The 57,671-nt window shown below is 70.2% G+C and carries 46 protein-coding genes and 1 tRNA gene (1 of these 47 cut by a window edge); 25 read left to right on the top strand and 22 right to left on the bottom strand.

All coding sequences use genetic code 11. The features are described from left to right. Nucleotides 1-90: 90 nt before the first annotated feature. On the top strand, nucleotides 91-792 hold the full coding sequence (locus ACZ4N5_RS10040; protein WP_467756610.1) for a FadR/GntR family transcriptional regulator: 702 nt from the start codon (nucleotides 91-93) through the stop codon (nucleotides 790-792). A 53-nt stretch (nucleotides 793-845) separates the two neighbouring features. Here the strand turns inward: ACZ4N5_RS10040 and ACZ4N5_RS10035 are convergent, their stop codons facing one another. The 6 genes from ACZ4N5_RS10035 to ACZ4N5_RS10010 all read right to left on the bottom strand — a co-directional run bounded on the left by ACZ4N5_RS10035 (nucleotide 846) and on the right by ACZ4N5_RS10010 (nucleotide 9,444). After that, entirely contained in the window at nucleotides 846-1,220 is a 375-nt protein-coding gene (locus ACZ4N5_RS10035; RefSeq protein ID WP_467756609.1) for a YchJ family protein, read from the bottom strand. Nucleotides 1,221-1,224: 4 nt separating this feature from the next. Next, the gene (locus ACZ4N5_RS10030; RefSeq protein ID WP_467756608.1) at nucleotides 1,225-2,634 is read right to left on the bottom strand and encodes a M1 family metallopeptidase; all 1,410 of its coding nucleotides are present in this window, start codon (nucleotides 2,632-2,634) and stop codon (nucleotides 1,225-1,227) included. Between the two features lie 73 nt (nucleotides 2,635-2,707). Further along, nucleotides 2,708-6,583 (bottom strand): Pls/PosA family non-ribosomal peptide synthetase, encoded by a 3,876-nt coding sequence (locus ACZ4N5_RS10025; RefSeq protein WP_467756607.1) that lies wholly within the window; start codon nucleotides 6,581-6,583, stop codon nucleotides 2,708-2,710. A 366-nt stretch (nucleotides 6,584-6,949) separates the two neighbouring features. After that, complete coding sequence (locus ACZ4N5_RS10020) at nucleotides 6,950-7,942, bottom strand: polysaccharide deacetylase family protein (RefSeq protein WP_467756606.1); 993 nt, start codon at nucleotides 7,940-7,942, stop codon at nucleotides 6,950-6,952. Between the two features lie 34 nt (nucleotides 7,943-7,976). Next, nucleotides 7,977-8,903 carry a glycoside hydrolase family 11 protein gene (locus ACZ4N5_RS10015; protein WP_467756733.1) on the bottom strand — a complete coding sequence of 309 codons (927 nt, stop codon included), beginning with the start codon at nucleotides 8,901-8,903 and terminating at the stop codon, nucleotides 7,977-7,979. 453 nt (nucleotides 8,904-9,356) lie between these two features. Then, nucleotides 9,357-9,444 (bottom strand) — tRNA-Leu (locus ACZ4N5_RS10010). A 185-nt stretch (nucleotides 9,445-9,629) separates the two neighbouring features. Here ACZ4N5_RS10010 and ACZ4N5_RS10005 point away from each other — a divergent pair. The 3 genes from ACZ4N5_RS10005 to ACZ4N5_RS09995 all read left to right on the top strand — a co-directional run bounded on the left by ACZ4N5_RS10005 (nucleotide 9,630) and on the right by ACZ4N5_RS09995 (nucleotide 12,579). Then, nucleotides 9,630-10,955 carry a M20/M25/M40 family metallo-hydrolase gene (locus ACZ4N5_RS10005; RefSeq protein ID WP_355839903.1) on the top strand — a complete coding sequence of 442 codons (1,326 nt, stop codon included), beginning with the start codon at nucleotides 9,630-9,632 and terminating at the stop codon, nucleotides 10,953-10,955. Between the two features lie 202 nt (nucleotides 10,956-11,157). Continuing rightward, a complete protein-coding gene (gene chpH, locus ACZ4N5_RS10000; RefSeq protein ID WP_467756605.1) occupies nucleotides 11,158-11,391 on the top strand; it encodes a chaplin ChpH in 234 nt (77 codons plus the stop codon). Between the two features lie 216 nt (nucleotides 11,392-11,607). Continuing rightward, entirely contained in the window at nucleotides 11,608-12,579 is a 972-nt protein-coding gene (locus tag ACZ4N5_RS09995) for a chaplin (RefSeq protein WP_467756604.1), read from the top strand. A gap of 183 nt (nucleotides 12,580-12,762) precedes the next feature. Here the strand turns inward: ACZ4N5_RS09995 and ACZ4N5_RS09990 are convergent, their stop codons facing one another. Further along, entirely contained in the window at nucleotides 12,763-12,951 is a 189-nt protein-coding gene (locus ACZ4N5_RS09990; protein WP_326788735.1) for a DUF5703 family protein, read from the bottom strand. 47 nt (nucleotides 12,952-12,998) lie between these two features. Between ACZ4N5_RS09990 and ACZ4N5_RS09985 the strand changes: the two genes are divergently transcribed. Further along, nucleotides 12,999-13,694: a hypothetical protein gene (locus tag ACZ4N5_RS09985; RefSeq protein ID WP_467756603.1), complete on the top strand. Its 696-nt coding sequence runs from the start codon at nucleotides 12,999-13,001 to the stop codon at nucleotides 13,692-13,694. 248 nt (nucleotides 13,695-13,942) lie between these two features. Here ACZ4N5_RS09985 and ACZ4N5_RS09980 read toward each other — a convergent pair whose 3' ends face one another. Both ACZ4N5_RS09980 and ACZ4N5_RS09975 read right to left on the bottom strand, forming a co-directional pair. After that, complete coding sequence (locus ACZ4N5_RS09980) at nucleotides 13,943-16,231, bottom strand: helix-hairpin-helix domain-containing protein (protein WP_467756602.1); 2,289 nt, start codon at nucleotides 16,229-16,231, stop codon at nucleotides 13,943-13,945. Then, nucleotides 16,228-17,211 (bottom strand): aldo/keto reductase, encoded by a 984-nt coding sequence (locus ACZ4N5_RS09975; protein ID WP_355839895.1) that lies wholly within the window; start codon nucleotides 17,209-17,211, stop codon nucleotides 16,228-16,230. The genes ACZ4N5_RS09980 and ACZ4N5_RS09975 overlap by 4 nt, the downstream gene beginning before the upstream one ends. A 287-nt stretch (nucleotides 17,212-17,498) precedes the next feature. Here ACZ4N5_RS09975 and ACZ4N5_RS09970 point away from each other — a divergent pair, with 287 nt between their 5' ends. Together ACZ4N5_RS09970 and ACZ4N5_RS09965 are read left to right on the top strand one after the other, a co-directional pair. Next, the gene (locus ACZ4N5_RS09970) at nucleotides 17,499-18,554 is read left to right on the top strand and encodes an LLM class F420-dependent oxidoreductase (RefSeq protein WP_467756601.1); all 1,056 of its coding nucleotides are present in this window, start codon (nucleotides 17,499-17,501) and stop codon (nucleotides 18,552-18,554) included. 226 nt (nucleotides 18,555-18,780) lie between these two features. After that, nucleotides 18,781-19,569, top strand: a complete 789-nt coding sequence (locus ACZ4N5_RS09965) for a ferritin-like domain-containing protein (protein ID WP_467756732.1) — start codon at nucleotides 18,781-18,783, stop codon at nucleotides 19,567-19,569. Nucleotides 19,570-19,582: 13 nt separating this feature from the next. Here ACZ4N5_RS09965 and corA read toward each other — a convergent pair whose 3' ends face one another. Then, nucleotides 19,583-20,581, bottom strand: coding sequence for a magnesium/cobalt transporter CorA (gene corA / locus ACZ4N5_RS09960; RefSeq protein WP_467756731.1), 999 nt, complete (start codon nucleotides 20,579-20,581; stop codon nucleotides 19,583-19,585). 98 nt (nucleotides 20,582-20,679) lie between these two features. Between corA and ACZ4N5_RS09955 the strand changes: the two genes are divergently transcribed. From ACZ4N5_RS09955 to mshC, 4 genes are all read left to right on the top strand, one after another. Continuing rightward, nucleotides 20,680-21,366 carry a histidine phosphatase family protein gene (locus tag ACZ4N5_RS09955; protein ID WP_467756600.1) on the top strand — a complete coding sequence of 229 codons (687 nt, stop codon included), beginning with the start codon at nucleotides 20,680-20,682 and terminating at the stop codon, nucleotides 21,364-21,366. A 117-nt stretch (nucleotides 21,367-21,483) separates the two neighbouring features. Next, nucleotides 21,484-22,074 (top strand): DUF3090 domain-containing protein, encoded by a 591-nt coding sequence (locus tag ACZ4N5_RS09950; RefSeq protein ID WP_326788750.1) that lies wholly within the window; start codon nucleotides 21,484-21,486, stop codon nucleotides 22,072-22,074. Further along, a complete protein-coding gene (locus tag ACZ4N5_RS09945; RefSeq protein ID WP_467756599.1) occupies nucleotides 22,038-22,865 on the top strand; it encodes an SCO1664 family protein in 828 nt (275 codons plus the stop codon). Before ACZ4N5_RS09950 ends, ACZ4N5_RS09945 begins: the two co-directional genes overlap by 37 nt. A 107-nt stretch (nucleotides 22,866-22,972) precedes the next feature. After that, nucleotides 22,973-24,202: a cysteine--1-D-myo-inosityl 2-amino-2-deoxy-alpha-D-glucopyranoside ligase gene (mshC, locus tag ACZ4N5_RS09940; protein ID WP_467756598.1), complete on the top strand. Its 1,230-nt coding sequence runs from the start codon at nucleotides 22,973-22,975 to the stop codon at nucleotides 24,200-24,202. Nucleotides 24,203-24,300: 98 nt separating this feature from the next. Here mshC and ACZ4N5_RS09935 read toward each other — a convergent pair whose 3' ends face one another. The 8 genes from ACZ4N5_RS09935 to ACZ4N5_RS09900 all read right to left on the bottom strand — a co-directional run bounded on the left by ACZ4N5_RS09935 (nucleotide 24,301) and on the right by ACZ4N5_RS09900 (nucleotide 34,939). Continuing rightward, on the bottom strand, nucleotides 24,301-24,906 hold the full coding sequence (locus ACZ4N5_RS09935) for a hypothetical protein (RefSeq protein ID WP_467756597.1): 606 nt from the start codon (nucleotides 24,904-24,906) through the stop codon (nucleotides 24,301-24,303). 103 nt (nucleotides 24,907-25,009) lie between these two features. Further along, nucleotides 25,010-26,758, bottom strand: coding sequence for a S8 family peptidase (locus tag ACZ4N5_RS09930; RefSeq protein WP_467756596.1), 1,749 nt, complete (start codon nucleotides 26,756-26,758; stop codon nucleotides 25,010-25,012). 530 nt (nucleotides 26,759-27,288) lie between these two features. Next, entirely contained in the window at nucleotides 27,289-28,530 is a 1,242-nt protein-coding gene (locus ACZ4N5_RS09925) for a PAC2 family protein (protein WP_467756595.1), read from the bottom strand. A 254-nt stretch (nucleotides 28,531-28,784) separates the two neighbouring features. Beyond that, nucleotides 28,785-29,456, bottom strand: coding sequence for a FadR/GntR family transcriptional regulator (locus ACZ4N5_RS09920; RefSeq protein ID WP_467756594.1), 672 nt, complete (start codon nucleotides 29,454-29,456; stop codon nucleotides 28,785-28,787). A gap of 167 nt (nucleotides 29,457-29,623) precedes the next feature. After that, nucleotides 29,624-31,240 carry a glycerol-3-phosphate dehydrogenase/oxidase gene (locus ACZ4N5_RS09915; RefSeq protein ID WP_467756593.1) on the bottom strand — a complete coding sequence of 539 codons (1,617 nt, stop codon included), beginning with the start codon at nucleotides 31,238-31,240 and terminating at the stop codon, nucleotides 29,624-29,626. 19 nt (nucleotides 31,241-31,259) lie between these two features. After that, nucleotides 31,260-32,798, bottom strand: coding sequence for a glycerol kinase GlpK (gene glpK / locus ACZ4N5_RS09910; protein ID WP_467756592.1), 1,539 nt, complete (start codon nucleotides 32,796-32,798; stop codon nucleotides 31,260-31,262). Nucleotides 32,799-32,914: 116 nt separating this feature from the next. Further along, the gene (locus ACZ4N5_RS09905) at nucleotides 32,915-33,709 is read right to left on the bottom strand and encodes an MIP/aquaporin family protein (protein WP_467756591.1); all 795 of its coding nucleotides are present in this window, start codon (nucleotides 33,707-33,709) and stop codon (nucleotides 32,915-32,917) included. A gap of 465 nt (nucleotides 33,710-34,174) precedes the next feature. Beyond that, complete coding sequence (locus ACZ4N5_RS09900; protein WP_467756590.1) at nucleotides 34,175-34,939, bottom strand: IclR family transcriptional regulator; 765 nt, start codon at nucleotides 34,937-34,939, stop codon at nucleotides 34,175-34,177. A gap of 269 nt (nucleotides 34,940-35,208) precedes the next feature. Here ACZ4N5_RS09900 and metH point away from each other — a divergent pair, with 269 nt between their 5' ends. The 4 genes from metH (at nucleotide 35,209) to ACZ4N5_RS09880 (ending at nucleotide 43,328) form a co-directional block, all read left to right on the top strand. Beyond that, nucleotides 35,209-38,736, top strand: a complete 3,528-nt coding sequence (gene metH / locus ACZ4N5_RS09895; protein ID WP_467756589.1) for a methionine synthase — start codon at nucleotides 35,209-35,211, stop codon at nucleotides 38,734-38,736. Nucleotides 38,737-38,878: 142 nt separating this feature from the next. Then, the gene (locus tag ACZ4N5_RS09890) at nucleotides 38,879-39,580 is read left to right on the top strand and encodes an HAD family hydrolase (protein ID WP_467756588.1); all 702 of its coding nucleotides are present in this window, start codon (nucleotides 38,879-38,881) and stop codon (nucleotides 39,578-39,580) included. A gap of 466 nt (nucleotides 39,581-40,046) precedes the next feature. Next, nucleotides 40,047-41,651 (top strand): ABC transporter substrate-binding protein, encoded by a 1,605-nt coding sequence (locus ACZ4N5_RS09885; RefSeq protein WP_467756587.1) that lies wholly within the window; start codon nucleotides 40,047-40,049, stop codon nucleotides 41,649-41,651. A 93-nt stretch (nucleotides 41,652-41,744) separates the two neighbouring features. Further along, nucleotides 41,745-43,328 carry an ABC transporter substrate-binding protein gene (locus tag ACZ4N5_RS09880; protein WP_467756586.1) on the top strand — a complete coding sequence of 528 codons (1,584 nt, stop codon included), beginning with the start codon at nucleotides 41,745-41,747 and terminating at the stop codon, nucleotides 43,326-43,328. 118 nt (nucleotides 43,329-43,446) lie between these two features. Here the strand turns inward: ACZ4N5_RS09880 and ACZ4N5_RS09875 are convergent, their stop codons facing one another. Together ACZ4N5_RS09875 and ACZ4N5_RS09870 are read right to left on the bottom strand one after the other, a co-directional pair. After that, a complete protein-coding gene (locus ACZ4N5_RS09875; protein ID WP_261702934.1) occupies nucleotides 43,447-44,118 on the bottom strand; it encodes a response regulator in 672 nt (223 codons plus the stop codon). 14 nt (nucleotides 44,119-44,132) lie between these two features. Further along, entirely contained in the window at nucleotides 44,133-45,077 is a 945-nt protein-coding gene (locus ACZ4N5_RS09870) for a RecB family exonuclease (protein ID WP_467756585.1), read from the bottom strand. Nucleotides 45,078-45,253: 176 nt separating this feature from the next. On the opposite strand from ACZ4N5_RS09870, the gene ACZ4N5_RS09865 reads away from it, so the two are divergent. The 3 genes from ACZ4N5_RS09865 (at nucleotide 45,254) to ACZ4N5_RS09855 (ending at nucleotide 49,288) form a co-directional block, all read left to right on the top strand. Next, nucleotides 45,254-46,999, top strand: coding sequence for a site-2 protease family protein (locus tag ACZ4N5_RS09865; RefSeq protein WP_467756584.1), 1,746 nt, complete (start codon nucleotides 45,254-45,256; stop codon nucleotides 46,997-46,999). A gap of 41 nt (nucleotides 47,000-47,040) precedes the next feature. Next, on the top strand, nucleotides 47,041-47,943 hold the full coding sequence (locus tag ACZ4N5_RS09860; RefSeq protein ID WP_467756583.1) for a tRNA (adenine-N1)-methyltransferase: 903 nt from the start codon (nucleotides 47,041-47,043) through the stop codon (nucleotides 47,941-47,943). A 769-nt stretch (nucleotides 47,944-48,712) separates the two neighbouring features. Further along, a complete protein-coding gene (locus ACZ4N5_RS09855) occupies nucleotides 48,713-49,288 on the top strand; it encodes a hypothetical protein (RefSeq protein WP_467756582.1) in 576 nt (191 codons plus the stop codon). Nucleotides 49,289-49,386: 98 nt separating this feature from the next. On the opposite strand, the gene ACZ4N5_RS09850 is transcribed toward ACZ4N5_RS09855, so the two are convergent. Then, nucleotides 49,387-49,692 (bottom strand): ferredoxin, encoded by a 306-nt coding sequence (locus tag ACZ4N5_RS09850; protein ID WP_356468365.1) that lies wholly within the window; start codon nucleotides 49,690-49,692, stop codon nucleotides 49,387-49,389. Between the two features lie 253 nt (nucleotides 49,693-49,945). On the opposite strand from ACZ4N5_RS09850, the gene arc reads away from it, so the two are divergent. The 6 genes from arc (at nucleotide 49,946) to prcA (ending at nucleotide 56,066) form a co-directional block, all read left to right on the top strand. Beyond that, a complete protein-coding gene (arc, locus tag ACZ4N5_RS09845) occupies nucleotides 49,946-51,712 on the top strand; it encodes a proteasome ATPase (RefSeq protein WP_467756581.1) in 1,767 nt (588 codons plus the stop codon). A 234-nt stretch (nucleotides 51,713-51,946) separates the two neighbouring features. Continuing rightward, complete coding sequence (dop, locus tag ACZ4N5_RS09840; RefSeq protein WP_467756580.1) at nucleotides 51,947-53,458, top strand: depupylase/deamidase Dop; 1,512 nt, start codon at nucleotides 51,947-51,949, stop codon at nucleotides 53,456-53,458. A gap of 156 nt (nucleotides 53,459-53,614) precedes the next feature. Beyond that, entirely contained in the window at nucleotides 53,615-53,833 is a 219-nt protein-coding gene (locus ACZ4N5_RS09835) for a ubiquitin-like protein Pup (protein ID WP_467756579.1), read from the top strand. 119 nt (nucleotides 53,834-53,952) lie between these two features. Further along, a complete protein-coding gene (locus ACZ4N5_RS09830) occupies nucleotides 53,953-54,465 on the top strand; it encodes an endonuclease VII domain-containing protein (protein ID WP_467756730.1) in 513 nt (170 codons plus the stop codon). Continuing rightward, nucleotides 54,417-55,262, top strand: coding sequence for a proteasome subunit beta (gene prcB, locus ACZ4N5_RS09825; RefSeq protein ID WP_467756578.1), 846 nt, complete (start codon nucleotides 54,417-54,419; stop codon nucleotides 55,260-55,262). Before ACZ4N5_RS09830 ends, prcB begins: the two co-directional genes overlap by 49 nt. Before the next feature lie 57 nt (nucleotides 55,263-55,319). Further along, nucleotides 55,320-56,066, top strand: coding sequence for a proteasome subunit alpha (prcA, locus tag ACZ4N5_RS09820; RefSeq protein WP_328556497.1), 747 nt, complete (start codon nucleotides 55,320-55,322; stop codon nucleotides 56,064-56,066). 145 nt (nucleotides 56,067-56,211) lie between these two features. On the opposite strand, the gene ACZ4N5_RS09815 is transcribed toward prcA, so the two are convergent. Next, complete coding sequence (locus ACZ4N5_RS09815; protein WP_467756577.1) at nucleotides 56,212-57,225, bottom strand: LacI family DNA-binding transcriptional regulator; 1,014 nt, start codon at nucleotides 57,223-57,225, stop codon at nucleotides 56,212-56,214. A gap of 107 nt (nucleotides 57,226-57,332) precedes the next feature. Between ACZ4N5_RS09815 and ACZ4N5_RS09810 the strand changes: the two genes are divergently transcribed. Continuing rightward, nucleotides 57,333-57,671 carry the 5' end (the start) of an MFS transporter gene (locus ACZ4N5_RS09810; RefSeq protein ID WP_467756576.1) on the top strand. The gene runs 921 nt beyond the window's last position, so 339 of the gene's 1,260 nt are visible here — the first part of the coding sequence; its start codon is at nucleotides 57,333-57,335; its stop codon lies beyond the right edge, outside the window.

The following is a 57,671-nucleotide window of genomic DNA, read 5'->3' as shown; positions in this document are numbered from 1 at the left end:
ACTGAAACGTATTAGGTACGACGAATTCAAGAGTGTGTGACATATAAGTCTGACTTTTTGTTTGTGACGTCGGCCTCGTACGCTGGCTCCATGACCACACGGGGCCGGGGACTGCACGGACACGTACTGGAATCCCTCGGGCCGGCGATCACGGCGGGCGACTACCCGCCCGGGAGCGTGCTGCGCACCGACGAACTCGCGCAGCGCTTCGAGGTGTCCCGTTCCGTGATGCGCGAGGCGGTCCGGGTACTCGAATCCATGTATCTGGTCGAGTCCCGCCGTCGCGTCGGCGTGACGGTCCGCCCCAAGTCCGAGTGGAACGTCTACGACCCTCAGGTCATCCGCTGGCGGCTGGCCGGCGCCGACCGTCCCCACCAGCTGCGTTCACTCACCGTCCTGCGCTCGGCGATCGAACCCGTCGCCGCGGGACTCGCCGCCCGCCACGCCACCGCCGAGCAGTGCGCGCAGCTCACCGAGTGCGCGCTCGGGATGGTCTCCACCTCACGCGGGCAGCAGTTGGAGGCGTACCTCGTCCACGACGTCGCCTTCCACCGGGTGATCCTCAAGGCGTCCGGCAACGAGATGTTCGCCCGCCTGGGTGACGTCGTCGCGGAGGTCCTGTCCGGCCGCACCCATCACGACGTCATGTTCGAGGACCCCGATCCCGCCGCCGTCACCCTGCACGTCCAGGTCGCCGCGGCCGTCCGCGAGGGCGACGCGCCCCGCGCCGAGCGGCTCACCCGCGAGATCACCGTCGGCGCACTCCAGGAACTGGACGTCCTGGCACCCTGACGGCGCCTGCACTCCGAGGCCGGAGCACCCTGATGGCGAGTGCACCTTGACGGTCAGTCGAGGAACTCCCCGTCCACGTACACCCAGGCCCTGTCCACCCGCTCGAACCGGCTCCGCTCGTGCAGCGAGCCGCCCCGGTAGGAGGCCCGGAAGGTCACGGTCCCCGTGCTGTGGAACGACGAGCCCTGGCCCGTGCCGAGGATCTCCAGGCCGGTCCACCGCATCCCGGGGTCGAACTCCACCCGGGCCGGCCGCGTCCGCGGATGCCAGGTCCGCAGCAGGTACCCCTCGTCCTCCTTCACGAAGGCGCAGTACCGCGACCGCATGAGCGCCTCGGCACTCGGGGCGGCCGCCTCACCGCTGTGGAAGCGCCCGCAGCAGCGCGCGTACGGCTCGGCGAGCCCACAAGGACAGGAACGGCTGGTCATCGCGTCATTCTCCCCGGACCCGCGCCGAGTCCGCGTTCGTGGGCGGATAGGTGGGCCGGGCCGGCAACTGCGGGGTCGGCAGCGGCGGGGCCTGCGCCGGCAACGGCGGCAGCGCCGTCTCCTGCAGCCACGCGTGGAAGAGGTCGTCCAGGGGCTCGGCCGCGTAGCGCGAGACGTGCGAGGTGAAGACGGCCGTGGTGACCACGCCGCCCCGGTGCAGGGTCGCCCAGCCGCGCAGCATACGGAAGAAGGCCTCGTCGCCCATCGCACAGCGGATCGCGTGCACCGTGAGCCCGCCGCGCTCGTAGAGCCGGTCGTCGAACATCAGCTTGCGGCCCGGGTCGGACAGCAGCAGGTCCCGCGGCAGCGCGGACAACTTCCGGTGCGCGGCGGCGGCCAGCTGACGCGCCGGGCGCCCGCCCGATCGCTCCGACCACAGCCACTCGGCGTACTTCGCGAGCCCCTCGTTCAGCCAGATGTGCCGCCAGTCCGCGATCGTCACGCTGTTGCCGAACCACTGGTGCGCCAGCTCGTGCGCGATCAGCCGCTCCGAACCCCGCGCCCCGTCGACATGGTTGGCGCCGAACAGCGAAAGCCCCTGCGCCTCGACCGGGACATCGAGCTCCTCCTCGGTCACCACCACCGCGTACTCGCCGAACGGATACGGCCCGAAGAGATCCTCGAACAGCTCCATCATCGCGGGCTGCCGCGCGAAGTCCCGGGAGAACTCCGGGAGCAGCTGCGCGGGCAGATGCCCGGACTGCGGTACGCCCCCGAGGCCCGGGTCGCCGAGCAGCACCGTCTGGTACTTGCCGATCGACAGACCCACCAGATAGCTGGAGGTCGGCGCCGACTGCTCGTACACCCAGGTGGTCGTCGACGCCTTCGTCGTCCGCGTCAGCAGACGCCCGCCCGCCACCACCGCGTACGCGGAGGGCGTGGTGATCGAGATCTGGTACGCGGCCTTGTCGGCAGGCCGGTCGTTGCACGGGTACCAGGACGGCGAGCCGGTCGGCTGGCTCGCCACCAGCGCCCCGTCCTCCAGTTCCTCCCAGCCGATCCCGCCCCATGGACTGTTCACCGGCTTGGGGTTGCCCGACCAGTGCACCTCGACGGTGAAGGCGGCGCCGGCCCGTATCGGCTTCGGCGGACGGACCCGCAGCCTGCCGCCCCGGTGCGTGTAGTGCGGTGCCTTGCCGTCGACCCGGACCCGGCCGATCCGGAAATCGGCCAGGTTCAGCTGGAACTCGGTCAGCGGAGAGCGGCCCGCTATGGCGTTGATCCGCGCGGTGCCGGAGAGCCGGTTCGGGCCGGGGCGGTAGTCCAGCGCCAGCTCGTACCGGTGCACCCGGTAACGGGAATCTCCGTTGGCCGGGAAATAGGGGTCCGGTCCCGCTGTCTGCTGAACGCTCACTGCTGCGACTGCTCCCTGCCCTGTGCTCGACGTGCCGCTGTACCGCCCTTCGTGTCCGATCAGGTCAAGTCTGCTACGAACGCCAGGCCTCGATCGGATTGCCCAGCCAGCGGGTGTCGTCGGGAACGGACTCCGCCGCCATCACGAGCGACGCGGGACCCAGGGTGGAACGGGCCCCGACAGTGCTGCCGGGCAGGACGATTCCGCCCGGACCCAGGGTGGCGCCCTCACGGAGGACCACAGTATCCGTCCGCAAGATCCGGTCGTGGAAGAGGTGGGTCTGCAGGACACAGCCCCGGTTGACCGTGGTCGCGTCCCCGAGCGTCACGAGATCCGTCTCGGGCAGCCAGTAGCTCTCGATCCACGCGCCCCTGCCGATCTTGGCGCCGAGCCCCCGCAGCCACGCGGTCATCAGCGGCGTACCGGGCACGGATCCCGCCAGCCACGGCACGGCGACGACCTCGACGAAGGTGTCGGCCAGCTCGTTGCGCCACACGAAACCGCTCCAAAGCGGGTGCTCACCGGCGCGGTGCCGGCCGACCAGCGTCCACTTCGCCACGATGGAGACCAGACACCCGAGCACGCCCACGGCGAGCAGCACGGCCCCCGAGAACGCCCACGCCCACGGTCCCAGCGCACACAGCGCGGCGACCGTCAGCACCGCCAGCGCCGCCGAGCAGAACACCGGAACCAGCCGGCACAGCTCCACCAGACCGCGGGCCCACAGCAGCCGGGCCGGCGGGTCGTAGGTACGGCTCTGGTCGCCGCCCTGCGCCGCACGCGGCAGCTTCATCGGCGGCAGCCCCAGATACGAGCTGCCCTTCTTCGCCTTCTTCGGCGTCGCCGACAGCACGCCGACCAGACCGCCGTCCGGCACACTGCGCCCCGGAGCGGTCATCCCGGAGTTGCCGAGGAACGCCCGGCGGCCGATCTCGGCCCGCCCGATCCGCATCCAGCCGCCACCGAGCTCGTACGGCGCGGTCAGCGTGTCGTCGGCCAGGAACGCGCCCTCGCCGACCGTCGTCAGACTCGGCAGCGCGAGAACCGTCGACACCTCGGCGCCCCGGCCGATCCGCATGCCGAGCATCCGCAGCCACACCGGCGTGATCAGCCCGGCGTACAGCGGGAACAGTGTCTCCCGGGAGCGGTCCATCAGCTGCGTGACCGTCCAGGCCTGCCAGCCGATCCGGCTGTGCGTCGGATGCGTGCCCTCGTGCAGCCCGAGGCTCAGCAGCCGGACGGCGACCAGGAGCAGCAGCGCGTACGCGAGACCGAACGCGAGCGTCGCCGGCACCAGGGCGAGCCCGGCACCGCGCAGCGCCGCGCCGAGCCCGGCGTCCGCGCTCACGAACACCCGGGCCACGAGCAGCGCGGCGACGCCGGCCAGCACCGGCAGCGCGCTGAGGGCGAACCCGGTCGCGCCGTACATGACCCGCCAGTACGTGCCGCGCTGCGGCCGGTCCTTGGGCCACGCGCGCTTCGCCTTGCCGAGCTTGCCCGCGGGCGCGCCGGCCCAGCGCTGCCCGGTCGGAATCTGCCCGGCCACGGCGGAACCCGGGGCCACCTCGGCGCGCTTGCCGACCCGGGCCCCGGGGAAGAGGATGCTGCGCGTTCCGACCACGGCGCCGGCGCCCACCTTCACCGCGCCGATCTCCAGCCGGTCACCGTCCAGCCAGTACCCCGACAGGTCCACCTCGGACTCGACGGCGGCACCCCGGCCCATCTTGAGCATGCCGGTCACCGGCGGCAGCGAGTGCAGATCCACGTCCGGGCCGATCCTGGCGCCCAGAGCACGGGCGTACCGCTCCAGCCAGGACCCGGTCAGCGAGGTCGCGCCGCTGAACCCGGCGAGCCGCTCCGCCGTCCAGAGCCGTAGATGGACACTCCCGCCGCGCGGGTACCGGCCGGGCTTCACCCCGCGCAGCAGCAGCCGCGCACCGCCCGCCGCGACGGCGAGCCGCCCCGGCGGGCTGTAGAGGACGAGCGCACCGGCGCCCACCAGCCACCACGAGGTGCCCGGCGCCCACGGATACGGGCCGAACCAGTGCAGTACGTTGCCGAGCGCGGCCAGCGCCACGGTCCAGCGCAGCCCGAGCAGGGTGAACAGCGGGATCAGTACGAGGAGCTGGATCAGCTTGGCGCGCAGCGGGACCGGCGCGACGATCCGCTCGGCGCCGTCGTCCTGGCCCGACTTCTCCAGATGCCGGGCCAGCTTGCGCAGCACGGGCTGCTGGTAGATGTCCAGGACGGCGGCGTTCGGGTAGCGGGCGCGCAGCCTCGTGGTGAGCTGGGCGGCCGCGAGACTGCTGCCGCCGATCGCGAAGAAGTCGTCGGCGGCGCCGCCGACAGGAATGCCCAGCACCTCGCTCCACTGCTCGGCGAGCCAGGCCTCGGTGCCGTACAGCTGCTCCTTGGCGCCGCCGGTCTCCAGACCCTCCAGCGGCCAGGGCAGCGCGTTCCGGTCGACCTTGCCGGACGTCCGGGTCGGCAGGTCCTCGACCGGCGCGATCAGCGGCACCAGCGCGGCGGGCAGTTCGGCGCGCAGCTTCTCGACGGCGGCCGCCTGGTCCCAGCCGTCCTGGATGACGACATAGCCGACGAGGAGCTGATTGCCGCCGCGCGCGGTCCGCACGGCCGCAGCGGCGCCCGCGACACCGGGCAGCGCCTGGAGCGCCGCGTCCACCTCGCCGAGCTCGATCCGGCGTCCGCCGAGCTTGATCTGCTCGTCGGCCCGCCCGAGGAAGATCAGCCCCTCGGGTTCGGCCTTGACCAGGTCACCGCTGCGGTACGCCCGCTCCCAGCCCAGCGAGGCGAGCGGCGCGTACTTCTCGGCGTCCTTCTCGGCGTCGAGGTAGCGGGCGAGCCCGACCCCGCCGATCACCAGCTGGCCGCTGCCGCCCATCGGCACCAGCTCGCCCGCCTCGTCGACGACGGCGAGCTCCCAGCCGTTCAGCGGCAGCCCGATGCGGATGGGCTCGTCGCCGGTCAGCAGCGAGGCACAGGCCACGACGGTCGCCTCGGTCGGCCCGTACGTGTTCCAGACCTCCCGGCCCTCGGTCACCAGCCGCTGCGTCAGCTCGGGCGGGCAGGCCTCGCCGCCGAAGATCAGCAGCCGGACCTCGTTGAGGGCTTCGGGCTCCCACAGGGCGGCCAGCGTGGGCACCGTGGAGACGACGGTGATCTCCTGCTCTACCAGCCAGGGCCCGAGGTCGGCGCCGCTGCGCACCTGGGAGCGCGGCACGGGCACCAGACAGGCTCCGTACCGCCAGGCCAGCCACATCTCCTCGCAGGAGGCGTCGAAGGCGACGGAGAGGCCCGCCATGACCCGGTCACCGGGGCCGATCGGCTCCTCGATGAGGAAGAGGTCGGCCTCCGCGTCGACGAAGGCGGCGGCGCTGCGGTGGCTCACGGCGACGCCCTTGGGCTTGCCGGTGGAACCGGACGTGAAGATGATCCACGCGTCGTGCTCGACGCCGGGCCGCCCGGCGGGAATCTCGGAGCGGCCGTTGACGGTCAGCTCGTGCCCGGCGCCGACGACCGCGCGCACCTCCGCCTCGCCGAAGACCAGCTCGGCCCGCTCGTCGGGGTCCTCTGCGTCCACCGGAACATAGGCGGCCCCGGCCGCGAGGACGCCGAGGATCGCCACGTACAGCTCGTTCGTGCCGGACGGGACCCGTACGCCGACCCGGTCGCCGAGCCCGACCCCGGCCTCCGCGAGGCGCCACCGCACGGCCTCGACCTCGGCGGCCAGGGCGCGGTAGGTGAGGGCACGCCGGCCGTCGTCGAGAGCGGGCTCGTCGGGGTACGCCCGTACGGAGGCATCGAGGATGTCGACGAGCGTGCGCGGCGAGGCGGCCGAAGCGGCGGAGAAGCGCGCCTGGTCACCGAACTCCGCACGCACCTCGTCGTCGGACAACGCGAGTGCGGGGCCTTGCTGGAGGGCTGCCATCGGGTCCTCACGTGTTGTTCCCGGAGACTCCGGGGAGCCGGTGGGCCCGCAGGTACGCCTGGGGATATTCCGGTCCAGCTCCGAACAAGCCTGCAATTTTAGTACGACGCTAGCCTCGGACCTGGTAATCAGCGATGCGAGGCCGTCTCCCGGGGGCGTCCGAGCCCTTGGTTCCAGTGCTGTGACGTGGGGATATGTCAGCGTGACGAGATCTGCCCCACATCTTTCCGTAACAGCGCGAACACGACGAGCGAGGGCCCCGGTCCGATGGTCGGGGCCCTCGCTGTGCCAGGGGCGGCAGGGCGGCGCGGCGGCCATGGACCGCCGCGCCGCAGGTGCGCTGTTCGTCGGTGTGTTCGTGGGGGGTCAGCTCGTGCTGCAGGAGACCGTGGGCCAGGTCCAGGTGCCGTTGGTCTGAATGGTGACGCCGAAGTTGTTGCCGCTGCCGTTGGGTTTGGCGGTGAGCACCTGGGCGCTGGGGTAGCCGGCGCTGATGTTCCAGGTCGCGATGATCTTCTCGGGGGCGGGGACGTTCATCGTCACGGTCCAGTTGCCGCCTCCGGTGACCGCCACGTTGAGGTTGTACCGGTCGCTCCACTGCTGGCCGGCGGAGAGCGTCGCGGTGCACCCGCCGCCACCGCCACCACCCGTGCCGCCCCCGTCCGGGGCCACGGCGCGGCCGGTCTGCGGAGAGATCATCCCGGCGCACAGGCCACGGGAGGCCAGCCCCTGCGCGATGCGCGGGATCGCGGCGATCGTGTTGGCCGGCCAGTCGTGCATGAGGATGATCTGGCCGTTGGTGAGCCGGCCGGCGGCCGCCACGATGGCGTCGGTGGTCGCGCCGTTCCAGTCCTGCGAGTCGACGTCCCAGATGATCTCGGTCAGGCCGTACTTGGCCTCCACCGTCTTCAGAGTCGCGTTGGTCTCTCCGTACGGCGGGCGGAACAGTTTCGGCGTGCCGCCGCCGGCGCCGGCGATGGCCGTCTGGGTCCGGGAGATCTCCGAGTCGATCTGCGCCTGGCTCTGCTGGGTCAGATGCGGGTGGGTGTAGCTGTGGTTGCCCACCCACATGCCGGCGTCGACCTGGGCCCGTACCTGGGCGGGGTTGGACGCGGCGTACTGGCCCTCGTTGAACATCGTGGCCCGCAGGCCGTTCTGCTTGAGCGCGTTGAGCAGGCTCGACGTGGTGCTGGACGGGCCGTCGTCGAAGGTGAGTCCGACATACCCGCTGCAGGTGGCCGCCTGTGCCGGTCCCACGTCGAGGGCGAGGGGGCTCGCGGCGGCCGTGGCGACGACGGCCAGCCCCGTGATCAGCGAGCGTAACGAGCGATGTGGTCCGAATCTCGTGCGAAGTCTCATGCGAAGTGGTCCTCCAGCCTCGGGGGTGCGGGGGTCAGCTCGTACTGCAGGAGACCGTCGGCCAGGTCCAGTTGCCGTTGGACTGGATGGTGACGCCGAAGTTGTTGCCGCTGCCGTTGGGTTTCGCGGTGAGGACCTGGGCGCTCGGATAGCTCGCGCTGATGTTCCAGGTGGAGAGGACCTTCGCCGGGGACGGCACGTTCATCGTCACGGTCCAGTTGCTGGAGCCGGTGACCGCGACGTTGAGGTTGTAGCGGTCGTTCCACTGCTGGCCGGCCGACAGGGCCGCGGCGCATCCGCCGGTACCGCCACCGCCGGATCCACCGCCTGATCCGCTGTCGCCCAGCGTGATGTTGGAGTTCCCGCTGCTCTGGTATCCCTCGGTGGCGAGGATCATGTAGTAGTTGAAGCTGCCCAGGTTCATCCCGGCGCGGGCCCAGGCGTCGAAGTGGTTGCCGGTGGTGATGGTTCCACCCGTCCTCTTCGACTGCCGGACACTCCAGTACTGGTCGAAGGTGCGCGTGCCCTCGACGGAGGGGGCGTTGGTCCGCGTCGTCTTGTAGATGTCGTACGTGCCGCCGTCACTGGTGACGGTGCCCATGAACGTGCCCGTGGGCCGGTAGGTGCCCCAGTTGTCGACGATGTAGTACTCGACGAGCGGGTTCGACGTCCATCCGTAGAGGGACAGGTAGCCGTTGCCGGACGGGTTGAAGGTGCCCGAGTAGGTCACGCTCCTGCGTCCGCCGTTGGCCCAGCCCTTGCCTGCGACGAAGTTCCCGGTGTTGCTCCAGGACGTGCTGTAGTTGCCGCCGGAGCCCAGGTTCATGGACACCGTGCCGCTGCTGTCGGTCCAGAACGAGTAGTAGTACCCGTTGTTGGTGCCGGTCTGGTTCGAGCTGACGACCGTGTCGGCCTGGGCGGTGCCGGGCAGGGTCATCGCGGCCACGGCGACCAGCAGCATGGTGCAGACGCCGCTGATGAGCAGCCTGAAGTGACGGAACGCCCCGGAACGACCGCTGCTGCGGCTCGACGGGTGTGCGGGTGCGTCGATCATGTGCGTGTTTCCTCCTCGTCCTCGTGAGGTGACGCGCTGCGAATCGCCCACAGTGTTGAACTGGCCCTGTCAAGTGTCAATACTTTCGACGCCCGAGCCGAAACATTCGCGAATGCTGGCAATGGCGGACGGCAGCATTCTGCCTGTTCAGATGAACTGAGTGGTCTGCGTTCAGGTGGCTGGTCTCAGGGTGCGTCTATGGAAAGATCCGTAAGGGGTGTCGACTTCTCGAAATGTTTCGAAAGTTTCCCCGATCGCGCGATCGTTCTGCACGGCCGCTCGGAAGGGGCCGGAGGTGCGACGCGGTGGGCGGAGAAGAACCCGGACATGCAAAAGACCCCACATGAAGTGGGGTCCTGCTGGTGTCCGAGGGGGGACTTGAACCCCCACGCCCGATAAAGGGCACTAGCACCTCAAGCTAGCGCGTCTGCCATTCCGCCACCCGGACAAGGTGTTTGTCGCGCGGGTTTCCCTCGCGGCGACAGAGGAAACATTACCAGGCTTTCGAGGTGCCTCGATCACCCCCCGTCGCCGCGTGAACGGCGTGTGACGGGCCGGGACCGGCCTTGGGGAGGAAGGAGATCGGAGGGAGGATGAGGGGGACCACCAGCGGCGACAGCGGGAGGAAGCAGCGTGAGCGAGAGCGGCACGACCAGGAACGTCACGGGCGAGGACGAGGTCGTGGACCTCTGTCGTGAGCTGATCCGGATCGACACCAGCAATTACGGGGACCACTCGGGCCCGGGTGAGCGCAAGGCCGCGGAGTACGTCGCCGAGAAGCTCGCCGAGGTCGGACTGGAGCCGCGCGTCTTCGAGTCGCACAAGGGGCGCGCCTCCACGGTGGCCCGCATCGAGGGCGAGGACCCCTCACGGCCCGCGCTGCTCATCCACGGCCACACCGATGTCGTACCGGCCAACGCGGTGGACTGGACCCATCACCCCTTCTCCGGCGAGATCGCCGACGGAATGGTGTGGGGCCGCGGCGCGGTCGACATGAAGGACATGGACGCCATGACGCTGGCGGTCGTACGGGAGCGGATGCGCACCGGCCGCAAGCCCCCGCGTGACATCGTCCTCGCCTTCCTCGCCGACGAGGAGGCGGGCGGAACGTTCGGCGCCCGGCATCTGGTCGACAAGCACCCGGACCTCTTCGAGGGCGTCACGGAGGCGATCGGCGAGGTCGGCGGGTTCTCCTTCACGGTCAACGAGAAGCTGCGGCTGTACCTCGTCGAGACCGCGCAGAAGGGCATGCACTGGATGAAGCTGACCGTGGACGGCACCGCCGGACACGGGTCGATGATCCACAAGGACAACGCGATCACCGAGCTGTCCGAGGCCGTCGGCCGGCTCGGCCGGCACAAGTTCCCGGTGCGTGTGACGAAGACCCTGCGGCACTTCCTCGACGAACTCGGCGACGCGCTGGGCACCGAGCTCGACCCGGAGAACATGGACGAGACGCTGGCCAGGCTCGGCGGCATCGCCAAGCTCATCGGCGCCTCCCTGCAGAACACCGCCAACCCGACCCAGCTGGGCGCCGGTTACAAGGTCAACGTGATTCCGGGGCAGGCCACCGCGCACGTCGACGGCCGCTATCTGCCGGGCTACGAGGAGGAGTTCCTCGCCGACCTCGACCGGATTCTCGGCCCCCGGGTGAAGCGCGAGGACGTGCACGCGGACAAGGCGCTGGAGACCGGCTTCGACGGCGCCCTCGTCGACGCCATGCAGACCGCGCTCTCGGCCGAGGACCCGATCGCGCGTGCCGTGCCGTACATGCTCTCGGCCGGCACCGACGCCAAGTCCTTCGCCGACCTCGGCATCCGCTGCTTCGGTTTCGCCCCGCTCAAGCTGCCGCCGGAGCTGGACTTCGCGGGCATGTTCCACGGTGTCGACGAGCGGGTGCCGGTGGACGCCCTCCAGTTCGGCGTCCGCGTACTGGACCGTTTCATCGACGCGTCGTGACGCGCCGATGACGTGCCGCCGACGGGTTGTCCTGACACTTCCCGCACGGGTTGTGGGGAGTTGACGCCGACATTCGCCCGTGCGTGCGGAGATCGCCCGGGACGGGTGAATGCGACCATAAGCCCATAGCCCTACTACTCCCTCCTCGTTACAGGTGTTGCGATCCGCTGCTTGGGATCGCATTTGCCTACAAGGAGGAATAATGATCAAGAAGATCGTCGCCGCCGCGGCTGCCACTGGTGGTCTGGTTCTCGCGGGTGCGGGCCTGGCCGTCGCCGACTCGGGTGCCCAGGGTGCCGCTGTGCAGTCCCCGGGCGTCGTCTCCGGCAATGTCATTCAGGTGCCTGTTCACGTCCCGGTGAACGTTTGCGGCAACACGATCTCCGTGATCGGGCTGCTGAACCCCACCTTCGGCAACACCTGCGTCAACCACTGACGTTGTGCCTCATCCCATGAGGGGGCACCCCATGGGGCACCTCATGAGGGTCACTTCGTGAAGGTCTGAGCTCGTCGGCCCCGGAGTGCGCGCCATGCGCTCCGGGGCCGACCGGCTTTCCGCGCACACGTCCCGTGGGCGTGCGCGTGTTCCGGATGGTCCACGTCCCAAGGACTGATGGTCCACGTCCCAAGGACTTAAGGCAGGGATTCAGCTATGCGACAGGTCACCCGCAAAGGCCTGATGACCGTGGCGGCGGCCAGTGGTGTGCTCGCGGTCACCGGCGTCTCCGCACACGCCGACTCGGGTGCGCTCGGCTCCGCGTCGGACTCTCCCGGCGTGCTGTCGGGCAACACCGTGCAGGCGCCGGTGCACGCGCCGGTCAACGTCTGCGGAAACACCGTGAGTGTGGTCGGGTTGCTCAACCCGGCGATGGGCAACACCTGTGTCAACCACGGCGGCTACGCCGGCCGGGGGACCCACTCGGGCGGCGGTTCACGGGCCGGTGGCCACGCCGGTCACTCGCCCGGGGTGGGCTCCGGCAACCACGTACAGGCGCCGGTCGACGCCCCCGTCAATGTCTGCGGCAACAGCGTGAACGTCGTGGGGATCGGCAACGCGGCGGCGGGCGACAGCTGCGCCAACGGTGGGTCCGGCGGTGGCCACCACACCCCCCGGCCCGGCGGCCACCAGACACCCCCACCCGGACACCCGGGTCACCCGGGACACCCGGGTCACCCGGGACACCCGGGTCACCCCGGACACCCGGGGCAGCCGGGCCACCCCGACCAACCTTGTCACCCGGGTCACTCCGAGCACCCCGGCCACCCCGGCCACCCGGGGCACCCGGGTCACCCCGGGCACCCGGGTCAGCCGGGCGGCTCCGGAACCCCTGGTCACCCCGGAACGCCCGGTCAGCCGGGCAACCCCGGAACCCCGGGCCAGCCGGGTCAGCCCGGTCACGCCGGTCAGCCGGGCACGTTCCCCGCAGGCGGCGGCCAGCACCGTGGCAGCGCCTCACAGGTCGGTCAGCCGGGCTCGCGGGCCGTCGTGCAAGCCACCCCGGACGGCGCGGCCCAGCTCGCCCACACGGGAAGTGAGCTGCCGCTCGGCGCGGTCGTACCGGCGGGAGCCGCCGCGCTCCTGGCCGGCGCCGTGCTCTACCGCCGGGCGCGTTCGGCGGCGTAACGCAGTGTTGGTGCGGTGATCACACCGGGGAGCGAGGGCGCAGGCGTGACCCGGTGCGGCGCGGCGCAGGGGTGATCACTGCGCGGCACCGTGGTGACCGAGGCACTACGCCTTGCTACGCGACGTGAGCGACGGTGCGGGCCCCGCGATGGCGAGGGCCCGCACCGGTTCAGCGGTCTTCCGTCACCACGTGGCGCGTACCTGGCGAATGATCCGTCGCCGCAACCGCACTCTGCGGCTGCCGTCGCGGAGCAGGCTCAGGCGGTCCAACTCCCAGTGTCCGTACTCTGCATGGTCCGTCAGCAGACGTGTCGTGTCCTTGCGGGAAACCCCGCGAGGTACGTACACGTCGACAAATTCGTATTCCGGCATCGCATCTATTGTGCGGGCAGAGGCCCTGTACGGATAGCGTCTGCACTATGTCTGATGCTGTGCAGCCCACCGCTGCCGAGGTACGCGCCGCCGCCGAGGCGGTCAAGACCGCTCTCGACCGCCACCTGGCCGCGGTCGAGCGCAGGACGGGCGATGACGACCCGGCCGTCTACGAGGCTTTCAACGAGCTCGCCGCGGCGGCCGAGGAGTACGACGAGCTCCTCTACGACCGCTATGACGAGGTCACGCCCTTCGAGATCCCCGGCAGTGACGACACGCTGCCTCCGTACACCGGACCCGAGGAGCCGAACGCGCTGAGCGTGGTGATCCGCCGGGACTACGCCGTGGTGGAGCCGCAACGACTGCTGGCGCAGGCCCAGCGGGTGGAGGCGGTGGAGGAGGACGGCGCCACCGTAACCGAAGGCTTCGACGCGGCGGCCGGCACCGTTCACGGTGCGCTCGGGGTCCTGTTCGGAGAGTTCGAGCCGGACGAGATCGCCACCCGGCACAAGGAATTCGGGCTGGAGGAGGGCGACTCCACGCTCTGGGTGACCGCCGCCGACGAACCCGCCGAGCCCGGTGAATGGCTGGAGGCACCCTTCGAGTCGATCGACCCGCAGCGTGTCGTCTGCCGCTTCGACGTCAGCGCGGTGTTCGACGACGAGTCGGACGACGACCTGGACGACGACCTCGGCTCCGACGGGGAGATCGACCCCCTGGACCCTCTGGACGCGGATCGCTGAGGCGGGCCCGGCAACGAGGACGAGCACGGGTGGCGGTCACCGGAAAACGGTGGCCGCCACCCGCGTGTCCGCACACGGCAGCCGTACACCCCGGTAGCCGTACGGCCCGGCGACCGCACGGCCCGGTGGGCGTGCGGCCCGGTGGGCGTGCGGGCCCGTGTGACAGTACGGCCCGGGGCGTGCGGGCCCGGGTGACCGTACGGCCCGGCAGCCGTACGGGCTCGGCAGCCGCGCGGGCCCGGTGCTGATCAGCCCGTGGCCGGTGCCTGTGCCTTCAGCAGAGCCTGCAGCCGCGTGGTGCGCGGCTTCTGCGGGACCTCCGCCACCGCGTGCGGCAGCGCCTGCTCCACCCCGTGCACGACCGAGAGGTGACGCTCGGCCCGCCCGAAGGCCGTGTACACCCACGGCCGGGTCAGGGCCGCCGCGGCGTCGCCCGGGAGCACCACGACCGCGGCGGGCCAGCGCAGCCCCACCGCCTGGTGCGCGGTGAGCGCCCAGCCGTGCCGCACGGACTGCTCCACCCGCTCCTTCGGTACGACGACGGGGACGCCCGAGCACTCCAGGTGCAGCCCCTCGGCGTCGGCCTTCACCACATGGCCCGGCAGCGTACGACCCGGTGCGGGGGAGTAGACGATCCGGTCGCCCGGGTCGAAGCCGCCGAAACGGCCCGGACCGGGGTTCAGCCGCTCCTTGAGCGCGGTGTTCAGCGCGCGGGTGCCGACCGCGCCGCCGTGCCCCGGGGTGATCACCTGCGTCTGCTCGGCCGGGATGCCGATCGCGCGCGGGACCGAGTCGGCGACCAGCTGAACCGTCCGGTGCACCGCCTCTCCGGCGTCGCGCACGGGAACGATCACGACCTCCTTGCCGGGCGCCTCGACCTGGTTGAGCTCGCCGATGCCGACCCCGGAGACCAGCTCGCCGATGGGTCCCGGGTCAGGGGTCCGCGAGGCCACCTGCGGGCAGGCGCGGGCGGCGAGCAGGTCCGCGAAGACCCGGCCGGGGCCCGCCGACCAGAGCACCGCCGGATCACCGCTCAGCACGAGGCGCGCCCCGTCCGGCAGGGACTCGGCGATCATCGCCGCCGTCTCGACGTCGAGCTGCGGCGCGTCGAGGACGACCAGGACGTCCAGGTCCAGGGCGCCGTCCATGTCCCGGCCCGGCCGCTCGGTGCCGGAGAGAAGCCCGGCGACGGTGGCGACACCGGTCTCCGCGCCGTCCGTGGGGCTGTCCGCGGGGGCCTCGGCCAGTCGGGCCGCGAAGCCGTCGCGGCCACCCGCGGTGTGTGTGGCGGCCCAGCCGCGCAGGCCGAGCCCACGTGCCGCGTGCAGCAGCGCGGCGGCCTCGGACCGGGAGGCGTCACCGCCGGTGTGCAGCACCAGGCCGTGAGCGGCGACCGCGCGGATCAGCTCCCCGGCGGAGCGGGGGGCCGAGGCCGCGGCCCGCTCCCAGTCGGCGGCCGAACCGTCCTCCTTCGGTACCGAGTTCATCACCCGGGCGAGTCCGTCGGCGAGGCTCTCCTCGGCCAGCGCGTACCGCTCCAGGCCGATCAGGATCCGCACCGGGCGCTCCTGCGGCTCCTCCGCGTCGTCCTCGGACGCCGGGGCCGGGGGAGCCGTGTCCAGCGCGTCCTGGAAGACCAGCGCCTCGCCCTCCGCGAGAGCGCTCTGCACGGCCGCGTCCGGGTCCGGCACCGAGCGCTGGGAGAGGGCGGCGGTGAGCGCCGCGGCGTCCAGCGCGGTGTGCCCGGCGACGGCCGCCTGCTCCAGCAGCCACACGGTCAGCGCCATGCCACGGCGCTCGTCGTCCGGGCCGCACTCCGCGCCGAGCAGTACCCGGGCGAACCCGTCGGCCTGCTCGGGCCGCACTCCGGGGACCCGCAGCAACTGCCAGGGATCCTCGCGCAGTTGGTCGTCGGCGCCCTCGCCCAGGACCGCGACGACCTGTGCCGCGAGCGCCTCGGGGGCGCCGCCCCCGGCCAGTACGGCACGGACGGCCCCGACGGCCTCCGGCGCGGCGGCCGGCGCCGGTGCGGTCGGCGCGGCCACGGGCTGCGGCCGCCGCACGGGCTCCGGCGCGGTCCTGCGCGGTGCGGGATCCGGCTCGCGGAAGGCGGTGGCCACGGGCTTCTCGCCGCTCTCCACGGCCCGCACCGCCGCGAGCAGGTCAGCGGCCGTGCCGCTGAGCTTGCCCCCGGCCTCGATCGGCGCCTGCTTCTCGGCCTTCCGCCGCTCGATCCGCTCCCGCTCCACGCGCTGGGCCGCCAACTCGGCAGCCGCCTCGGACAACTGGGCGGCGCCTTCGGCGGTTTCGGTTCCCGCGGCGGCCTCCGTACCGTCGGCGGCCTCCGTACCGTCGGCGGTCTCCGCGCCCGTGCCGTCGCCCGCGTCCGTGCTCTCGCCCCCGGAGACGTCCCCGTCCCCGGAGGGGGCGTCCGCGTGGTCCAGGTCCTCGCCCGTGGTCTGCGGGGCGTCGGCGGCCGTGTCCGCGCCCGGCGTCCCCGGCTCCGCGTCCTCCGTGGTCTCGGGCTCCGTGCTCACAGCGTGCTCCAGTCGTGATCGGGATAGTGGTGCACCGGGGCCGACACGTCGTCGAGCGCCCGGCAGATCTCGTCAGGAAGACTAAGGGTCTCCACTGACAACGCGGCCGTGAGCTGCTGCGCGTTGCGCGCGCCGACGATGGGGGCGACGACCCCCGGCCGGTCGCGGACCCAGGCCAGCGCCACCTGGAGCGCGGTCACGGCGAGGCCGTCCGCGGCGGTCGTCACCGCCTCCACGATGCTGCTCGCCGTGTCGTCGAGATACGGCGCGACGAAGGGCGCGAGGTGTTCCGAGCCGCCCCGGGAGTCGGTCGGCGTCCCGTTGCGGTACTTGCCGGTGAGCACCCCGCGCCCGAGCGGCGAGGAGGGCAGCAGGCCGATCCCCAGGTCGAGGGCGGCCGGCAGAACCTCCCGCTCGACGCCGCGCTGGAGCAGGGAGTACTCCATCTGCGTACTGGCCAGCCGGGTACGTATACCGGGCGCCGCGAGCTGCCAGGTGGCGGCCTTGGCGAGCTGCCAGCCGCAGAAGTTGGACACCCCCGCGTAGCGCGCACGGCCGCTGCTGACGGCCAGGTCGAGGGCCTGGAGCGTTTCTTCGAGAGGCGTGCAGGGGTCGTAGGCGTGCACGTGCCACAGGTCCACGTAGTCCGTGCCCAGGCGGGCGAGCGAGGCGTCCAGGGCCGACAGCAGATGGCTGCGCGAGCCGTCGAAGCGGCGGTCCGGGTCGCGCACACTCCCCGCCTTCGTCGAGATGACCAGGTCCCGGCGCGGAACGAGCCCTTCCATGAGTTGTCCGAGCAGGTACTCGGCCTCCCCGTCGCCGTACACGTCCGCGGTGTCGACGAGGGTCCCGCCCGCTTCCCAGAACGTCTTCAAGAGGTCCGCGGCGTCATGCTCGTCGGTGTCCCGCCCCCACGTGAGGGTGCCGAGTCCGATCCGGGAAACACGCAGGCCGGTACGGCCGAGATGCCTCTGCTCCATGGACGCCGAGATTACTGTCCGGCACCGGCCGTGTGGGGGCCTGTGGACAACGGAAATCTCATCGATTGCCGCACGTGACGACAGGTGGCGCGGGCCGGCGTCCGGCACCCGCGTCCGTGGGCGTACGCGACGGGCGGCGCCGGCCGGGCGCAAGGGGCCGCTACGGCCGGCGCGGCAGTGCCCCGCGCCCGTGCCGAGAAGGCGAACGTGCCGCTCCCCGCCCGGGGCGCCCGCACGCTAGGGTCTCGGACACAAGGGACGTTACTGATCGGTAAGGGGAATCGGCCATGCAGCTCGGCATCAATCTCGGCTACTGGGGCGCCGGAATGGACGCGGACAATCTCGCCGTCGCCCAGGAGGCCGACCGGCTCGGATACGCCGTCTGCTGGGCCGCCGAGGCCTACGGCTCCGACGCGGCCACCGTGCTCAGCTGGGTCGCCGCCCAGACCGAGCGCATCGACGTCGGTTCGGCCATCTTCCAGATCCCGGCCCGGCAGCCCGCGATGACCGCGATGACCGCCGCGACACTGGACTCGCTGTCGGGGGGCCGCTTCCGCCTCGGCCTCGGTGTCTCCGGGCCGCAGGTGTCCGAGGGCTGGTACGGCGTCAAGTTCGACAAGCCGCTGGCCCGCACCCGCGAGTACGTGGAGATCGTGCGCAAGGCCATGACGCGCGAGCGGCTGTCCTTCGAGGGCGAGCACTGGACCCTGCCGCTGCCGGGCGGTCCGGGCAAGCCGCTGAAGCTGACCGTGCACCCGGAGCGCGAGCACATCCCGCTGTACATCGCCGCGATCGGCCCCAAGAACCTGGAGCAGACCGGCGAGATCGCGGACGGTGCGCTGCTGATCTTCCCCTCGGCCGAGCACCTCGAGGACACCGCGATCAAGTACCTGCGCGGGGGCCGCGAGAAGGCCGGGAAGACGATGGAAGGGTTCGACGTCTGCCCGACCCTTCCGCTCGCCCTCGGCGCCGACAAGGACGTCCCCGCGCTCGCCGACATGTTCCGCCCGTACACCGCGCTGTACGTCGGCGGCATGGGAAGCCGCAAGCAGAACTTCTACAACCAGCTCGCCCAGCGCATGGGCTACGAGAAGGAAGCCGCCGAGATCCAGGACAAGTACCTGTCCGGCGACAAGGAGGGCGCCGCCGCCGCCATCCCGCACGCGCTGATCGACCAGACGACCCTGCTCGGCTCGGTGGACCGCATCGCCGACCGCATGAAGGCGTACGCGGCCGCCGGGGTCACCACGCTCACGCTGGCCCCCGCGGGCTTCACGTTGGAGGACCGGATCGCCTCGCTGCGGGCCGGCTCCGACGCCCTGGAGCGCGCCGGCCTCGCGTGACCGTGCCGGAACGGCACCGGGAAAGTTCTGCGGCCGTGGTGGGGGCTCGGGGGTCTTCCCCGCCACGGCCGTCACGAGGAACAACGCGTCGACGGCCCCTTGGTTACGCGCCGGGGGCCGCCTCGTCGTCCATCGTTCGGCGGATTTGTCCGACACATCGGTTGCCGCGGCGCGAACATCCCATTTGACTCGTTTTCTGCACAACTCTGCAGAGAGGGTGTCAATGATGTTGTCCGCCAGGAGTCTGTTTCAGGAGATCCTCGACAACGACGAGTCCTACCGGCTCTTCTGCTCCATCGCCGCCAGCGGGGAGTCGCAGGGCGGCTGGGAGAACGCCCGGATCGCCGCACTGGTCCCGGCGGGCGAACGCGAGCTCGCTCCCAAGATCGCCCGGCACGGCGCCGACGAGGACAAGCACGGCCGGATCTTCAACGCCCTGATGAGGAAGCGCGGCCTCGAACCGGTCGAGGTCCCGCCCGACACCGACTACACGATGCTCCTGGAGCGGCACGGCATCGGGCTGGCGCACGACAAGCTCAAGGACGACCAGCAGCTCACCGTGCAGGACGTCGTCACCTATCTGGCCCACAGCCGGGTCACCGAACAGCGCGCCTCCGAGCAGATGGACCTGCTGCGCAGGAACTTCGCCGACCACCCCGACATCGGCCGCGCGGTGAGGATGATCTCGGCCGACGAGGACAACCACCTCGCCTACTGCCACGAGGAACTGCTGCGCTTCGCGTACGCCGGCCACGGCCGCGCCATCCAGCGGGCCCTGCGCGAGTGCGCGCTCGCCGAGATCCGCATCTATCGGGACGTCAGCCTCGCCGTGATGGCCCACATGGGGCGCCTCCTCGGCTGGTCCAGGGCCAGGGCGGTCGTCCTCGCCGCCGGCATCCACGCCGTGTACGTCTACGAGCGGGCCGGGGGCTGGCGCCGGATGGCGTCCCTGAAGATGCCCGAGCGGCGCGGCGCGTTGAACGGCCCCACCACGACGGCACCGGAGTTCGCCTGAACCGCCCGCGGACCTACAGCCAGCCCCGCCGCTTGAAGAGCCGGAACAGTGCGATCTCCAGGACGACCATGCACGCGATCACCGCCGGATACGACCACACCCAGTGCAGCTCGGGCATGTGGTCGAAGTTCATCCCGTAGATCCCCGCGATCATCGTGGGGACCGCGGCCATGGCAGCCCACGCGGAGATCTTCCGCATGTCGTCGTTCTGCCGCACGCTCATCTGCGCGAGATGCGCCGAGAGGATGTCCGACACCAGCCGGTCCAGACCCTCCACGGATTCGTTGACCCGCAGCAGATGGTCGTTCACGTCACGGAAGAAGGGCTGCGCCTTGCCTTCCACGAACGGCACGTCCGCCCCCCTGAGACCCGTGCCTGCGAGCCGGGCCAGCGGCACCGCCAGCGGGACCGTCGCCCTGCGGAACTCCTGCACCTGCCGCTTGAACGCGTAGATCCGCGAAGCGGTGTTCCGCGAGCCGCCGAGCTGCGGCGAGAAGACCTCCGCCTCCAGCTCCTCCAGGTCGGTGCCGAGCTCGGTCGCCACCTCCAGGTAGTGGTCCACCGTCGCGTCCGCGATCGAGTAAAGCACCGCCGTCGGTCCGTGCCGCAGCATCTCGGGGTCCGACTCCAGACGCCGCCGGACCGCCGCGAGGGGCGACTCCTCGCCGTGCCGCACGGTCACCACGAACGAGTCGCCGACGAAGACCATGACCTCGCCGGAGGTGACGGTGTCGCTCTCCGGCTCGTACGACACCGGTTTGAGGACCACGAAGAGTGAGTCCTCGTACACCTCCAGCTTGGGGCGCTGATGGGCCTTGAGGGCGTCCTCGACCGCCAGCGGATGGAGCCCGAACTCCTCCGTGACCAGGTGGAACTCCTTCTCCGTGGGCTCGTGGAGGCCGATCCACACGAAGGAGTCGCCCTCGGCACGGCACTGCGCGAGGGCGTCGGAGAGGTCGTCGGGGCCCTCCGTCCGCCGGCCGTCACGATAGATGGCGCAGTCGACGATCACGGAGCGCATTCTCCCGTCGTTGTGGCCCCGTCGCACACCGGGGGCCGCTTTCCACAGGGCCCGCCGGCTTCGCGGGCCGTCCGTTTACGCTGGGCCGCATGCCCACCCTGATCCTCGTCCGGCACGGACGCTCCACCGCCAACACCGCGGGACTGCTCGCCGGCTGGACCCCCGGCGTCGCCCTCGACGAGCGCGGCACCCAGCAGGCCGCGGCCCTGCCCGGCCGGCTCGCCGGGCTCCCGATCGCCGAGGTCGTCACGAGCCCGCTCCAGCGCTGCCAGGAGACGATCCGGCCGCTGCTGGAGGCCCGCCCCGACGTCGTCGCGCACACCGAGGAGCGTATCGGGGAGGCCCACTACGGCGACTGGTCGGGCCGCAAGCTCGCCGAGCTCAAGGACGAGCCGCTGATGGACGTCGTCCAGGCGCACCCGTCCGCGGCCGCGTTCCCGGGCGGCGAATCGATGCGGGCCATGCAGACCCGGGCCGCCGAGGCCGTACGCGAGTGGAACGCGCGCGTGGAGCGCGACCACGGCGCCGACGCGGTCTACCTCATGTGCTCGCACGGCGACATCATCAAGTCGCTCGTCGCCGACGCACTCGGACTTCATCTCGACCTCTTTCAACGGATCTCTGTCGAACCGTGTTCCATCACCGCGATCCGTTACACCCGGCTGAGGCCCTTTCTCGTGCGTCTCGGGGACACCGGCGATTTCGCGTCCCTGGCGCCGCACGAGGAACCCCCGAGCGGCGACGCTCCGGTCGGGGGCGGTGCGGGCGCACCGTGATCGTCGGCCGCAGTAGGGTGAAGCGGTCGAACCAGCACAGTAGTTGTCAACCCGTTCTCAGCCGATGCGGGCCGACGCGGTCAGCCGGCCCCCATGCCGATTCAATGGAGACAGGACGTGTCCCGTCAGGTGTTCCTCTACGACCCCCCGGACCGCTTCGTGGCCGGTACGGTCGGGTTGCCCGGACGCCGTACCTTCTTCCTGCAGGCATCCTCGGGCCCCCGGGTGACGAGTGTGGCCCTCGAGAAGACCCAGGTCGCCGCGCTCGCCGAGCGGATGGACGAGCTCCTCGACGAGGTCGTCCGGCGCACCGGGGGCAGCGCCCCGGTCCCGGCGATGGCCCCCACCGAGGTGTCCGACACCGCGCCCCTCGACACCCCCGTGGAGGAGGAGTTCCGGGTCGGCACCATGGCGCTGGCCTGGGACGGTGAAGAGCAGCGCATGATCGTCGAGGCACAGGCACTCGTGGAGGTCGAGGCGGAGTCCGACGAGGACCTCGCCGAGGCCGAGGAGCGGCTGCTCCAGGACGAGGAGAACGGCCCGCCGATGCTCCGGGTCCGGCTCACCGGAGCGCAGGCCAGGGCCTTCGCCAAGCGCGCACTCGACGTCGTCAACGCCGGCCGGCCCCCCTGCCCGCTGTGCAGCCTCCCGCTCGACCCGGAAGGACACGTATGTCCGCGCCAGAACGGATACCGCCGCGGAGCGTGACGACCGCCGAGCTGCTCGCCCGGGGTGAGCTGAAGGTACGCGGACGGATCCGCGAGGCCTCGAACGCGGTGCTGTACTGCTCCGTGTCGTACGAGGGCCGCGAGGCGTTCTGCGTCTACAAACCCGTCGCCGGGGAGCGGCCGCTGTGGGACTTCCCCGACGGCACGCTCGCCCAGCGCGAGGTCGCGGCGTACGAGGTCTCCGAGGCGACCGGCTGGGGGCTCGTCCCCACCACCGTGCTGCGCGACGGGCCGTACGGCGAGGGCATGTGCCAGCTGTGGATCGAGGCGTCGGCGGAGAACGACGGGGAGGGGCTCCTCGCGCTCGTGGAGGGCGAGGAGCCGGCCGAGGGCTGGAAGGCGATCGGCTTCGCCGAGGTCGGGGAGGGCGAGACGGCCCTGCTCGTCCACGCCGACGACACCCGGCTGCGGCGGCTCGCCGTCCTCGACGCCGTCATCAACAACGCCGACCGCAAGGGCGGCCATCTGTTGCCCGCGCAGGAGGGCCGCCTCTACGCCATCGACCACGGGGTCACCTTCAACGCCGAGAACAAGCTGCGCACGCTGCTGTGGGGCTGGGCGGGGGAACCACTGACGGCCGAGGCGCTGGAGGTCCTCGCCTCCCTGCGCGACGCCCTGGCGCCGGGCGCACCGCTGGCCACCCGCTTGGCCGAACTGGTCACCGCCGTCGAGATCGACGCCACACGCGCACGGGTCGAGGAGATGCTCGCCTCCGGGAAACACCCGGAACCGAGCGGGGAATGGCCGGCGATTCCCTGGCCTCCGGTGTAGCGAGGCGGCGCGTCCGCACCGGCCGGGGAACCGCGCAAGGGGGTCTTCCCGGCCAACAGGTGCTGCCCGGTTCGTATACGGAAGTCCCGTCCGGTTAGGCTCATGACATGTATGCCTGGCCCGCTTCTGAGGTCCCCGCCCTGCCTGGTGAGGGCCGCGACCTCCGGATCCACGACACCGCGACCGGTGGGCTCGTCACCCTCCACCCCGGACCCGTCGCCCGTATCTACGTCTGCGGCATCACGCCGTACGACGCCACCCACATGGGACACGCGGCGACCTACAACGCGTTCGACCTCGTGCAGCGCGTGTGGCTCGACACCAAGCGGCAGGTTCACTACGTCCAGAACGTGACGGACGTCGACGACCCGCTGCTGGAGCGGGCCGAGCGCGACGGCGTCGACTGGGTGGGACTCGCCGAGAAGGAGACCGCCCTCTTCCGCGAGGACATGACCGCCCTGCGGATGCTGCCGCCGCGCCACTACATAGGCGCCGTCGAGGCGATACCCGGCATCGTGCCGCTCGTCGAGCGGCTGCGGGACGCCGGAGCGGCGTACGAACTCGAAGGCGACGTGTACTTCTCCGTCGAGGCCGACCCCGACTTCGGCAAGGTGTCCAACCTGGACGCCGCCACGATGCGCCTGCTCTCCGCGGAGCGCGGCGGCGACCCGGACCGGGCCGGCAAGAAGAACCCCCTCGACCCGATGCTGTGGATGGCCGCCCGCGAGGGCGAGCCGAGCTGGGACGGCGGCTCGCTGGGCCGCGGCCGGCCGGGCTGGCACATCGAGTGCGTCGCCATCGCCCTCGACCACCTGGGCATGGGCTTCGACGTCCAGGGCGGCGGTTCCGACCTCGCCTTCCCGCACCACGAGATGGGCGCCTCGCACGCCCAGGTGCTGACCGGCGAATTCCCGATGGCCAAGGCGTACGTCCACGCCGGCATGGTCGCGCTGCACGGCGAGAAGATGTCGAAGTCCAAGGGCAACCTCGTCTTCGTGTCCCGGCTGCGGCGCGACGGGGTCGACCCGGCCGCGATCCGTCTCGCGCTGCTCGCGCACCACTACCGGTCCGACTGGGAGTGGACGGACAGCGTCCTCGACGAAGCCGTCGCGCGCCTGGAGAACTGGCGGGCCGCGGTGTCCCGGCCCGACGGGCCGTCAGCCGACGCCCTCGTCGAGGAGATCCGCGCCGCCCTGGCCGAGGACCTCGACGCACCGGCCGCGCTCGCCGCGGTCGACCGCTGGGCCGCGCTCCAGCACGAGAGCGGCGGTACGGACGAGGGTGCCCCGGGCATCGTCTCGCGGGCCGTCGACGCGCTCCTCGGCGTCGCCCTGTAGTACCTCGTCCCGCCCGCTCCACCGGGAGCGGCGGGACATACGAATGCCGGGCGGAGATTCTCCGCCCGGCACTCTCTACGCCGTTGGAACTCCCGTCCCTACTTGGTCACGATGACGGACTGGACGGCACCGGTGCCGGTGTCGTAGATCCCGTAGACCTGCTGCCCGTAGGCGAAGGCCTTCTGGACCACGTCGTGGGTCACCTGGTTGGGATTGACCAGCCGGCGCCAGCCGTTGTCGATGAACAGGTAGAGGGCCTGCGGCTGGCCGGGGAGCGCGGTGACGACGTCCTGGAAGTGCTGGGCCATGCCGATGGCCAGGGCCCGGCTCTCGACGGCGCTCTGCAGGATCAGCGGCTCGCCCTGCTGGATCTGCTGGTGCTGCTGCTGACCGCCGAGCTGCTGGATCTGCTGCTGACCGCCGAGTTGCTGGAGCAGTTGCTGGAACGGCTGCTGCTGACCGAGCTGCTGGAGCTGCTGCTGCAGGTGCTGCGGAACCTGCTGACCGATCTCGTGCCGGCCGAAGGGCTGCTGCGTCTGCTGCCCGATCGGCATCTGCTGCGCGACGGGCATCTGCGGCCCGAACGGCTGCTGTTGGCCGATGCCCTGCTGCTGGTAGGGCGATGTGCTCGGGTACTGCTGCTGTCCCTGCTGTCCCTGCTGTCCCTGCTGTCCTTGCTGGCTCATCTGCGGGATCGTGCTCATGCGCGGTGCCACCTTCCATCAATGGTTGGTTGCGTTCCGTTTCGGTCTGTTGCGGTCTTTTGCTGCTGGTTGTCGTCCGTTGCGGTCAGGGAGGGCCGGATCCTCAGCCCGTGACGACCAGGCCGACGATCTCGTCGTCCGAGAACCAGACCCGTACGTCGGGCCGTCCCCCCGCGAAGGCGGAGTGCACCGCCTGACGGATCTCGGGGGACGGGTTGTTCAGGTTGCGCCAGGCACCGGCCACGTACAGCCGGAGCCTCGGCGGGAGTTCGCGCGGATACGGCAGCAGCTCGTCCCAGTACCGTTCGGCCCGGCCCGAGCCGACCGCCTCCGGCAGCAGTCGGGTGACCGCCGCCTTGATGTCCGGCCGGTTGCCGATCCGCTGCGACGCGGGCCGGCCCGGTGCGTCCTGCTGCGGGGAACCCGTGGCCCGCAGCAGGACGCGCGCACGCTCCGAGGACATCGGTGCCTGGCCCGCCGCTTTGAGCATGCCCTGCAGCGCGGCCAGTGCGCCGACCACCACCGGGGAGGCGGAAGAGGTCCCGGAGAACGTGTCCGTGTACCAGGCGATCTCCTCGGCGCCGCCCTGCAGATCGCCGGGCCGGTCCCAGAAGCCGCCGGTGGTCGTGACCTCGCGTCCCCAGCCCTGCGCGTCCACGCGTGCCCCGTAGTTGGAGAAAGCGAGCCGTGAACGGTCCGGGCCGTGGTCGCGGCCGTGCGTGCCGGGCGGCGGTGCGCCCGCGCCGACCAGGATCGCCCCGGAGGACTGGTTGGAGGGGTTGAAGGGGTTGCGCCACCACTCGGGGAACTCCGCGGGGCGGCGTTCGTACACCGCGTCGTCGAGCGACTCGGCGCCGTTGCCGGCGGCCGCCACCACGAGGATGCCCCGGGCGGTCGCGTACTGGATGGCCGCGAAGTTGTCGGGCCACCATTCGAGCGCTATGTAGCCCGCCTGGGTGTCGCGCTCCTCGAAGTCGAACCGGGGCCCCGGGGACTGCAGTTCGACCAGGATGATGTCGCCGGGGCTCAGCCGTTCCGCCGCCGCGTGGATCGCCGCGGCCGTTCCGATGCCCTGGAAGGACGCGGCCGCGGTCACGGCGTCCGGCGCGATTCCGGTGATCCCGTGCTCATTTCGGTCGCCGCCGATCACGCCGATGACGGCGGTGCCGTGGTTGCGCCAGGCGAGGTCCGTGTGAGGCGTGCCGACGACGACGCCGGCGAGTTTCGACGCCAGGTCCTCGTGTCCGAGCTGCCAGGCGCCCTCCACGTCGATCACGGTGACGCCCTGGCCCGAACCGCCCGGCCGCTGCCAGGCCCAGTACGCGTCGACGCCCTCGGGCGCCGGGCGCAAGTAGCCCTGCCGGCTCGTGAAGTCGGGGGTGACGGGCGCCCCTTCCTTCAGGCGCTGGCTGTCGTCGGCGCTCTGGCCGGTCCACTGTGCCGATCCCCGCGAGGCCGGAACGGCACCCGGCTTCACATACGCCGTGTCGATCTCCGGCAGTGCGGCGATCCGTGCGCGCAGCTCCTGGGCGCGGCTCTCCACGCCGCGTACCCGGTAGAAGAGTGCGAGGTCGGGCCCGCCCCCGGGTCCCGTCGCCGCGGACTGCTCAAGCCGTTCCTCGCTGCCGAACAGCGGCTCCAGGGCCAGCTGTTCGTCACTGAGGAACATGTTGAGGGCCGATACGTCGGAGCCCGCCGCCGAGCGGACGCCCTCGGACCGGGCACGCAGCCGGGCCTCCGGACGTGCGACGACGATCAGCTCCTGCTCGGCTCCTCGGTAGGTGAATCCCGCTCCGTCGGGCCCCGGCCCGGACGTTCCCGGGCCCTGCGCCGGCTGTACCTGGTCGGTCATCGCGTACCGCTCCCTTCGATCCCTGGGGGTGCCGGTCCATGCGTGTGCCGTTCGATGCGTGTGTCGTTGTCGTGCCGTGTGCTGTCCTCCGGCCGGCGCCGAGTGCCATGTCCCGTTGCCGGGCGGCGCCTTCGGGGCTCAACCTGGCACGCCCACGGCGTCCCGTCCACCCCGTCTTCGCCAACTTGGTTTGAAAACAAGTTGAATTGGGAAACCTGTGCAATCCGTCCTGAAACAGATGTCACGCCGAATACAGGCCAAAGGCTATGGACATGGATGTCATGTGGTGGGGCGACAGCGGCCGTTGACCGCCGGGAGCGCGACTGGACGCCACCGTTGTGGGCGTGATGGACCGCGTCCGGCGTCGGCCCCGACGGCCGGAAGGGGCGGCACGCGTCGCGCGTGCCGCCCCTTCCGGATCGGTCCGGGTGACGGGTACTTCGCAATCGGTCCCCGAGACTCAGGCCCCGAAATTCAGTTCTCGGAAGTCGGTCCCCGAGAGTCGGTTCTCGGATGTCCGTCCCCGGAACTCAGTCCTCGGAGGAGTCCGACGTGCCGGAGGGATCGGAGGGACCGGAGGAATCCGCCGCGTCCGAGGGGTCCGACGTATCCCTGGACTCCGGCGTGCCAGGCGCCTTCGACGTGCCCGAGGTGTCCTTGGACGTACCCGAAGGGTTCTTGGGTCCCTTTGAGCCCTTTGAGCCCTTGGCGCCGGGCTCGCGGTCCCGGGCCTCCGTGTCGGGGCCGTCGGTGGCCTCGCCCGGCTCTGTCTCGCTGTGCGACTCCTCGTCCGCCCCGGCGTCCTGACCGGTGTCGGAGTCGGGGCGCTGCGTCAGCGGCGGCCGGGTGCGGCCGCCGGGAGTGTCGCGGAGGTACGAGGCCGGCTCCCCGCTCTCCGTCGCGTGGCCGCCGGCCCCCGCGGTCGGACCGCCGCCGTCCCTGCGGCGCAGGTAACGCTCGAACTCGCGGGCGATCGCCTCGCCGGACGCCTCCGGCAGCTCGGCGGTGTCCCGGGCCTCCTCCAGCGTCTGCACATACTCGGCGACCTCGCTGTCCTCGGCGGCCAGCTGGTCCACGCCCAGCTGCCAGGCCCGCGCGTCCTCGGGCAGCTCGCCCAGCGGAATGCGCAGGTCGATGAGGTCCTCCAGGCGGTTGAGCAGAGCCAGCGTCGCCTTCGGGTTGGGCGGCTGCGACACGTAGTGCGGTACGGCCGCCCACAGCGACACGGCCGGTACGCCCGCGTGCGTGCACGCCTCCTGGAGGATGCCGACGATGCCCGTGGGGCCCTCGTACTTGGTCTCCTCCAGGTCCATCGTGCGGGCCAGGTCGGAGTCGGAGGTGACTCCGCTGACCGGCACCGGACGGGTGTGCGGGGTGTCGCCGAGCAGCGCGCCCAGGATCACCACCAGCTCCACGCCCAGTTCGTGCGCGAAACCGAGCAGTTCGTTGCAGAACGAGCGCCAGCGCATCGAAGGCTCGATGCCCCTGACCAGCACGAGATCGCGCGGCTTCTCGCCGCCGATCCGGACCACCGACAGACGCGTGGTCGGCCAGGTGATCTTGCGTACGCCACCGTCCAGCCACACGGTGGGGCGGTTCACCTGGAAGTCGTAGTAGTCCTCGGCGTCCAGCGCCGCGAACACCTCGCCCTTCCATTCCCTGTCCAGATGCGCGACCGCGGCGGAGGCGGCGTCGCCGGCGTCGTTCCAGCCTTCGAACGCGGCCACCATGACTGGGTCGATCAGCTCGGGAACCCCCTCCAGCTCGATCACCCAGCGCCTCCTTCCGATGTGCCCTCGCGTACGCCTCAACCTTACGGCGTGCCGAGGGGGCCTCCGCAGCCCCCTTGCACGGGGGAGTGAACGGATCACTGCCCCGTCGGGGGCCCGGAAACACGCGTGCACGCCGCCCCGGCCCGCCGCGCAGTCGTCCGAGCTGTCCATGGCCAACCTGCCCGGAGGTCGGGGACGTTGCCGTGGCCCGCATCACGGCTCGGACGACCGGGAGAGATCCGATGTCCCAGGAGCTAGAGCGTGGATCTGAGCCGCTGTTCCACACTCGCGATGTGCACCGTCGCCCACGACCGGGCCGCCTCGGCGTCCCGGTCGCGCAGGGCCGACAGGATGGCGCGATGCTCGCGCAGGGTGCCGGCGACCGCGTCCTCCTGGGTCGGGCCCCGCCGGACGCGGGCCCGGGTGGTGGGTCCGGACAGGCTCTCCAGCAGGGAGCACAGCACCGAGTTGCCCGAGGCCGACGCGATGCCCCGGTGGAAGTCCAGGTCGCAGGCGACGAGTTCCTCCACCGACGGTTCCGCACCGAGTCCGTCCAACTGGGCGGAGAGCGCGTCCAGTTGCTGCTCGCTGATGCGGGCGGCCGCCATCGCCGTGGCCGCGGGCTCCAGGATGCGCCGCACGGCGAGGAATTCCAGAACTGTGTCGTCGCGGTGGAAGTCGACGACGAAACTCAGTGCCTCCAGGAGGAGTTGCGGGTCCAGGCTCGTGACGTACGTGCCGTCGCCCTGGCGCACGTCCAGGATGCGGATGAGGGACAGGGCGCGGACCGCTTCCCGCAAGGAGTTGCGGGACAGGCCGAGTTCGGCCGCCAGTTCGTTCTCCTTGGGGAGCCGGTCGCCGGGACGCAGAGCGCCGGAGACGATCATTGACTTGATCTTCTCGATCGCCTCGTCGGTGACTGCCATGGCGCGGCCTCCCTGTCACTCGGAATGCCCCTCAGACATCCGATGTATCAGGGACATTATGGGGGTTCAGCGGGCTGAACGGGGAGCGTCCCGGAGACCGTGCGGCGCCCGCGCATGAGTGAGGGGCGGCACCCCCCGTGGGAGCCGCCCCTCACCCGACCGTGCGCCTACTTGTTGTCGAGCACGTCCTGCACCCTGCCGCGGACGTCGTCCGTGGCGAGACCCCGGATCGTCAGCGTCGTACGGCGGCGCAGCACGTCGTCCGCCGTCTCGGCCCACTCGTTGTCCCGGGCGTAGACGACCTGGGCCCAGATCTCCGGGGCGTCCGGGTGGACGCGCTCGCCGAGCGCCGGGTTCTCGTTCGCCAGCCGGGCGATGTCGAAGGCCAGCGAGCCGTAGTGGGTGGCCAGATGCCTGGCCGTGTCGGCGGCCATGCGCGGGCCGGGCGCCGGGCCGTCCACCAGCAGGCGGTGCGCGACCGCGCGCGGGTTGGCGACACCGGGGAGCGGCAGCTTCCTCGGCAGCTCGGAGATCGGCTCGAAGTCCTCGCCCAGCGGGCTGCCCGGCAGCGCCTCCAGCTTCTTCATGACCGTACGGCCGATGTGCCGGAAGGTGGTCCACTTGCCGCCCGCGACGGACAGCATCCCGCCGCGGCCTTCCGTGACGACCGTCTCGCGCTTGGCCTTCGACGTGTCGCCGGGGCCGCCCGGCAGCACCCGCAGACCGGCGAAGGAGTACGTGATCAGGTCACGCGAGAGCTGCTGGTCGCGGATGGAGAACGCGGCCTCGTCCAGGATCTGGGCGGTGTCCTTCTCGGTGACCGAGACGTCCGCCGGGTCGCCCTCGTACTCCTCGTCGGTGGTCCCGAGCAGGAGCATGTCCTCCCACGGGAGCGCGAAGGTGATGCGGTACTTGTCGATCGGGGTGGCCAGCGCGGCCTTCCAGGGGGAGGTGCGCTTCAGGACCAGGTGCGCGCCCTTGGACAGGCGTATGGAGGGAGCCGCGTTCGGATCCTCCAGCTTGCGCAGGTGGTCGACCCACGGGCCGGTCGCGTTCAGCACGAGCCGGGCGTTCACGCCGAACTCGTCGCCGGACAGCCGGTCCCGCAGCTCCGCGCCCGTCACCCGGCCCCGGGTGAAGCGCAGGCCCGTGACCTCGGCGTGGTTCAGGACGGCGGCGCCCGACTCGACGGCCGCGCGGACCGTCATGAGGGCCATGCGGGAGTCGTTCATCTGGTCGTCGCCGTACACGGCAACGGCCTTGAGGTTGTCGGTGCGCAGCTCGGGCACGTCCTGCGCGGCCTTCGAGGGGCTGAGCAGATGGCCCACGCCGTCACCGAAGGCGGACAGGGCCGAGTAGGCGAAGACGCCCGCTCCGAGCTTCGCCGCGCCGTGCGGCCCGCCCTTGTACACGGGGAGGTAGAAGGTGAGCGGGTTCGCCAGGTGGGGGGCCACCTGGCGGGAGACCGCACGGCGCTCGAAGTGGTTCTCCGCCACCAGCTTCACCGCGCCGGTCTGCAGGTAGCGCAGACCGCCGTGGAGAAGCTTGGAGGAGGCGGAGGAGGTGGCGCCGGCGAAGTCGCCGGCGTCGACCAGCGCCACCCGCAGTCCGGACTGCGCGGCGTGCCAGGCGGTGGAGATGCCCAGGATGCCGCCGCCGATGACGAGGAGGTCGTACGTTGCCTTGGAAAGCTGCTCCCGGGCCTCGGCGCGGCTCGGGTTGGAGCCGGAGGCCGGGTGCGTGCCGAGGGCAGGCACGGACTGCAGGGTGGGCTGGCTGGTCATTGCGGGTTCTTACTCCTCGTCAGTTCTCGTCTTCGATCCAGCCCATGGTCCGCTCGACGGCCTTGAGCCAGCTCTTGTACTCACGGTCGCGGACGTCCGCGTCCATGTTCGGGGTCCATTCCGCGGCCCGGCGCCAGTTGGCGCGCAGGTCCTCGGTGTTGGTCCAGAAGCCGACGGCGAGGCCGGCGGCGTAGGCGGCGCCGAGGCAGGTGGTCTCGGCGACCATCGGGCGCACCACGGGGGCGTCCAGGACGTCGGCCAAGGTCTGCATCAGCAGGTTGTTGGAGGTCATGCCGCCGTCGACCTTGAGCGCCGTGAGCTCGACGCCGGAGTCCTTGGTCATGGCGTCGCTGATCTCACGGGTCTGCCAGGCGGTGGCCTCCAGGACGGCGCGCGCGATGTGCGCCTTGGTGACGTACCGGGTCAGGCCGGCGATCACACCGCGGGCGTCGGGACGCCAGTACGGGGCGAACAGACCGGAGAAGGCCGGTACGAAGTACGCGCCGCCGTTGTCCTCGACCGAGGACGCGAGCGTCTCGATCTCGGCGGCGGACTTGATCAGGCCCATCTGGTCGCGCATCCACTGCACCAGGGAGCCGGTGACGGCGATGGAGCCTTCCAGGGCGTAGACCGGCTCCTGGTCGCCGATCCGGTAGCCGACCGTGGTCAGCAGGCCCGAGTAGGAGTTGATGATCTTGTCACCGGTGTTCATCAGCATGAAGGTGCCGGTGCCGTAGGTGGACTTGGCCTCGCCCTCGGAGAAGCAGGTCTGGCCGAACAGGGCCGCCTGCTGGTCGCCGAGCGCGGAGGCGACCGGGATGCCGCCGAGCAGGTCGCCGAGCGGGCCGCCGGTGACCTCGCCGTAGACCTCGGCGGAGGAGCGGATCTCGGGCAGCATCGCCAGCGGGACGCCGATGGACTCGGCGATCTTCTCGTCCCACGCCAGGGTGTGCAGGTTCATCAGCATGGTGCGGGAGGCGTTGGTGACGTCGGTGACGTGCTTGCCGCCGTCGACACCGCCGGTCAGGTTCCAGATGACCCAGGTGTCCATGGTGCCGAAGAGGATGTCCCCGGCCTCGGCGCGCTCGCGCAGGCCCTCGACGTTGTCGAGGAGCCAGCGGGCCTTGGGGCCGGCGAAGTACGACGCGAGCGGCAGGCCGGTCTCGCGGCGGAAACGGTCCTGCCCGACGTTGCGGCCGAGTTCCCGGCAGAGGGCGTCGGTGCGGGTGTCCTGCCAGACGAGGGCGTTGTGGACGGGCTCACCGGTGTTCTTGTCCCACAGCAGCGTGGTCTCACGCTGGTTGGTGATGCCGATGGCCTTGATGTCGTCGCGGGTGATGCCGGCCTTGGAGATGGCTCCGGCGACGACCTCCTGGACGTTGGTCCAGATCTCGGCGGCGTCGTGCTCGACCCAGCCCGGCTTCGGGAAGATCTGCTCGTGCTCCTTCTGGTCGACGGAGACGATGCGTCCGTCGCGGTCGAAGACGATGCAGCGGGACGAGGTTGTGCCCTGGTCGATCGCGGCGATGAAGGGGCCGGCGGTGTGTGCGTCGGTCACGGTGTGCTCCTGGTGTCCGTCGGGAAGGGGCTGTTTACGGCGCGGTGCTTCTAAGCGGTGCTGTGCGGCTCGCGGCTCTTGGGGCGCGGCTTCCAAGCGTGCTGGAGCGGGGGCTCCTAAGCGAAGGCGACGTTGTATATGCCTGCTGCGATCGCGCCGCCGATGAGCGGACCGACGACCGGTATCCAGGCGTAGCTCCAGTCGGAACCACCCTTGTTGGGCAGGGGGAGCAGGGCGTGCACGATGCGCGGACCGAGGTCACGGGCCGGGTTGATCGCGTAGCCGGTGGGGCCGCCGAGCGAGAGGCCGATGCTCACCACCACGAAGGAGGTGATCAGGGCGCCCAGGGTGCCCAGGCCGTTGCCGTTGTCGTTCAGACCCTGCGTGAGGATCGCGAGGATCAGGACGACGGTGCCGATGATCTCGGTGGCGAGGTTCTGCACGATGTTCCGGATCTCGGGGCCGGTGGAGAAGATGCCGAGCACGGGGCCCGCGCCGGTCTCCTGGGCCTCGACGGCCTTGGTCCTGGTGGCCTGCGCACCCGGACCACCGACGATCTCGCGGTCGGTGAGGTGCGCGAGGAACTGACCGTAGTAGGCGACCCAGACCAGCGACGCACCGATCATGGCGCCGAGCAGCTGCCCGCCCCAGTAGGTGGCCAGGTTGCTGTAGTCGTCGTCCTTGATCGCGAGGGCGAGTGTCACGGCCGGGTTGAGGTGAGCGCCGGAGAGCGGCGCCGAGATGTAGACCGCGGTCATGACCGCGAAGCCCCACCCGAAGGCGATGGCGAGCCATCCGGCGCCTCGCGCCTTGGAGGCCTTCAGCGTGACGGCGGCGCACACGCCACCGCCCAGCAGGATGAGAACGGCGGTACCGATGGTCTCGCCGATGAAGATGTCGGAGCTGGACACCCGCGACTCCTTTGTCCTTCGTCCAGGGGAAGCCGAACCCCGGGTCCCTCCGGTGGTTCGTGCTCTCGGGGAGTGAGAGCGGTCTCGGCCCTGGCATTGCCACACTCTAACGCGTATTACCGGTAGGTGTTCGACAATGTCGACCGATGGACGGGAGTCTTGCTCTCGCGTTACCAGCTCGTCAAGGGTTCGGTTATCGAAAACACGATCGTTATTGATTGCTGTGTGCTATCGGTGCGTCGTCGCCCGTCCCAGGGCATACGAAGGAGGCCGGGAAGCATTCCGCTTCCCGGCCTTGTCTCCTGTGAACCTCGGACCCCGTCCCGCTCGAACCCGGGACCTGTGCGCTTCGGAACCGCCCGGTGAACGCCGTACGCGTCGGGACCGCCTGGTGAACGCCGTACGCGTCGGGACCGCCTGGTGAACGGCGTTCGCGTCAGAACCGCCTGGTGAACGCCGTACGCGTCAGAACCGCCCGGCGCCCAGGTCCCGCGACACCGCGCGGGCACAGTCCCGTACGGCGGCGATCAGGTCCGGGCGCAGCTCCCCGTCCTTGCACACCCGCTCCACGGCCCCGGTGATGCCCACCGCGCCGACGGGCATCCGCCGCCGGTTGTGGATCGGGGCGGCCACCGAGGCGACACCCGTCCAGGTCTCCTCGACGTCGTCCGCGTACCCGCGCCCGCGGGTCACGTCGAGAACGCCCTCGAACTGGTCCAGTTCGCTGATCGTCCGCGGTGTGAACGCCTTGCGCTCGACCTCCAGGACCTCGCTGTGCGCCACCGGGTCGTACGCCGACAGCACCTTGCCCAGCGCTGTGGAGTGCAGCGGCTGCATCGCCCCCACCTCCAGCACCTGACGGCTGTCGTCGGGCCGGAAGACGTGGTGCACGATCAGTACGCCCTGCTGGTGCAGCACGCCCAGATAGACGCTCTCGCCGCTGGAACGGGCCAGGTCGTCGGTCCACACCAGGGCACGCGCCCGCAGTTCGTGCACGTCGAGATAGGTGGTGCCGAGGCGCAGCAGCTCGGCGCCCAGCTGGTAGCGCCCGGAAGCCGTGTCCTGCTCGACGAACCCCTCCTGCTGGAGGGTGCGCAGGATGCCGTGGGCGGTGCCCTTGGCCAGGCCCAGCGAGGAGGCGATGTCCGACAGGCCGAGCTGTCGCTCGCCGCCCGCCAGCAGCCGCAGCATCGCCGCTGCCCGTTCGAGCGACTGGATGTTCCGTGCCATCGCCGTGCTGCCTCCGTCCCCTTCGACCGCCGGCGTGCGACTGCCCGCTGCCGTTCGGCAATGTCGAACACTACCGGTCGTCACCGAGCTCCCGCCAATGGGTGGTCGCCCCACGTTCCGTCCGTCTCCACACCACCGTCACCCACGCCACGCCCGTCCGGCTCGTGGACGCCCACGACTGATCGGCGGTGCTCCGGGCTACCCTGACGGCGTGCGCCTTCCATGGGAAGCGCAAAGCCGACAGCCGTCGCACTCCAGGGAGCACCTTCATGGCCTCGTTGCCGAACCCGTCCCTTTCGTCCGGTCTTTCCGAGGGCCGCAAGCGAACCGACGCACTCCGAGAAGCGCTCGCCACCCGTGTCGTGGTCGCCGACGGCGCGATGGGCACGATGCTTCAGGCGCAGGACCCGACGCTCGAGGACTTCGAGAACCTCGAGGGTTGCAACGAGATCCTCAACATCACCCGCCCCGACATCGTGCGCTCCGTCCACGAGGCGTACTTCGAGGTCGGCGTCGACTGCGTCGAGACGAACACCTTCGGAGCCAACCACTCGGCGATGGCCGAGTACGACATCGCGGACCGCGTCCACGAGCTCTCCGAGGCCGGGGCCCGGATCGCCCGCGAGGTCGCCGACGCGTTCGGCGCCCGCGACGGCCGGCAGCGCTGGGTCCTCGGCTCGATCGGCCCCGGCACGAAGCTGCCGACGCTCGGCCACGTCTCCTACGGCACCCTGCGCGACGGCTTCCAGGCCAACGCCGAGGGCCTGCTCGCGGGCGGCGCCGACGCGCTGATCGTCGAGACCACCCAGGACCTGCTGCAGACGAAGTCCTCCGTGCTCGGCGCGCACCGCGCGATGGAGGCGACCGGCGTCCGGGTGCCGCTGCTCGTCTCGATGGCCTTCGAGACGACCGGCACGATGCTGCTCGGCTCCGAGATCGGCGCCGCGCTGACCGCGCTGGAGCCGCTCGGCATCGACATGATCGGTCTGAACTGCTCGACCGGCCCCGCCGAGATGAGCGAGCACCTGCGCTACCTCACGCGCCACTCCCGCATCCCCCTGCTGTGCATGCCGAACGCCGGTCTGCCGGTCCTGACGAAGGACGGCGCCCACTTCCCGCTCGACGCGGAAGGACTGGCCGACGCCCAGGAGAACTTCGTACGGGACTACGGCCTCTCCCTGGTCGGCGGCTGCTGCGGTACGACACCCGAGCACCTGCGCCAAGTGGTGGAGCGGGTGAACGGTGTCACCCCCACCGAGCGCAGCCCGCAGCCCGAGCCCGGGGCCGCCTCCCTCTACCAGACGGTCTCGTTCCGTCAGGACACCGCCTACATGGCGATCGGTGAGCGAACCAACGCCAACGGCTCGAAGAAGTTCCGCGAGGCCATGCTGGAGGCCCGCTGGGACGACTGTGTGGAGATGGCCCGCGACCAGATCCGCGAGGGCGCGCACATGCTCGACCTGTGCGTCGACTACGTCGGCAGGGACGGCGTCGCCGACATGGACGAGCTGGCCGGCCGTTTCGCCACCGCCTCCACGCTGCCGATCGTGCTGGACTCCACCGAGGTCCCGGTGATCCGCGCGGGCCTGGAGCGCCTCGGCGGCCGCGCGGTCATCAACTCCGTCAACTACGAGGACGGCGACGGGCCCGAGTCCCGGTTCGCGAAGGTCACCCGACTGGCGCAGGAGCACGGTGCCGCGCTGATCGCGCTGACCATCGACGAGGAGGGCCAGGCCCGGACCGTCGAGACCAAGGTCGCCATCGCCGAACGGCTCATCGAGGACCTCACGGGCAACTGGGGCATTCACGAGTCCGACATCCTCATCGACACCCTGACCTTCACGATCTGCACGGGCCAGGAGGAGTCGCGCAAGGACGGCATCGCGACGATCGAGGCGATCCGCGAGCTCAAGCGCCGCCGCCCGGACGTGCAGACCACGCTCGGCCTGTCCAACATCTCCTTCGGCCTGAACCCCGCCGCCCGCATCCTGCTGAACTCGGTCTTCCTGGACGAGTGCGTCAAGGCGGGCCTGGACTCGGCGATCGTGCACGCGTCCAAGATCCTGCCGATCGCCCGCTTCAGCGAGGAGGAGGTCACCACCGCCCTCGACCTCATCTACGACCGCAGGGCCGAGGGCTACGACCCGCTGCAGAAGCTGATGGCGCTGTTCGAGGGCGCCACCACCAAGTCGCTCAAGGCCGGCAAGGCCGAGGAACTGGCCGCGCTGCCGCTGGAGGAGCGGCTGAAGCGGCGGATCATCGACGGCGAGAAGAACGGTCTGGAGGCCGACCTCGCCGAGGCCCTCCAGGACCGCCCCGCCCTCGACATCGTCAACGAGACCCTGCTGGACGGCATGAAGGTGGTCGGCGAGCTGTTCGGTTCCGGCCAGATGCAGCTGCCGTTCGTGCTCCAGTCCGCCGAGGTCATGAAGACGGCCGTCGCCTACCTCGAACCGCACATGGAGAAGTCGGACTCGGAGGGCAAGGGCACCATCGTGCTCGCCACCGTCCGCGGCGACGTCCACGACATCGGCAAGAACCTCGTCGACATCATCCTGTCCAACAACGGCTACAACGTCGTCAACCTCGGCATCAAGCAGCCGGTCTCCGCGATCCTGGACGCCGCCGAGGAGCACAGGGCCGACGTCATCGGCATGTCCGGGCTCCTGGTCAAATCCACGGTGATCATGAAGGAGAACCTGGAGGAGCTGAACCAGCGGGGCCTGTCCGCGGACTACCCGGTAATCCTCGGCGGAGCGGCCCTGACCCGGGCCTACGTCGAACAGGACCTGTACGAGATCTACCAGGGCGAGGTCCGCTACGCCCGCGACGCCTTCGAGGGCCTGCGCCTGATGGACGCCCTGATCGGCGTCAAGCGCGGGGTGCCCGGAGCGGTGCTGCCCGAACTCAAGCAGCGCCGGGTGCGCGCCGCCGCGGACGTGGTCGTCGAGGAGCGCCCGGAAGAGGGCCACGTCCGCTCCGACGTCTCCGTCGACAACCCCGTCCCGAGCCCGCCCTTCACCGGCACCCGCGTGATCAAGGGCATCCAGCTCAAGGAGTACGCCTCCTGGCTGGACGAGGGCGCCCTGTTCAAGGGCCAGTGGGGTCTCAAGCAGGCCCGTGCCGGCGACGGGCCGACGTACGAGGAACTGGTCGAGACCGAGGGCCGGCCGCGGCTGCGCGGGCTGCTGGACCGGCTCCAGACCGACAACCTGCTGGAGGCGGCCGTGGTCTACGGCTACTTCCCGTGCGTCTCCAAGGACGACGACCTGATCATCCTGGACGAGCGGGGCAACGAGCGGACCCGCTTCACGTTCCCCCGCCAGCGCCGGGGCCGCCGGCTGTGCCTGGCCGACTTCTTCCGCCCGGAGGAGTCGGGGGAGACCGACGTGGTCGGCCTGCAGGTCGTCACCGTCGGCTCCCGGATCGGCGAGGAGACCGCCAAACTCTTCGAGTCCAACGCCTACCGCGACTACCTCGAGCTGCACGGTCTCTCCGTACAGCTGGCCGAGGCACTCGCCGAGTACTGGCACGCGCGGGTGCGCTCGGAGCTGGGCTTCGCGGGGGAGGACCCCGCCGACGTCGAAGACATGTTCGCCCTGAAGTACCGCGGCGCACGCTTCTCGCTCGGCTACGGCGCCTGCCCCAACCTGGAGGACCGGGCCAAGATCGCGCAGCTCCTGGAGCCCGAGCGCATCGGCGTCCACCTCTCCGAGGAGTTCCAGCTCCACCCGGAGCAGTCGACCGACGCGATCGTGATCCACCACCCGGAGGCGAAGTACTTCAACGCACGGTGAGGGCTCCGACGCGCTGTGGTCCGCGCCGTCACGCACACTGATCGGATAAGTCGTACACTTGTCGGTCCATCGCAGGCCGGTTGTCCCCTGGCGTAAAAAAGGGGGCAACCGGCCTGATCGTCCCTCAAGGAGGTGCGCCAGGATGACCAGTACGGTCCCCGCGCTCGGAACTCGTACGGCCGAAGGCTCAGCCCTGCAGGCCGTTCTCCTCGACATGGACGGAACCCTGGTGGACACCGAGGGCTTCTGGTGGGACGTGGAGGTCGAGGTCTTCAAGGCCCTCGGACACGCGCTGGACGACTCCTGGCGCCATGTGGTGGTCGGCGGTCCGATGACCCGCAGCGCGGGCTTCCTCATCGAGGCCACGGGCGCCGACATCGCCCTCCCCGAGCTGTCCGTGCTGCTCAACGACGGGTTCGAGGAGCGCATCGGCCGTTCCCTGCCGCTGATGCCGGGCGCGGCCAGGCTCCTCGCCGAGCTCGCGGCGCACGAGATCCCCACCGCGCTGGTCTCCGCCTCGCACCGGCGGATCATCGACCGCGTCCTGGGCGCGATCGGCTCCCACTTCTTCGCGCTGACCGTCGCGGGCGACGAGGTGGAGCGGACCAAGCCGTTCCCCGACCCGTATCTGCTCGCCGCCGCGCGGCTCGGCGCCGAACCGGCGCGATGTGCCGTCATCGAGGACACCTCGACCGGTGTCGCCTCCGCCGAGGCCGCGGGCTGCCAGGTGGTCGCCGTCCCCTCGGTCGCGCCGATCGCCCCGGCCGCCCGCCGCACCGTGGTGAGTTCTCTGGAAGAGGTCGACCTGCCCTTTCTGCACCGTCTGATGACGGAAATGCGCTGAAAAGTCCACCGAGCGTGGCCCGCTTGATCACTCAGCGCGCGGGGTCGAATGCCGGGGAAAGGCCCGGCGGTTCCCTGTGGTAAATGCGAGCGAGGGCCCGGTGGCCATTCATAACGGGTCGGATGGCCGAATTCCGGTGCCCCTCAATCAATTTGACGGTGTGACGTTCGCCACGTGACGGGGGGTCGACAGCGGGACCGACTTGTGCACGCACCCCCCGTTTGTGAAGGACCGGCGTGCCCTTGTGTCCCGATTGATGAAAGGCTGCACTAATCCTTCCCGTGTCGGGTTATCGGTGCGTCCACGCCCGGTTTCGCAGCGTGAGCGGAAGGCCGCTCCGGCGTCTGATGGCCGACCCGGTGGTGCGGACTAATGTCAGCGCGAGAACATCGCCGTAACCCCGTGACCCGCCGCGCCACCCCTGCATGCCGGTTCGCGGAAACTACAGCTCTGGAGAAACACGAGCATGAACCGCAAGACTTTGGTGCTGCCGGCCGTGGTTGGCCTGCTCGCCCCGGTGCTCGCCGCGTGTGGTGGGTCCGCCAGCGGGAGCAACAGCGGCGATGCCATCGTTGTCGGCACCACGGACCGGTTCACCGCGTCGAAGGATGCCCCGGCTCCGTTCGACCCGGCGTACGCGTACGACGTCGGCACCTGGAACGTGCTGCGTCAGACCGTGCAGACGCTGATGGTCCAGCCGCGTGGTGACGGTCAGCCGCAGCCCGAGGCTGCCGAGAAGTGCGGGTTCAGCGACAGCGGCAACGAGCGTTACGTGTGCACGCTGCGCGAGGGCCTGCAGTTCTCCAACGGTGACGCGATCACCGCGAAGGACGTCAAGTTCTCGATCGACCGTGCGAGGGCCATCAAGGCCGACAGTGGTGTGTTCGCCCTGCTGTCCACCATCGACACCGTCGAGACGCGGGGCGACCGCGAGGTGATCTTCCACCTCAACAGCGCCGACGCCACCTTCCCGTTCAAGCTGTCGACCCCGGTCGCCGGCATCGTGAACCCGGCGGACTACGAGAAGAACAAGCTGCGCGACGGCTTCTCCGTAGACGGCTCCGGGCCGTACACCGTGGAGACCGAGGTCAAGGACGACACCGTCGTCAAGGCCGTCTTCACGAAGAACTCCCACTACAAGGGGCAGTTGAAGATCAAGAACTCCAAGGTCGAGATGCGCTCCTACGAGAGCGCCGCGGCCATGGGCACGGCCCTCGAAAACGGCGACATCGACCTGATGACGCGCTCGATGACGCCGGCACAGATCACCAAGCTGGACAACGCTTCGGGTGGCAACATCAACCTGAACGAGATGCCCGGCCTGGAAATCCGCTACCTGGCCTTCAACACCGACTCCGCGTCGGTGAAGTCGACGGCCGTCCGTCAGGCCATGGCGCAGCTCATCAACCGCGGTGAACTCGTCGCCAAGGTGTACGGTTCGCAGGCCGAGCCGCTGTACTCGATGGTCCCGGCGACCATCACGGGTCACTCCAACGCGTTCTTCAACAAGTACGGCGACCCGAGCGTCAGCAAGGCCCAGTCGCTGCTCACCAAGGCCGGCATCACCACCCCGGTCAAGGTCACCCTGCACTACACGACCGACCACTACGGCACGGTCACCGCGCAGGAGTTCGACGTCCTGAAGAAGCAGCTCAACGCGAGCGGTCTCTTCGACGTCACCACCCAGGGCACGAGCTGGGACAAGTTCGTCCCCGCCGAGCGGGCCGGCAAGTACGACGTCTGGGGCATGGGCTGGTTCCCCGACTTCCCGGACGCCGACAACTACCTGGCGCCGTTCCTCGACAAGGACAACTTCCTCAAGTCGCCCTACTCGAACAGCAACATCATCAACAACCTCATCCCCGCCTCCCGGCGCGAGGCCGACCGCGCCACCGCGACGAAGAGCCTCACGACCATCCAGGACATCGTCGCGAACGACGTCCCGCTGATCCCGCTCTGGCAGGGCAAGCAGTACATCGCCGCCCGCGACAACATCACGGGCTCGGAGTGGGCGCTCAACTCCTCCTCCACCCTCCAGCTGTGGGAGCTCAGCCGCGGCGTCAGCGGGTGACCGAACCATCCGATCCGGGGCCGTCAGGCCCCGGATCCGGCCCGGGGCCCTACGGTCCCGGGTTCAGCAGATCCAACGACAAGGCACGTGCAAGTGAACATGCGTAACCAGTGGCCAGTCCTGCCGATCGTGGCGGGGCTGGCCTCCGGCCTGTTGACCGGCTGTGGCTCGGAAACGGGCAGCACCGGGAGCAGCAGCTCCTCCGTGGTGATCGGGATGTCCGACGACGTCCTGGCCACCGACCCGGCTTCCGGCTACGACCCAGGATCGTGGCTGCTGTTCAACAACGTCTTCCAGTCGCTGTTGAGCTTCCCCAAGGGTGGAACGGAGCCCGAGCCGGAAGCGGCCAAGGAGTGCGCGTTCACCGACACCGGCACCAAGGTCTACACGTGCACGCTGCAGGACGGCCTGAAGTTCAGCAACGGTGACGCGCTCACCTCGGCGGACGTGAAGTTCTCCTTCGACCGCATGCTGAAGATCAACGACAATGCCGGTCCGGCGATCATGTTCCCCATGCTCGACCGGGTCGTCACGCCGGACGCCAAGACCGTCGTCTTCCACCTCAAGTACGCCGACGCCACCTTCCCGAGCAAGATCGCCTCCGGCGCCGGCTCGATCGTGGACCACCAGCAGTACGCCACGAACGCGCTCCGCAAGGACAACGAGGCCGTCGGTTCCGGCCCGTACAAGCTCGACTCCTTCAGCCACGACAAGGCCGTCTTCTCGGTCAACCCGAGCTACAAGGGCACCGTCAAGGCCAAGAACACCGGCGTCACGCTGCAGTTCTTCCACGGCGACCAGGCGGCCCTGAAGAACTCTCTGCTGAACAAGCAGATCGACGTCGCCTACCGAGGCCTCGCCGCCGACGACATCGCGGAGATCCAGAACGCCTCCGGGACCAACAGCGGCATCAACGTCGTCGAGGGAACCAGCGCCGAAGTCCAGCACATGGTCTTCAACATGGACGACCCGGTGGCCGGCAAGCTCGGCGTCCGCAAGGCCATCGCCTACCTCCTGGACCGCGACGCCCTCGTCGGCGACGTCTACCAGGACACGGCGACCCCGCTGTACTCGATCGTCCCCTCCGGCGTCACCGGGCACAGCACCTCCTTCTTCGACACCTACGGCGCCCGCCCGTCGCGGTCCAAGGCCGCGGCCGCGCTCCACGCCGAGGGCATCACCGGCAAGGTGAAGCTCACCCTCTGGTCGACCCCCTCGCGCTACGGTCCCGCCACGGACCAGGAGTTCAAGGCGATCGCCAAGCAGCTCAACGCCAGCGGACTGTTCGACGCGACCGTGAAGTCCGTCGCCTACGGCCAGTACGAGCAGGACGTCACCGCCGGCAAGTACGGCGTGTACGTGAAGGGCTGGGTGCCCGACTACCCGGACCCGGACAACTTCACGGCCCCGTTCTTCGGCAAGGGCAACGTGCTGAGCAACAACTACACCAACAGCACGATCACCGGCAGCCTCATCCCGAAGACGGCCGCCCAGAGCGACCGCGCCTCGACCGAGGCCGAATACGGAAAGCTCCAGGACCTGGTCGCCGCTGACGTGCCCCTCCTCCCGATCTGGCAGGCCAAGCAGTACGCCGTCGCCCGCGACAGCGTCTACGGCCTCGAGAACTGCCTCGACGCCTCGACCGTGTTCCGCTTCTGGGAGATCTACAAGGGCTGACCGAGCACCGCTCGCGTCCCCGCCGTACACGAAGGGCGCCCGTTCCTCACCGGAACGGGCGCCCTTCGCGCTGCCTGGAGCGAACCGGGCCAGGACCGGCCCGGAGAACCGGCACCGCCTACTGCGCCCCGGGACGCACCAGCCCGCTCTCGTACGCGTACACCGCGGCCTGCACCCGGTCGCGCAGCCCCAGCTTCGTCAGGACATGCCCCACATGCGTCTTGACCGTGGTCTCGCTGACGAACAGATCGGCCGCGATCTCCGCGTTCGACAGCCCGCGCGCCACCAGCTTCAGCACCTCGACCTCACGGTCGGTCAGCGTGTGCAATGTGTCCGGAACCGGCTCGTCGCCGGACGGCAGATGGCCCGCGTACTTGTCGAGCAACCGGCGCGTGATGCTCGGCGCGAGCATCGCCTCGCCCGCCGCGACCACCCGGATCGCCTGCACCAGCTCATTGGCGGGCGCGTCCTTGAGGAGGAAACCGCTGGCGCCCGCGCGAAGCGCCTCCACCACGTATTCATCGAGGTCGAACGTCGTCAGCACGAGGACCTTCGCCGGACCGTCCCGGCCGGGCCCGGTGATCTGCCGCGTCGCCTCGACACCGTCCATCCGCGGCATACGGATGTCCATCAGAACCACATCGGGCTGCAGCGCACGAACCTGATCGAGTGCCTGGAGACCGTCACCGGCCTCGCCGACGACCGCCAGGTCCTGCTCCGCTTCCAGAATCATCCGGAAGCCGGTGCGCAGCAACGGCTGGTCGTCGACCAGTAGGACGCGGATGGCCACGTAAGTCTCCTTCGCTAGTCCGGCCCCATTCTGCCCTGCTCCTGGGCGCCCGACCCGGGCGCCCTGACCGGGAGCGGATATGCCGGGGGAGTACCACCGAATTCCGGACACACGGCCTGGTGGTCGCACCAGCCACAGAGTTTGGTCGGGCGCGGCCGCCACTCGCCCGTCTCCGTCGCCTCCCGGATCGCGTCCCACAGCGCGAGCAGCTTGCGCTCGACCCGCTCCAGGTCCGCGATCTCCGGGTCGTACGTCAGCACGTCACCGCTGCCGAGATAGACGAGCTGAAGACGGCGAGGGATCACCTGCTTCAGCCGCCACACCACCAGGGCGTAGAACTTCATCTGGAACAGGGCACCCTCCGCGTACTCGGGCCGGGGCGCCTTGCCCGTCTTGTAGTCGACGATCCGGACCTCGCCCGTCGGGGCCACGTCGACCCGGTCGATGATGCCGCGCAGGGTGAGCCCGGAATCGAGCCGCGCCTCGACGAACAGCTCCCGCTCGGCCGGTTCCAGCCGCGTCGGGTCCTCCAACGTGAACCAGCGCTCCACCAACTGCTCGGCCTCGGTGAGCCAGCGCGCGAGCCGCTCCCCCTCCGGGTCGTCGGCGAACAGCTCCACGACCTCCGGCTTCGTCTCCCGCAGCCGGTCCCACTGGGCGGGGATCAGCGACTTGGCGCGCGGCGCGGTCCGGTCCGCGGCCGGGGCGTCGAAGAGCCGCTCGAGGACCGCGTGCACCAGCGTCCCTCTGGTCGCCGCCTCACTGGGCTTCTCGGGCAGCTTGTCGATCACCCGGAACCGGTACAGCAACGGACACTGCATGAAGTCACTGGCACGCGAGGGCGACAGCGAGGCGGGCGCACGCGCGACCGCGGGGGCCGGCATGTCGGCGACGGGCACGCCGGCCTCGCCGGCCGCGGCCGCTTCTTCGGGTACGGCGCCCTCGGTGCTGGTTTCCATGACAACAGACCTTACGGCCCGCCACCGACAGCGAACCGGTCCCGGCGGCGGCCACGGCGCGGAAAACAGAGGGGGTGCCGGGGCGGAACGTGCCGCGACGGCCGCATACCATCGACCCCAGACCCTCCTGCTCCGCATGAACCGGGGGCGGGGGACGCTTCGAACGAGGGGACATCGTGGACGAGAGCGGCGGGAGCGGGCAGCCGCGGTCCGGTACCGGCAAGGCGACCGAGCACCACGAGAGGCCCTCGGCCTCCGCCGGTCCGGCCTCCGACGCACGCCCCGAACCGGCCGGGCCCGAGACCACCGGGCCTGCGCCCACGACCCCCGGTCACGACTCCCCGACCGGCACGGACCCCGACGGGGACACCGGCACCCGGCCCGAGGCGGAAACCCCCGCCCGACCCGACGCCGATTCCCCCGCGGCCACCGAGACCGACTCCCACCCGGAGCCCGGGCCCCACGACGACACCACGCCCCAGGACCGGACCGGGCCCGAGGCACACCCCACGCCCGCTCCGGAGCCCGTGTCCCCCGCCGAAGCGCCCCGCGACCCGCTGGTGAAGACCCCCGCCTCCACAGAGCACACCGAGGACACCGATCACGCCGAGCAGACGGGACCCCACGGCGACCCCTCCGAGCCGTCCCACCGCCGGAGCGAGGCTCACGGCGAGGAGCCGTCCCCCACGGACCACGACGAACCCGCCGGCGCCCACCGGACCCGCGCCCGCACGGGCAACGGCAAAGGACGGCCGCCGCGCCGCGGAAAGGAGCCCGGCGGCGGGCTGCTGATGGGCCGGCCGTTCGGCGTGCCCGTGTACGTCGCACCCAGCTGGTTCCTGGTCGCCGCACTGATCACCTGGGTGTTCGGCGGCCAGCTCGACCGCGTCCTGCCCGAACTCGGCGCCGCCCGCTACCTGGTGTCCCTCTTCTTCGCGGTCGCCTTCTACGCCTCCGTACTCGTCCACGAACTCGCCCACACCGTCGCGGCCCTGCGCTTCAAACTGCCGGTCCGCCGGATCCAGCTCCAGTTCTTCGGCGGCGTCTCCGAGATCGAGAAGGAGGCCGAGACCCCCGGCCGGGAATTCGTGCTCGCCTTCGTCGGCCCGCTGCTCTCCCTCATCCTGTCCGGCCTCTTCTACCTCGCCATGCTGCCCGTCGAACCCGGCACGGTCCCCGGCGTCCTGCTGGCCGGCCTGATGATCTCCAACCTCATCGTGGCCGCCTTCAACCTGCTGCCCGGCCTGCCCCTCGACGGCGGCCGCATGCTCCGCGCCGTCGTCTGGAAGATCACCGGCAGAGCGATGAGCGGCACCGTCGCCGCCGCATGGGTCGGCCGCGCCCTCGCCGTCTCCGTACTGATCGGACTGCCCCTGCTCACCCAGTCCCAGGCCCTCGGCGCCGCCCCCGACAACGTCGGCGGCATGGACACCATCACGGACGCCCTCCTCGCCGCCATCCTCGCGGCGATCATCTGGACCGGCGCCGGCAACAGCCTCCGCATGGCCCGGCTGCGCGAACACCTGCCGGAACTGCGCGCCCGCTCACTCACCCGGCGCGCGGTCCCGGTCGAAACCAGCACCCCGCTCTCCGAGGCGCTGCGCCGCGCCAACGACGTCGGCGCCCGCGCCCTGGTCGTCGTCGACGCCGACGGCGAACCCCTCTCCCTCGTCCGCGAGGCCGCCATCGTCGGCGTACCCGAGCACCGCCGCCCCTGGGTCACGGTCAGCGGCCTCGCCCAGGACCTCACCGACGGCATGCGGGTCTCCGCCGAGCTCGCCGGCGAGGCCCTCCTCGACGCCCTGCGCGCCAGCCCCGCCACCGAGTACCTGGTGGTGGAGGACTCGGGCGAGATCTACGGCGTCCTGTCCGCCGCGGACGTGGAACGCGCCTTCGTGAAGGCCATGGCCCGGCCCTCCTGACCGTGGTCGGCGGCCCTGTCCGGGACCGGTAGGCTGTTCACATGTCCGAACCGACCGGTGCCGCCCGCAGGCGCGGGCCCTTCAAGGTCGGGGACCAGGTTCAGCTGACCGACCCCAAGGGCCGCCACTACACGTTCACGCTCGAGGCCGGGAAGAATTTTCATACCCACAAGGGTTCCTTCCCCCACGACGAGCTGATCGGTGCTCCCGAGGGCAGCGTTGTCCGCACCACGGGGAACGTCGCCTATCTCGCGCTGCGCCCCCTGCTCCCCGACTACGTCCTGTCCATGCCCCGCGGCGCCGCCGTGGTCTACCCCAAGGACGCGGGGCAGATCCTGGCCTTCGCCGACATCTTCCCCGGCGCCCGCGTCGTGGAGGCGGGTGTCGGCTCCGGCTCGCTCAGCAGCTTCCTGCTGCGCGCCATCGGCGACCAGGGCATGCTGCACTCCTACGAGCGCCGCGAGGACTTCGCCGAGATCGCCCAGCAGAACGTGGAGCGCTACTTCGGCGGACCGCACCCCGCCTGGCAGCTCACCGTCGGCGACCTCCAGGACAACCTGAGCGACACCGACGTCGACCGCGTCATCCTCGACATGCTCGCTCCCTGGGAATGCCTGGAGGCGGTCTCCAAGGCGCTCGTCCCCGGCGGCATCCTCTGCTGCTACGTGGCGACCACCACCCAGCTCGCGCGGACCGTCGAGTCGATCCGCGAGATCGGCTGCTTCAACGAGCCGACCGCCTGGGAATCGATGATCCGCAACTGGCACATCGAGGGCCTGGCCGTCCGCCCGGACCACCGGATGATCGGCCACACCGGCTTCCTCCTCACCGCCCGCCGCCTCGCGGACGGCGTCGAGCCGCCCATGCGCCGCCGCCGCCCCGCCAAGGGCGCGTACGGCGAGGACTACTCCGGCCCGAACGCCGACGGCGGCACCGCCCGCTGACGCACCCAACACACCAAGACTGTGGCCGAGTTCCCGGAAACGACCGGGAACTCGGCCACAGCGCTTTCCCGTTGACACACCATCAGAACCGATCGACGGACCTGCCGGGACCCCGGCCGACAGCCCTGCCGAGCCCGCCGACAGGCCGCTCGCAAGGCTGCTGACGGGTCCTCAAGAAGTCGGCGGACGGCGCTGCGGGGTGCGCCGACAGGTGGCCCGGAGGGCATCCGACGGGTGTGCCAGGCGCCCGGCTCACGGGGCTGAGGCGCGTCCCGGTGGGTGGCCTGGAGGGCGGTCGACGGGTCTGTCGGCAGCCCGGCCCAAGGGCCCGACGCGCGCGCCGCCGGATCCGGCGGAAGGCCGTCGGCGGAGCTGCCGCGAGCTGGGCCGACGTACCTGCCGGGCCGGCCTCCAGACCGCGCTGAAGGCGGCCGACGGGTCTGTCCGGGCTCGGCCGACAAGCCCGCCGAGCCAGCCGGCAGGCCGTACGGAGGCCGGAGGAGGGGAGCCTGGGGCATGTCCCTCGGGACGGCCTCGGGATGCTCTCGGGACGGGCTCGGGATGCCCTCGCGACGGCCTCGGGATGCCCTCGCGACGGCCTCGGGACGGCCCTCCCGACGGCTCCGGCCGGGCCGTCCCGGAACCCTGCCGGAAACTCCGCCGGAACTCTGCACAAGTCCGGACCCCGCCGTTCCGCCAAGCTGTGACGTGTGGCACCATGCGGGTCACCCCACCCCCACCGGCACAGCCCTCGCGGGAGACACTCCTAGTGCAGCAATCCGTTGTCCCGGAACTGGCACACACGCAGACCAGCCCCATCCAGTGGGTCGCCACGGCCACCGCCATCGCCGGAGTCGTGGCGCTGTCGTCCGTCATTCACCCCGATCCGGCGAGGGCGGCCCAGCCCGGCGCCGGCCCGAACGCGGCGACGGCCCCGGTGGCCGCCCCCGACCCGACCGGCGTGGACTTCCCGATCACCTGCGGGCCCACCAAGGTGCTCGTGCAGAAGAAGGCCTCCGGGGACCTGGACGGCGACGGCCGCCCCGAGACCGTGGCCGTCGTCCGCTGCGACGCCGGCTCCGGCACCCCGCCCAACGGCGTCTACGTCCTCACCCAGGCCGAGGGAGCGAAACAGCCCAGGGTCGTGGCGACCCTGGTCGATCCCAAGGACCGGCTGAGCGTCACGGACTTCGCGGTGCGCGACGGAGCCGTCACAGCCACTCTGCTCGGCTACTCCTCGACCGACGTGCCGAGTTGCTGCCCGGACCTGAAGGACAGCGCCAAGTGGCAGTGGAAGAACGGCGCGTTCATCCGCTCGACACCGTCCGAAGCGCGGAGTGTGTGAGCGCGCCCCCGGCGCGAGACCCGAACAAAAGAAAACACCCTCCGCGGCGCGGAGGGTGTGAGGAACCAGACATCAGGTGACGCGGGGTGCCCGAAAGGTCACTCCGCGTCGGGACCGTAGACCTCGACCTTGTCCGAAACGCGACGGACGTGGATGCAGTCCCCCGGGCACTCCTTCGCGGAGTCCGTCACATCGCGCAGAAGCGGCAGCGGTACGGGCGTTGTGGCGCCCACGGCCTGCAGGAGCTCGTCGTCGGGGCTCTTCACGTAGGCCAGGCCGTCAATGTCCAGCTCAAAGACCTCGGGCGCGTACTGGACGCAGATCCCGTCGCCAGTACAGAGATCCTGGTCGATCCAGACCTCAAGCGCCTCGCCGTCGACTCCGGCCTCCTGCTGCACGGTCATTTCTCCTGCCGTTTTCTGCGTCGAGCGGACCGAAGACTGGGGAATCGGGCCAGCTCTGACGGGTGTTGAACACTTCGACCCTACCTCCGCCCGCTTCCCAATCATGTTCGGTGGGTATTCCCCTGGCGTGAGGGAGAGCGCAAGGGTGAAGATCGGACACACCCCGACAGTCTTTGTGATCTAGGGGTTTCAATCGACACCCACCCAGGTAGGGTCTGGAAGCGTCCAGCTCCCCTTGGAGGAGGTGAGGACCGTGGCAGCCCACGACGACGACATGAACCGCGGCATCCGCCCGGGACGAGGGTCCGATGACCCCGCCGGGCAGATTGCCTACCTTGAGCAGGAGATCGCCGTCCTGCGACGCAAGCTCGCCGACTCTCCGCGGCACACGAGGATTCTCGAAGAGCGGATCGTCGAGTTGCAGACCAACCTGGCAGGCGTGTCCGCACAGAACGAGCGGCTCGCGAACACGCTCCGTGAGGCCCGCGACCAGATCGTGGCCCTCAAGGAAGAAGTCGACCGGCTCGCGCAGCCGCCGGCCGGCTTCGGTGTCTTCCTCACGGCGAATGAGGACGGCACGGCGGACATCTTCACCGGGGGCCGCAAGCTCCGGGTGAACGTCAGCCCCAGCGTCGAGCTCGACCAGCTCAGGCGCGGCCAGGAAGTGATGCTCAACGAAGCTCTCAACGTGGTCGAGGCCATGGAATACGAGAGCGTGGGCGACATCGTCACCCTCAAGGAGATCCTGGAGGACGGCGAGCGCGCCCTCGTGCAGGGGCACACCGACGAGGAACGGGTGGTACGGCTCGCCGAGCCGCTCCTGGACGTCAATATCCGTCCCGGGGACGCCCTGCTCCTCGAACCCCGTTCCGGCTATGTCTACGAGATCGTTCCGAAGAGCGAGGTCGAGGAACTCGTCCTCGAAGAGGTTCCGGACATCGGCTACGAGCAGATCGGCGGTCTGGGCGGCCAGATCGAGATGATCCGCGACGCGGTCGAGCTCCCCTACCTCTACCCCGACCTCTTCAAGGAGCACGAACTGCGGCCGCCCAAGGGCGTCCTGCTGTACGGGCCCCCCGGATGCGGAAAGACGCTCATCGCCAAGGCCGTGGCCAACTCGCTGGCCAAGAAGGTCGCCGAAGTGACCGGACAGGCCACCGGCAAGAGCTTCTTCCTCAACATCAAGGGCCCCGAACTCCTGAACAAGTACGTCGGCGAGACCGAGCGGCAGATCCGCCTCGTCTTCCAGCGTGCCCGGGAGAAGGCCAGCGAGGGCACACCCGTCATCGTCTTCTTCGACGAGATGGAGTCCCTCTTCCGCACCCGTGGATCAGGCGTCAGCTCGGACGTGGAGAACACCATCGTCCCCCAGCTGCTCGCCGAGATCGACGGCGTGGAGGGCCTGCAGAACGTGGTGGTGATCGGTGCCTCGAACCGAGAGGACATGATCGACCCCGCCATCCTGCGGCCCGGACGGCTCGACGTGAAGATCAAGATCGAGCGCCCGGACGCCGAAGCGGCGAAGGACATCTTCCAGAAGTACCTCACCGAGCGTCTCCCGCTGCACTCCGAGGACGTGGGAGAGCACGGCGGCGACAGGGCGGCCACCGTCCACGGCATGATCCAGACAGCCGTGGAGCAGATGTACGCCGAGTCGGAGGAGAACCGCTTCCTGGAGGTCACCTACGCCAACGGTGACAAGGAAGTCCTCTACTTCAAGGACTTCAATTCCGGCGCCATGATCGAGAACATCGTGGGCCGCGCCAAGAAGATGGCCATCAAGGACTTCTTGGAGCACAGCCAGAAGGGCCTTCGGGTCTCCCACCTCCTCCAGGCCTGCGTGGACGAGTTCAAGGAGAACGAGGACCTGCCGAACACCACCAACCCGGACGACTGGGCCAGGATCTCCGGAAAGAAGGGTGAACGGATCGTCTATATCCGTACGCTCATCACCGGAAAGCAGGGCGCGGACACCGGACGCTCCATCGACACGGTGGCCAACACCGGTCAGTACCTGTAAAAGACAGGGCGGCTGCGGGTGCCCTTCACGGGTATCCGCAGCCGACTGCTTTTCAGGTCATGGCCGGAGTACAGCAATGACGCAAATGATCTCCCCACCAGCGCAAAGGCGTTCTAGGCTCTTTCGTACCGCCGAGTCGCGCAGTGCGGGGACGGGCACCGCACACGCACCGGAGCGCCAGCGGTACTTGAGCAGCGCCCCCGACCGAGGGCGCCGCCGGGCAAGGAGGGCCGCATGACCGTACGGCGAGTAATGGGCATCGAGACGGAGTACGGGATCTCCGTCCCCGGTCACCCCAACGCCAATGCCATGCTCACCTCGTCCCAGATCGTCAACGCCTACGCGGCGGCGATGCACCGGGCGCGCCGCGCCCGCTGGGACTTCGAGGAGGAGAACCCGCTGCGGGACGCGCGAGGCTTCGACCTCGCCCGCGAGACCGCCGACTCCAGCCAGCTCACCGACGAGGACATCGGCCTGGCCAATGTCATCCTCACGAACGGTGCACGGCTGTACGTCGACCACGCACACCCGGAATACAGCTCCCCCGAAGTCACCAACCCGCGGGACGCGGTCCTGTGGGACAAGGCCGGCGAGCGCATCATGGCGGAGGCCGCGGAGCGAGCCGCCCAGCTCCCGGGCGCCCAGCCGATCCACCTCTACAAGAACAACACCGACAACAAGGGCGCCTCGTACGGCACGCACGAGAACTACCTGATGAAGCGGGAGACCCCCTTCTCGGACATCGTGCGGCACCTGACGCCGTTCTTCGTCTCACGCCAGGTCGTCACCGGAGCGGGCCGCGTCGGTATCGGCCAGGACGGGCACGAGCACGGCTTTCAGCTCAGCCAGCGCTCCGACTACTTCGAGGTCGAGGTGGGCCTCGAGACCACGCTCAAGCGCCCCATCATCAACACCCGCGACGAGCCGCACGCCGACGCGGAGAAGTACCGCCGGCTGCACGTGATCATCGGGGACGCGAACCTCTCCGAGATCTCGACCTATCTCAAGCTGGGCACGACGGCGCTGGTCCTCTCCATGATCGAGGACGGCTTCATCGCCGTCGACCTGGCCGTCGACCAGCCCGTACGCACCCTCCACCAGGTCTCCCACGACCCGACCCTCAAGCGCCTGGTCACGCTCCGCAGCGGACGCACGCTCACCGCGGTGCAACTGCAGATGGAGTACTTCGAGCTGTCCCGCAAGTACGTGGAGGAGCGGTTCGGGGCGGACGCGGACGAGCAGACCAAGGACGTCCTGCTGCGCTGGGAGGACACCCTGAACCGTCTGGAGAACGACCCGATGAGCCTCTCCGGGGAGCTCGACTGGGTCGCCAAGCGGGAGCTCATGGAGGGCTACCGGCGCCGTGACGGCCTCGACTGGGACGCCGCCCGGCTGCACCTGGTCGACCTCCAGTACGCCGACGTACGGGCCGAGAAGGGCCTCTACAACCGTCTCGCGGCCCGCGGCAAGATCAAGCGGCTGCTGGACGAGAACGAGGTCGAGCGGGCCCGCACCACGCCGCCGGAGGACACCCGGGCGTACTTCCGCGGACGCTGCCTGGAGCAGTACGCGGACGACGTGGCGGCGGCCTCCTGGGACTCGGTGATCTTCGATCTGCCCGGCCGGGACTCGCTTCAGCGCGTCCCAACCCTGGAGCCGCTTCGCGGAACGCGTAATCACGTCAAGGAGCTCCTGGACCGCTGCCGTACGGCCGAGGACCTGGTCAGGGTCCTGTCGGGCAACTGAGCTTCCGCCCGGACGGCACCGGCCGGACAGGGTGGAATACCCGGCGTTACGGGAATCATCGAGGTGGCCCCCGTACGTTGTAGCAACTGCGGGGCCGATGTCGGACCCTGCTTGTAGGGTCTGATCAAGAACGTCGAACCGAGCGGGGTGAGGGTTATGGCGACCAAGGACACCGGCGGCGGACAGCAGAAGGCGACGCGTTCCACCGAGGAGGTCGAGGAGCAGGCGCAGGACGCGAAGGCGACCGACGACCTCAAGGAACGCCAGGAGAAGCTGAGCGACGACGTCGACTCGGTTCTTGACGAAATTGACGATGTACTCGAAGAGAACGCCGAGGATTTCGTGAGGTCCTTCGTTCAGAAGGGCGGGCAGTAGAGCCACTTTTTCCATCGAATCGAAGGTTCGAGCCGAACGTGGCTGAAGAAGTGGAAGCGCGAAGCTGCTCGCGGTGCAGGCTGAACAAACCGCGGGTGGCCTTCGCGAGCAACAGGTCGATGCCCGACGGCCTCCAGGCGTACTGCCGGGAATGCTCCGCGGAGTACTACCGACAGCGCCAGGAGGCCAAGGGGAGAACGGTACGGGTCAAGGTGCCTGTACCGCGGGGTCACAAGCGCTGCCCACAGTGCCAGGTCGTGAAACCGCACTCCGCGTGGGAGCGCAACAAGTCCTCCTCGGACGGCTGGGCGAGCTACTGCCGTGAGTGCCGTGCGGAGCGGAACCGGATCGGCTATTTCCAGCGCAAGTACGGCCTCACACCAGTTGAGTTGGACGCGATGGTCGCGGAGCAGCGGGGAATCTGCTGTATCTGCCTAACCGCCCCTGCCGAACATGTGGATCACTGTCACCAGACGGGTAGGGTCCGAGGCGTACTGTGCTTCAGCTGCAACGCTGCACTGGGGCAGTTCAAGGATCGGCCCGACGTCATGAGACGGGCTGCGACATACCTGGAAGGAAACGCGTGGAAGCCAACACTCGTAGCACCGGGCGTCTACCGGCTGCCTTCCTGACGCCCGGGTCGTCGTCCTTCATGGACTTCCTGTCCGAGCACCAGCCGGAGATGCTCCCCGGCAAGCGGCAACTGCCGCCCGTCCAGGGTGTGATCGAGGCCCCGCACGGCACGACCATCGTCGCCGTCACCTTCGCCGGCGGAGTCGTCCTCGCCGGTGACCGGCGGGCCACGATGGGGAACGTCATCGCCCAGCGCGACATCGAGAAGGTCTTCCCGGCCGACGAGTACTCGGCGGTGGGCATCGCCGGTACGGCGGGTCTGGCCGTGGAGATGGTGAAGCTGTTCCAGCTGGAGCTGGAGCACTTCGAGAAGGTGGAGGGCGCCACGCTCTCCCTGGAGGGCAAGGCGAACCGCCTGTCCACGATGATCCGTTCCAACCTCGCCATGGCCATGCAGGGCCTCGCCGTGGTCCCTCTCTTCGCGGGCTTCGACGTGGACCGCGACAGGGGCCGCATCTTCTCCTACGACGTCACCGGCGGCCGCTCCGAGGAGCACGGCTACGCTGCCACGGGCTCCGGCTCGATCTTCGCGCGCGGTGCCATGAAGAAGCTCTACGCCAAGGACCTGACGGAGAGCCAGGCCACGACGCTGGTCGTGCAGGCCCTCTACGACGCGGCCGACGACGACTCGGCGACCGGTGGTCCCGATGTCGCGCGCCGGATCTACCCGATCGTCACCGTGATCACCGAGAGCGGCTTCCGCCGGCTCACCGACGAGGAGTCCTCGGAGATCGCCCGAGCGATCCTCGAGCGGCGACTCGAGCAGCCCGACGGCCCGCGCGCCGCGCTGCTCTGAGACCGGTCTCTTTTCCCAGGTGATCCAGTGACTTCGACAGAAAGGGACGGATAGCCGGTGTCGACTCCGTTCTATGTCTCACCCCAGCAGGCGATGGCCGACCGGGCGGAGTATGCCCGCAAGGGCATCGCCCGTGGCCGCAGCCTGGTCGTGCTGCAGTACGCCGACGGCATCGTGTTCGTCGGCGAGAACCCGTCCCGCGCGCTGCACAAGTTCAGCGAGATCTACGACCGGATCGGCTTCGCGGCCGCCGGCAAGTACAACGAGTACGAGAACCTGCGGATCGGCGGTGTGCGCTACGCCGATCTGCGCGGCTACACGTACGACCGTGACGACGTGACCGCCCGTGGTCTCGCCAACGTGTACGCCCAGACGCTGGGCACGATCTTCTCGTCGGCGGCGGAGAAGCCGTACGAGGTGGAGCTGGTGGTCGCCGAGGTCGGCGACACGCCCGACGGCGACCAGATCTACCGGCTGCCGCACGACGGTTCGATCGTGGACGAGCACGGTTCGGTCGCCGTCGGTGGAAATGCCGAGCAGATCAGTACCTATCTGGACACTCAGCACCGGGACGGGATGTCGCTTGCGGCGGCCCTCAAGCTGGCCGTTCAGTCGCTGTCCCGGGAGCCCAACGGCGGCGAGCGGGAGATTCCGGCCGAGCGGCTGGAGGTCGCGGTGCTGGACCGGACGCGACCGCAGAAGCGGAAGTTCAAGCGGATCGTCGGCCGCCAGCTGTCCCGGCTGCTGGAGGCCGGGGGAGCGGAGACCGCCACGGAGGCCGAGGACGCCGACGACGAGAAGTAGAGGTCTGCGTTCGACCTCGCGCCCGCCGGTCGGGTGCTCATACGGAAGGGGCCGCCCCGGTACACACCGGCGCGGCCCCTTCCGTATGCGGGCTTCGGCCCTTCTTACCCGGGTCCGGTGGGCCCGGGCGCGAGGGTGATGGCGTCTAGGTGCCCGGAGGGGCCGTTGAGCCCCGAACGACCAGTTCGACAGGGATGTCCTCCTGGGGCGGTGTGCGGCCGTCCAGGACGGCCAGGAGGGCCTTCATGCCCTGTTCGCCGAAGCGCTCGGCGTCCAGGCGGACCGTCGTCAGTTCCGGGTCGAGGGCGCGGGCCAGGGCGAGGTCGTCCAGGCCGGTGATGGAGATGTCGTCGGGGATGCGCAGGCCGAGGCGGCGGGCCGCCTTGTAGGCGCCGGCGGCCAGTTTGTCGTCGTCGCAGATCACCGCCGTGGGGCGCGGTCCCGGGGCGGAGAGGGCCGTCTGGGCCGCCGCCAGGGCGTCCTCGAAGGAGATGGGCGCCCGGGCGACCCGAAGGCTGGTTCCGGGGACCTCGACGAGGCAGGAGGCCACCTCCCGGGCGCGGACCTCGAAGGTCCAGGACGGGATGTCGGCGGCGAGGTGCAGGAAGCGGCGGTGGCCCAGTTCCAGGAGATGGCCGGTGACCTGGTGTACGCCGTCGGCGATGTCGAGGTTGACGGTCGCCGCGCCCTGGCTGCCGGCCGGGTCGCTGTCGAGCATGACCAGGGGGAGCTGGTCGCCGCGGATCGCGGTGAGGGCGTCTGCGGCCATGGAGGAGGCGATCACGCCGTCGAGGGCGGCCTGGGCGGAGCCGAAGGGGTCGCGGGCGGGGCCGATGCCTTCGGGGGAGGGGTAGAGGACGACGCCGAAGCCGTGCTCGGCGGCCACGCGTGCGGCGCCGGTGTAGACGCCCGCGAAGAACTCCGTGGTGAGTGCGGGGACCACCAGGAGGACCGTGCGGGTGCGGCCGAGGCGGAGGTTGCGGGCGGCCAGGTTCGGGCGGTAGCCGAGCTCCTGGGCCGCGTCCCGGACGCGTTCCGCCGTCGCCGCGGAGACCCGGCCGCGCCACTTGTCGCCCAGCACCAGGGAGACGGCCGCCTGGGAGACCCCGGCGGCCTCGGCGACGTCCCGGCTGGTGGGGCGCGTACTACCTCTTGCCACCGTCGGCCTGCTCCTTCGTCTGGACTCCCGGACAGCGCACATGGTACGTATGGAAGGAGGCGTTATACGTAACACTTGAACGTCGCGCACTACTGGAAGGGCATGCCATGGCCGCGGGATACCTGGAGATCCTCAGGGCGAGGCACGCCGCCCGGCTGCTCGTCGGCACCCTCGTGGGGCGGCTGCCGAACGCCACCGCGGCCATCGCCGTCGTGCTGTTCGTGCGGGCCGAGGGCGGCACGTACAGCCTGGCGGGCGCGCTCGCCGCCGTGTACGGGGTGGCCAACGCGGTGGGACAGCCGCTGCTCGGCCGGCTCGTGGACCTCTACGGGCAACCGCGGGTGCAGCTGCCCGCGGCGGTCGTCTCGGCCCTCGGGATGGTCGTCTTCGCCTTCGCCGGGACGGACCAGCCGGGCCTCGCCTGCGCCGCGATGGCCGTGGCCGGG

The sequence above is a fragment of the Streptomyces sp. NPDC026500 genome, from assembly GCF_055567635.1.
The sequence above is the reverse complement of the archived record's forward strand: the minus strand, read 5'-3'. Positions and strand labels throughout refer to the sequence as shown.

Excerpts from the sequence above, each read along its gene's own strand:
- ACZ4N5_RS10040 (WP_467756610.1), top strand. The coding sequence starts at position 91 with ATGACCACACGGGGCCGGGGACTGCACGGACACGTACTGGAATCCCTC.
- ACZ4N5_RS10035 (WP_467756609.1), bottom strand. The coding sequence starts at position 1,220 with ATGACCAGCCGTTCCTGTCCTTGTGGGCTCGCCGAGCCGTACGCGCGC.
- ACZ4N5_RS10025 (WP_467756607.1), bottom strand. The coding sequence starts at position 6,583 with ATGGCAGCCCTCCAGCAAGGCCCCGCACTCGCGTTGTCCGACGACGAG.
- ACZ4N5_RS10020 (WP_467756606.1), bottom strand. The coding sequence starts at position 7,942 with ATGAGACTTCGCACGAGATTCGGACCACATCGCTCGTTACGCTCGCTG.
- ACZ4N5_RS10015 (WP_467756733.1), bottom strand. The coding sequence starts at position 8,903 with ATGCTGCTGGTCGCCGTGGCCGCGATGACCCTGCCCGGCACCGCCCAG.
- chpH (WP_467756605.1), top strand. The coding sequence starts at position 11,158 with ATGATCAAGAAGATCGTCGCCGCCGCGGCTGCCACTGGTGGTCTGGTT.
- ACZ4N5_RS09995 (WP_467756604.1), top strand. The coding sequence starts at position 11,608 with ATGCGACAGGTCACCCGCAAAGGCCTGATGACCGTGGCGGCGGCCAGT.
- ACZ4N5_RS09990 (WP_326788735.1), bottom strand. The coding sequence starts at position 12,951 with ATGCCGGAATACGAATTTGTCGACGTGTACGTACCTCGCGGGGTTTCC.
- ACZ4N5_RS09985 (WP_467756603.1), top strand. The coding sequence starts at position 12,999 with ATGTCTGATGCTGTGCAGCCCACCGCTGCCGAGGTACGCGCCGCCGCC.
- ACZ4N5_RS09975 (WP_355839895.1), bottom strand. The coding sequence starts at position 17,211 with ATGGAGCAGAGGCATCTCGGCCGTACCGGCCTGCGTGTTTCCCGGATC.
- ACZ4N5_RS09970 (WP_467756601.1), top strand. The coding sequence starts at position 17,499 with ATGCAGCTCGGCATCAATCTCGGCTACTGGGGCGCCGGAATGGACGCG.
- ACZ4N5_RS09965 (WP_467756732.1), top strand. The coding sequence starts at position 18,781 with ATGTTGTCCGCCAGGAGTCTGTTTCAGGAGATCCTCGACAACGACGAG.
- ACZ4N5_RS09955 (WP_467756600.1), top strand. The coding sequence starts at position 20,680 with ATGCCCACCCTGATCCTCGTCCGGCACGGACGCTCCACCGCCAACACC.
- ACZ4N5_RS09945 (WP_467756599.1), top strand. The coding sequence starts at position 22,038 with ATGTCCGCGCCAGAACGGATACCGCCGCGGAGCGTGACGACCGCCGAG.
- mshC (WP_467756598.1), top strand. The coding sequence starts at position 22,973 with ATGTATGCCTGGCCCGCTTCTGAGGTCCCCGCCCTGCCTGGTGAGGGC.
- ACZ4N5_RS09935 (WP_467756597.1), bottom strand. The coding sequence starts at position 24,906 with ATGAGCACGATCCCGCAGATGAGCCAGCAAGGACAGCAGGGACAGCAG.
- ACZ4N5_RS09930 (WP_467756596.1), bottom strand. The coding sequence starts at position 26,758 with ATGACCGACCAGGTACAGCCGGCGCAGGGCCCGGGAACGTCCGGGCCG.
- ACZ4N5_RS09920 (WP_467756594.1), bottom strand. The coding sequence starts at position 29,456 with ATGGCAGTCACCGACGAGGCGATCGAGAAGATCAAGTCAATGATCGTC.
- ACZ4N5_RS09915 (WP_467756593.1), bottom strand. The coding sequence starts at position 31,240 with ATGACCAGCCAGCCCACCCTGCAGTCCGTGCCTGCCCTCGGCACGCAC.
- ACZ4N5_RS09900 (WP_467756590.1), bottom strand. The coding sequence starts at position 34,939 with ATGGCACGGAACATCCAGTCGCTCGAACGGGCAGCGGCGATGCTGCGG.
- metH (WP_467756589.1), top strand. The coding sequence starts at position 35,209 with ATGGCCTCGTTGCCGAACCCGTCCCTTTCGTCCGGTCTTTCCGAGGGC.
- ACZ4N5_RS09890 (WP_467756588.1), top strand. The coding sequence starts at position 38,879 with ATGACCAGTACGGTCCCCGCGCTCGGAACTCGTACGGCCGAAGGCTCA.
- ACZ4N5_RS09885 (WP_467756587.1), top strand. The coding sequence starts at position 40,047 with ATGAACCGCAAGACTTTGGTGCTGCCGGCCGTGGTTGGCCTGCTCGCC.
- ACZ4N5_RS09870 (WP_467756585.1), bottom strand. The coding sequence starts at position 45,077 with ATGGAAACCAGCACCGAGGGCGCCGTACCCGAAGAAGCGGCCGCGGCC.
- ACZ4N5_RS09860 (WP_467756583.1), top strand. The coding sequence starts at position 47,041 with ATGTCCGAACCGACCGGTGCCGCCCGCAGGCGCGGGCCCTTCAAGGTC.
- ACZ4N5_RS09850 (WP_356468365.1), bottom strand. The coding sequence starts at position 49,692 with ATGACCGTGCAGCAGGAGGCCGGAGTCGACGGCGAGGCGCTTGAGGTC.
- dop (WP_467756580.1), top strand. The coding sequence starts at position 51,947 with ATGACCGTACGGCGAGTAATGGGCATCGAGACGGAGTACGGGATCTCC.
- ACZ4N5_RS09835 (WP_467756579.1), top strand. The coding sequence starts at position 53,615 with ATGGCGACCAAGGACACCGGCGGCGGACAGCAGAAGGCGACGCGTTCC.
- ACZ4N5_RS09830 (WP_467756730.1), top strand. The coding sequence starts at position 53,953 with ATGCCCGACGGCCTCCAGGCGTACTGCCGGGAATGCTCCGCGGAGTAC.